The organism is Thermomonas sp. (genome assembly GCF_023953935.1).
In the GTDB taxonomy this organism is placed as follows: domain Bacteria; phylum Pseudomonadota; class Gammaproteobacteria; order Xanthomonadales; family Xanthomonadaceae; genus Thermomonas.
Genome location: NZ_JAMLIW010000001.1, coordinates 514,881 through 569,509 on the forward strand (window position 1 = coordinate 514,881; position 54,629 = coordinate 569,509).

The window sequence follows — 54,629 nt, forward strand, 5'->3', positions numbered from 1 at the left end:
AGCCCCTCACCCAGCGGCGTGAGTTCTTCGACTTCCAGGCCGATCGCGGTCAGCGTCGCCGCGAGTTCCTCGCGGCTGGCAGAAGTCTTGACGTGCTGGCGCAGCCAGTTTTCGGAGAATTTCATGCGAATTGCCTCAGGAAGCGCACGTCGTTGTCGAAAAACGCGCGCAGGTCATCGACGCCGTAGCGCAGCATGGCAAAGCGCTCCACGCCGAGGCCGAACGCGAAGCCGGTGTAGCGCTCGGGGTCGATGCCGACGCTCTTGAGCACGTTCGGATGCACCATCCCGCAGCCCAGCACCTCCAACCAGCGGTTGCTGCCGTCGGCCTGCTGCCAGGCGATATCCACCTCTGCCGACGGTTCGGTGAAGGGGAAGTAGCTGGGGCGGAAGCGCATCTGGAAATCGCGCTCGAAAAATGCGCGGACGAACGCCGTCAGGGTCCCCTTCAAATCGGCGAAAGTGGAATGCTCGTCGACCAGCAGGCCTTCCAGCTGATGGAACATCGGCGAATGGGTCTGGTCGGAATCGCTGCGGTAGACCTTGCCGGCCGCGATCATCCGCAGCGGCGGCGCATCGCCCCGCGCCAGCAGGTCCTGCATGTAGCGGATCTGCACGCCCGAGGTGTGGGTACGCAGCAGGCGGCCATCACCGAAATAGAACGTGTCGTGCATCGCCCGTGCCGGATGGTGCGGCGGAAAATTGAGCGCCTCGAAATTGTGCCAGTCGTCCTCGATTTCCGGACCATCCGCCAATTCATAACCAAGCCGACCGAAGATTTCGATCATTCGCTCCAGCGTGCGGCTGACCGGATGCACGCCGCCGCGCCCGGTGCGCCGGCCCGGCAGGGTGACGTCGATGGTCTCCGCCGTAAGCCGCGCGTCCAATGCAGCGGCATCGAGCGCCGCCTTGCGCACGAGCAGCGCTTCGGAAACCGCGTCACGCGCACGGTTGATCGCCTCACCGGCAGCCTTGCGCTGGTCGCCGGGCAATGCGCCCAGCGCCTTCAACTGCGCGGTGATGCTGCCGTTCTTGCCCAGCAGCGCAACCCGCAAGGTTTCCAGCGCGTCAGGCGTGGCGGCGGCGGCAATCTCGGACAGCGCCTGCGCGGACAAGGATTCGATATCGGTCATGGTTGGGGGCCGTGATTCGTGATTCGTGATTCGTGATTCGTGATTCGTGAACATGGTCAGGATCGAAGCGAGGTTTTTGCTTTGGCTCTTGCCAATCACCAATCACCAATCACCAATACCGAATCACCAATCACCAATACCGAATCCCAAACAAAATGGGGAAGGACTCGCGCCCTTCCCCACGTCGTGGCGGCTTGCGCCACCGATGCTGCATTGCGTGTGGATCGGCGGCTTATGCCGCCAAAGCGCCCTTGGCCTTTTCGGTCAGGGCCGTAAACCCGGACGCATCGTGCACGGCGATGTCCGCCAGCACCTTGCGGTCGAGGGTGATCCCGGCCTTGAGCAGGCCGTTCATGAAGCGGCTGTAGCTGATGCCGTTGGCGCGCGCGCCGGCATTGATGCGCGCGATCCACAGGCTGCGGAACTGGCGCTTCTTCTGCTTGCGGCCGATGTAGGCGTACTGCTGGGCCTTGGTGACGGCCTGCTTGGCAACGCGGAAGACCTTGCGGCGGGCGTTGTAGTAGCCCTTGGCAGCCTTGAGAACTTTCTTGTGACGGCGACGCGCCATCACGCCACGCTTGACTCTTGCCATGGTTCAGCCCTCCTCAGAGATACGGCAACATGCGGTCCAGCCGGCCCGCGTCCTCGGCACGAACGTGGTTCGTCTGCCGCAGGTTGCGCTTCCGCTTGGTCGCTTTCTTGGTGAGGATGTGGCTCTTGTTGGCGTGGCCGCACTTGTACTTGCCGGAAGCGGTCTTCCGGAAGCGCTTGGCCGCCGCCCGATTGGTCTTGATCTTGGGCATTGGGAATCCTTGCGAAATCAACGAACTGGCCGAGGCGCCATTTCTGGGCTTTGCGACTCGCCTTTGGCTGGTCGCGATACCCAGGAAACGGGCTTTCCATCCTTGCCTTGCCGGTGGTAAGCCCTTGATTCAGAAAGAATCCGGGCTGGTCCTGTTGGAACTCGACAACAAACCCGGCGGACCGGGCCGATTATTATGGCTGGGTGGCGTGAGGTTTGCAAATCCTTGCCCGTGGGATCCTCGACACTGCAAGGATCAGGGCATTGCGTCATGCCACTCACCACCCAAGGCGGCTGCCGGGGGTTCCGGGCACCAAGCGAGTATCGGGGAGCGACTGCCCGGAACCCCCGGCAGCCGCCCTCGTGAGACTCACTTTTTCTTCGGCGCAATCATCATCACCATCTGCCGGCCTTCGAGGCGCGGCCTGGACTCGATGAGGATCTCTTCACCAAGGTCGGCCTCGATCCTGGCCGCCATCTCGCGGCCCAATTCCTGATGGCTCATCTCGCGGCCACGGAAGCGGATGTTGACCTTGATCTTGTCGCCCTCGGCCAGGAACTCGCGCATCTTGCGCATCTTGATCTGGTAGTCGCCTTCGTCCGTCACCGGGCGGAACTTGACTTCCTTGATCTCGACCTGGCGGGTCTTCTTCTTGGCTTCGTTGGCCTTCTTCTGCTGCTCGAACTTGAACTTGCCGAAGTCCATGATCTTGCAGACCGGCGGATCGGCGTTCGGCTGGATCTCGACGAGGTCAAGTTCCTCGTCTTCGGCCATGCTCAGGGCTTCGTCGCGCGACAGCACGCCGATCATCTCGCCGTTGCTGCCAATGACGCGCACGCGCGGGACGCGGATCTCGTGATTGCGCCGGTTCTGCTTCGTGTCCGGGGTACTGATTGTGGCTGTCTCCAAACATGGACCCTTGCGGGCAAAGTGGCCGGTGATTCCGGAATCACCGGCCGGTTTTCAGCGGGCGCGGATCAGCCCACGCCCTGTTCACGCAAACGCGCGATGAAGGCATCGACGGTCATGCTGCCAAGGTCTTCCCCACCCCGCGTGCGCACCGACAGCGTGCCGTTTTCCTTCTCGCGATCACCGATCACCAGCAGGTACGGAACGCGCTGCAGCGTGTGCTCGCGGATTTTATAGCCGATTTTTTCATTCCGCAAATCCGAAACCACGCGGAATCCTTGATTCGCAAGGGTTTTCCGAATCGCCTCCGCAGCATCGGCCTGGGCGTCGGTGATATTCATCACCACCGCCTGCAGCGGCGCCAGCCAGGCCGGCAATTGCCCGGCGTGGTGTTCGATCAGAATGCCGATGAATCGCTCCATCGAACCGACGATGGCGCGGTGCAACATCACCGGATGGCGCTTCTGGCTGTGCTCGTCAATGTATTCAGCACCCAGCCGGCCCGGCATCATGAAATCGACCTGCATCGTGCCCAGCTGCCAGGTGCGGCCGATCGCATCCTTCAGGTGGTATTCGATCTTCGGGCCGTAGAACGCGCCCTCGCCCGGCAGCTCCTCCCATTCCACGCCGGCCGCACGCAGCGCGCCGCGCAGGGAGTTCTCGGCCTTGTCCCAGACCGCGTCGTCGCCCAGCCGCGGCTCCGGCCGCAGCGCCAGCTTGACCTGCACCTCGGTGAAACCGAAATCGGCATAGACCTGCATCGCCTGGGCGTGGAAGGCCGTCACCTCGGATTCGATCTGGTCCTCGGTGCAGAAGATATGGCCGTCGTCCTGGGTGAAACCGCGCACGCGCAGGATGCCGTGCAGCGCGCCGGACGGCTCGTTGCGGTGGCAGCTGCCGAACTCGCCGTAGCGGATCGGCAGGTCGCGGTAGCTGCGCAGGCCCTGTTTGAAGATCTGCACATGGCCCGGGCAGTTCATGGGCTTCACCGCGTAGGTACGCTTTTCGGACTCGGTGAAGAACATGTTCTCCTTGTAGTTGTCCCAGTGCCCGGATTTCTTCCACAGCTCGACGTCGAGGATCTGCGGGCAGCGCACCTCGCCGTAGCCGGTCTTGCGGTAGAGCCGGCGCATGTAGTCTTCGACCACCTGCCAGATCGCCCAACCGCGCGGATGCCAGAACACCAGGCCCGGCGCTTCTTCCTGCAGATGGAACAGGTCCTGCTGCTTGCCGATCCGGCGGTGGTCGCGCTTTTCGGCCTCTTCCAGCATGTGGACGTAGGCCTTGAGGTCCTTGTCGTTGAGCCAGGCGGTGCCGTAGATGCGGCTGAGCATCGCGTTGTGGTGATCGCCGCGCCAGTAGGCCCCGGCCACCTTCATCAGCTTGAAGCTGCGCAGCTTGTCGGTGCCGGGGACGTGCGGACCCCGGCACAGATCGGTGAACTCGCCCTGGGTGTAGAGCGAGAGCTCCTCGTTGCTCGGGATCGAAGCAATGATCTCGGCCTTGTAGTCTTCGCCAAGGTTCTTGAAGAAGGCGATGGCATCGTCACGCGACTTCACGCTGCGCGACAGCGGCAACGCTTCTTTCACGATCTTGTGCATCTCCGCCTCGATCGCCGGCAGGTCTTCGGGCGTGAACGGCCGCTCGTAGGCGAAGTCGTAGTAGAAACCGTTGTCGATCACCGGGCCGATGGTCACCTGCGCGCCCGGAAACAGCCGCTGTACGGCTTGTGCCAGCAGGTGCGCGGTGGAGTGGCGCAGGATGTCGAGCGCTTCCGGTGATTTTTCAGTCACGATCGCCAGCGCGGCGTCATGATCGATGCGGAAGCTGGCGTCGACCAGCCGGTCATCGACCTTGCCGGCCAGGGTGGCCTTGGCCAGCCCCGCGCCAATGCTGGCGGCGACCTCGGCCACCGTCACCGGCGCGTCGAACGAACGGATGGAACCATCGGGAAGGGTGATATTGATCATGGGGCGTGATTCGTGATTCGTGATTCGTGATTGAAAAAATGCGATGCATGACTTCGGCGGCTTTGGCTGCCACCAATCGCAAATCACCCATCGCGAATTGCGGACAAAAAAAACGACGCCGCAGCGTCTTCGGGGAGCCCACGGACAGCGGGCGCGAACGCGTTGGCGGGATCAATGCTGGCGGCTGCTAGTGTCCATGTCGCACGCTCGGCCGACGTTGCCGCGGGCCACCTGTTCCTCGATGCACTTTACACGCTGTCTCCACGCCGAAAGCGTGGTGGGCGGTACAGGGATCGAACCTGTGACCCCTACCATGTCAAGGTAGTGCTCTACCGCTGAGCTAACCGCCCGATGCCCGCAGTGCGGGGGCGCGAATTGTAGCGTGTTTGCCGGTGCGCGGACAAGCGCGCAGCGGCGCCGTGCTGGCGCCTTGCGGGCAGTCGCGGCGCGGCCGGCCATGACCTCTGGCCGGCCCGATCTTGCGGCAAACGTGCGACCATCCCGGGAATTCATCGACGACGGGACTGCCATGAGACTGGCTCGGACGATCGCGGCTGCCGCCGTGCTGGCCGCCACCACCTGTGCCAACGCCGGCACCGGCCCGGCCACCATCAGCGCACACGCCCGCGCCGTGCAGGCGCAGGCCATCAACCTGGATACCCATCTCGACACCCCGGGGCTGTTCGCGCAGCCGGGCTGGAAGATCACCGACCGCCATTCCTACCAGACCGACGGCTCCCAGGTGGACTACCCGCGCATGGTGGAAGGCGGCCTGGATGGCGGCTTCTGGGTGATCTACACCGGCCAGGGCACCCGCGACGCGGCCGGCAATCGCCAGGCCCGCGACGCCGGCCTCAGGCGACTGGCCGAAATCCGCGAGATGGTGGCCGCCAACCCGGACAAGTTCGAGCTGGCCACCACCGCCGACGATGCCGCGCGGATCAAGGCCGCCGGCAAGAAATCGGTCTACCTCAGCATGGAAAACGCCTCCCCGCTGGAACTGGATCCCAGCCTGCTGCGTTTCTATTACAAGCAGGGCCTGCGCATGCTGTCGCTGGTGCATACCAGCCACAACGGTTTCGCCGATTCCGCCGGCATGGGCGTCGCCCCCGCAGGCGAGCACGGCGGCCTGAGCGCGCAGGGCAAGGCGCTGATCGCCGAGGCCAATCGACTCGGCATCCTGATCGACCAGTCGCACGCGTCCAACGCCGTCTTCGACCAGATGCTGGAACTGAGCACGGCACCGATCATCCTCTCGCACAGCGGCGCCTACGATGTCTTCGCGCATTCGCGCAACATCGACGATGCCCGCATCCGCGCGCTGGCTGCGAAGGGTGGCGTCATCCAGGTCAATTCGCTGGGCGGCTATCTGATCGACACCGGCGCCACGCCCGAGTACCGCGCCGAAATGCGCAAGCTGTGGGAATCGATGGGCAACTTCGATGCATTGACGCCCGAGCAGCGCGCGAAATTCCGGGCGCAGATGGAGGCGCTCGACGCGAAGTACGGCATCCGCAAGGCCGATTTCGACGATTACATGCGCCACCTCCTGCACATCATCGAGGTGGCGGGCTGGGAGCACGTGGGCCTGGGCGCCGACTGGGACGGCGGCGGCGGCGTCATCGGCTATGAAGACATCACCGCGCTGCCGAAGGTGGTGCAAGCCCTGCTGGACGCCGGCTACAGCGACGAGCAGGTGCAAGGCATCCTGGGCGGCAACGTCGTGCGCCTGCTGCGGCAGGTGCAGGCGCTGGCCGATCCGCAGGCGGTGAAAGCCGCATTGGAATAAGCGGACCGGCGCAGCCGTCCAGGCCAAGGCAAGCGCGCGCCGAACGCGCACAGATCCAGGCAATCCGTCACACCGACAGGGGCCATGCGATGGGATCCAGATTCACGACCCGCCTCGCCACCGGTTCGGACCGGGAGCAGATCTACCGGATTCGGCACGCGGTCTACGCGGAAGAACTCGGCCAACATCCGCGCAACGCCGAAGGGGCGCTGCGCGATGCGCTGGATGCCGTCAACGACTACATCGTCGTGCTGGAACAGGATCGGGTGGTGGCCTTCGTCGCGATCACCCCGCCCACGGCCGGCACATTCTCGATCGACAAGTATTTCTCCCGCGCGGACCTGCCGATCCGGTTCCACGAGCGCCTGTACGAACTGCGGCTGCTGACCGTCTGCCACGGATATCGGCACGCGATGCTTCTGCGGCTGCTGGTCGAAGCCACCTTCGGCCACCTCCACGCGCTCGGCGCCACCGAAGCCATCGCGATCGGCCGGCAGGAAATCCTCGATCTGTACGAAGGCCTCGGCTTCCAGCGCCTCGGATTAAGCATCCAATCCGGACGCGTCAGCTACGAGTTGATGAAGATCGACGCGGAAGGCTTCCAGCGCCACGGCGCGCGGCTGCTCCGAGCATCGTCCGCACCAAGCGGCCAATCGAATCCTGAATCCGCGCCACCGGCCAAGGCCTACCACGGCGGCGCGTTTTTCGAAGCCATCGGCCCGCGCTTCGATGCGCTGGACGCAAAAGACGAGGTCATCAGCGCCGACGTGCTGGACGCGTGGTTTGATCCGGCACCGGAGGCGGTCGCGGCCATCGGCCAGCACCTGGCCTTCGCGATGCGCACCTCGCCGCCCACCCACGCCGAAGGCGTGCTGGAAACGCTGGCCGAATCCCGCGGATTGCCGCAGGCGCATTTCGCGCTGGGCGCGGGCTCGTCCGACCTGATGTTCCGGGCCATGCGCCTGTGGGTGGGCAAACACAGCCGCGTGCTGCTGCCGGATCCGACCTATGGCGAATACGGCCATCTTCTCGAACACGTGATCGGCTGCGACCTGCAGCGATTCGCGCTGACGGCGGAGACGGGCTATGCGATCGATCCGCAAGCACTGCGCGCCGAATTCGCCCGCGGCCATGACTGGATTTTCCTGGTCAATCCGAACAGCCCGACCGGCACCACGCTGGAGCACGCCACGCTGGCCTCCCTGCTCGAATCCCTGCACCCGAACACCCATCTGTGGCTGGATGAAACCTATGTCGATTACGTCGAACCGGCGATGACGCTGGAACCGCTGGCCGCGGCGCACGGCCGGGTCGTAGTCTGCAAATCGCTGTCGAAGTGCTACGCCCTGTCCGGGCTTCGTGCGGCTTATCTGTGCGGCAATGCGGAGTTGATTGCGCAGGTGCGGCAGATCACGCCGCCGTGGGTGCTCGGCCTGCCAACCCAGATGGCCGTGGTCGCCGCGTTGCGCAATCGCGCTTACTACGAACTGCAATGGGCCACGACCCGCGCACTGCGCATGCAGTTGGCGCAGGCGCTGGAAGCCATCGGGATTGGCGTGATCGGCGGACAGGCGAACTTCCTGCTGTGTTCGCTGCGCGATCGGGCGATCACGGCATCGGAACTGATCGCCCGCTGCCGCCAGCGCAAATTGTTTTTGCGCAGTCTCGACAATTTCGGCACGCGGATCGATGCGTGGACCTTCCGGATCGCGGTCAAGGACGCGCGCACCAACCAGCGCATGCTCGCGATCCTCACCGAGGCCCTGCCCGACGCCGGGACAGTGTCATCGTGATTGGTGATTGGTGATCCGGAGTCGGCGGTTGGCAGAGCGTCCACGTCAATGAGGACGAGGATGCCTGACCGAAGCCACGCCGCGCCCAGCCTGTCGCGCTTCCGTCACAGCCCAGCCGCGCGCAACCGCCGAATCTGGTCGCGCACCTGCGCCGCCGCCTCGAACTCCAGATCGCGGGCGTGCTGGTGCATCTGCTGTTCCAGCGCGTGGATCTTCGCCTCCTGTTCGCGCGGCGACAGGCGCTGGTAGTCCAGCTCCGGCTCGGCCACGCGTTTGAGCTTGCCGCGTCCCTTCAGCTCGCCCGGCTCGGCGCGCGCGCCTTCCATCACGTCGCGCACCGCGCGCTGCACCGACTGCGGAACGATCCCGTGCTCGGCGTTGAAGGCGATCTGGCGACTGCGGCGGCGGTCGGTCTCATCGATGGCCGCACGCATCGAACGGGTGATGCCGTCGGCATACAAGATCGCCTTGCCGCGCAGGTTGCGCGCAGCGCGGCCGATGGTCTGGATCAATGACCCGGTGCTGCGCAGGAAACCTTCCTTGTCGGCGTCGAGGATGGCCACAAGCGAGACCTCCGGCATGTCCAGGCCTTCGCGCAGCAGGTTGATACCCACCAGCACGTCGAACATCCCGAGCCGCAGGTCGCGAATGATCTCCACCCGCTCCACCGTTTCCACATCGGAGTGCAGATAGCGCACCTTGACGTCGTGCTCGGACAGATACTCGGTAAGGTTCTCGGCCATGCGCTTGGTCAGCGTCGTCACCAGCACGCGATCGCCCATCGCCACGCGCTCGTGGATTTCCCCGAGCAGGTCATCCACCTGGGTCGCCACCGGGCGGATCTCGACCTCGGGATCGACCAGCCCGGTCGGGCGCACCACCAGTTCGACGATCTCGTCGCCCGCTTCGCTCATTTCATACGGCCCGGGCGTGGCCGACACATAGACGCTGCGCGGTGCGCGCGCCTCCCATTCCTCGAATTTCAGCGGCCGGTTGTCCAGCGCCGACGGCAGCCGGAAGCCGAACTCGACCAGGGTTTCCTTGCGCGAGCGGTCGCCCTTGTACATCGCGCCGATCTGCGGAATCGTCACGTGCGATTCATCGACCACCAGCAGCGCATCGGCCGGCAGGTAGTCGAACAGGGTTGGCGGCGGCTCGCCCGGCTGGCGCCCGGTCAGGTGGCGTGAATAGTTTTCGATACCGCTGCAGTAGCCCACTTCGGCCATCATTTCCAGATCGAACTGGGTACGCTGCTGCAGGCGCTGCGCTTCGACCAGCTTGTTGTTGGCGTACAGGTATTCCAGCCGCTGCCGCAGCTCCTGCTTGATCGTCTCGATCGCCGCCAGCGTGCGCTCGCGCGGGGTGGCGTAATGGGTCTTGGGATAGACCACGTAGCGCGGCAGCCGGCGCAGGATCTGACCGGTGAGTGGATCGAACATCGACAACTGCTCGATCTCGCCATCGAACAATTCGATCCGCAGCGCCTCCAGATCGGATTCGGCCGGGAACACGTCCACGGTCTCGCCGCGCACGCGGAAGGTGCCGCGATCGAGCACCAGCTCGTTGCGGGTGTATTGCAACGTAGTGAGATGGCGCAGCAACTCGCGCTGGTCGATGCGCTCGCCGCGCGACAGGATCAAGCGCATCGCCAGATAATCTTCCGGCGCGCCGAGGCCGTAGATCGCCGACACCGAGGCCACCACGATCGTGTCGCGGCGCGACAGCAGCGCCTTGGTCGCCGCCAGCCGCATCTGCTCGATGTGATCGTTGATCGAACTGTCCTTCTCGATGAAGGTATCGGTCGACGGCACGTAGGCCTCGGGCTGGTAGTAATCGTAATAGCTGACGAAATACTCCACCGCGTTGTGCGGAAAGAACGCCTTGAACTCGCCGTAGAGCTGCGCGGCCAGGGTCTTGTTCGGCGCCATCACCAGGGTGGGTTTTTGCACCCGCTGGATCACGTTGGCCACGGTGTAGGTCTTGCCCGAGCCGGTGACGCCCAGCAGCACCTGCCTAGCCAGCCCGTTCTCGAACCCGGCGACGAGCTTCTCGATCGCCTGCGGCTGGTCGCCCGCCGGCTGGTAGGGCGCGGTCAGCTCGAAACGATCCGAGTGGGTGGCCAACTCGACGTCGGTGGGGACGGCTGAAGTCATCTGGATTCTTTGCCTGCAACAGCACAGTTTAGCGCGACACCGGGGCTCGGCTCGGCTACGAAATTTCCGAACCGAGACCGGCGCGAATTCCCATGCCGCAACGCGGCAGTCGCTGATCGCCGGAATGCGCCTTGCTGCCTAACCTGAACGCACGCCATCGGGAGCCGAGCCATGCGCATCGTGCAAGCAGGATTCACCCTCATCGAGCTGTCCGTCATCACCGGCATCCTTGGAATTCTGGCCAGCATTGCGCTGGGGCCGTTTTCCGGCCTGATCGAGCAGCAACGCGCGACGGCGGCGATCGAAGCGCTGCAATCCCACATGGCGCTGGCGCGGAGCACCGCCATTTCCCGCAACCGTGCCACCATCCTGTGCCCGAGTCGGGACAGCCACACCTGCAACAACGACACCGACTGGAGCGGTGGCTGGCTGCTGTACGTTGATGAAAACCGCAATCGTCGGCCCGATGCCAGGGGTGAAATCCTGCGCGTCGACCTGCGCAGCAACAACCGATCCTTGCGCATTGCCAGCAGCAGCGGTCGCCGCCAACTGCGCTATCACTCCGACGGCTCCAGCGCCGGGACCAACCTGACGCTCTCGATCTGCGGCCGCAGCGACAACCTTCTTGGGCAGGTCATCGTCAACAACATCGGCCGCCCGCGCAGCCAACGTCCGCGCACGCCCACTGCCTGCCCGATCTGAATCGACTCGACCGGCGTAAGCAAGTCCAGCCCGGCTGGGTTCGGCCTTGCTCACTTCACGCCAGGCAAGTATCATGCGCGGCTCGCGACATGATTGGCTCGGTAGCTCAGTTGGTAGAGCAGGGGATTGAAAATCCCCGTGTCGGCGGTTCGATTCCGTCCCGAGCCACCACCCTCAAACGCAAGCCCTGCAACGGTTTCAGCCATTGCGGGGTTTTTGTTCACGGGTCGTGCGCTGGGCAGTAGGCAATGGATCTCCGCCCGGCCCTTGCATATCGAAATACCCGCAGCACTCCGGGGTTGCCGGTGGCGAAGCCGGACCACCGTGGTCGCGCCGAGCATTATTTCATTGGTGCCGTTGCGCGAGTTGGCACGGCCGTGATCCTGCCGCTGTCATCGGGTTACTCCGTCCTGGCATCGCGAGGGCTAGAATCACGGGTCTCACTCCCGTTGATGCTGCCCATGTCGCTCTCGCCTCTGACCCAACGCTACGCCGACACCCTGGACGAAATCCGCGCCGCCGGCCTGTTCAAGTCCGAACGCATCATCACCAGCCCGCAGTCGGCCGAAATTACCCTGGCCGATGGCCGCAAGGTACTGAATTTCTGCGCCAACAATTATCTGGGCCTGGCCGATCATCCCGACATCATCGCCGCCGCCAAGACCGCGCTGGACAGCCATGGCTTCGGCATGGCCTCGGTTCGCTTCATCTGCGGCACGCAGGATTTGCACAAGCAGCTGGAACGCACGATTGCGGACTTCTTCGGCAAGGACGACACCATTCTCTACGCCGCCTGCTTCGATGCCAACGGTGGCCTGTTCGAGCCACTGCTGGACGAGAACGACGCGATCATCAGCGATGTGCTCAACCACGCCTCGATCATCGACGGCGTGCGCCTGTGCAAGGCGCGTCGCTATCGCTACGCCAACTGCGACATGGCCGATCTGGAAGCCCAACTGAAACAAGCCAAGGCCGACGGCGCGCGCACCATCCTGATCACCACCGACGGCGTGTTTTCGATGGATGGGTTCATCGCGCCGCTGGATCACATCACCGCGCTGGCGGAGCAATACGGCGCGCTGGTGCATATCGACGAATGCCACGCCACCGGCTTCCTCGGCGCGACGGGGCGTGGCAGCGCCGAAGTGAAGGGCGTGCTGGATCGGATCGACATCATCACCGGCACCTTGGGCAAGGCGATGGGTGGCGCACTCGGCGGCTTCACCACCGCGAAGAAAGAAGTCATTGAACTGCTGCGCCAGCGCTCGCGCCCATACCTGTTTTCCAACTCGCTGCCGCCGCACGTGGCGGCTGCCGGCACCAAGGCCTTCGAGATGCTGTCAGCGGCCGGCGAGTTGCGCGAGCGCCTGCGCGAGAACACCACCCACTTCCGCGCGCGCATGACCGCCGCCGGTTTCGACATCAAGCCCGGCGTGCACCCGATCTGCCCGGTGATGCTGTACGACGCGCCGCTGGCACAACGTTTCGCGGAACGCCTGTTGGAAGAAGGCATCTACGCGATCGGGTTCTTCTTCCCGGTGGTGGCCAAGGGTCAGGCGCGCATCCGTTGCCAGATGAGCGCGGCACACACCCGCGAGCAGCTCGACCGGGCCATCGATGCCTTCATCCGCATCGGCCACGAACTGGGCGTGCTCAAGCACTGAGCGCCGCGACAAGCGCCTCGTCGGACCGAGGCAGTCCAAGCGGCTTCGTCGAGGCCCTACTTGCCTTCCGGCGCAGGCGCGGCCTCCGGGGCCGGGCTGGAAGCGTCTCGGCGCCCGACCACGCGCACGCCGCGCGCCTTCATCCAGGCGTCGAACTCATCGGCGGTCATGCGCTTGCCGCCCTGGGTCATGTTGAAACGCCACGGCCGATTGTCGTAGGCGGTTTCCGGCTTGTAGGCCGCGGGATCCACGGCATTGGCCGCAGGCGCAGCGGCGGGCGTGATCGAGGCCACCGCACGGCAGCCGTCGAGGCGGATCCGCGTGAGCACGCTGTCCACCGACAGGGCCTCATCGAACGACTGGGCCAGAACGCCGCTCGCGCCGCCCAGCTGCGTCACCGTCGGCGTCAACTCTGCCGCCAGCGGGGACGTCCACGCGGTCTGGACCGTGACCGTCGAAGCATCAACCTGACAAGTCGAACCGTTTGCCCACGTAATGGCCGGCAGCGCCAGCAGTGCCACCGCGCAAACCATTCCTCGCATCCCCAGCATCACGATCCTCCCGACGTTCGAAACAGTGTATGGATGCCGCCGTTGCACTGCAACACGCTCACGCAGAACCTGCGCAGTGCGCAACCCGCCATCCCGACCTTGAAAGAACGAAGCCCGGCACGGGGCCGGGCTTCGTTTGATGCAACATGAACGCCCGGACTTACTGGGTGTTCAGCTCGGTGCGACGGTTGGTCTCGCTCTTGCAGGCCGGGAAGGTCTGCGGGGTCTGCTCCAGCGGACGGCTCTCGCCGTAGCCGATCGGACCGGCCAGACGCGACGCGTCAACGCCATTGCTGGTCAGGTAGTCGTACACGGCCTTGGCGCGCTTCTCGGACAGCGTCTGGTTGTACGTGTCCTTGCCGCACAGGTCGGTGTGACCGGCGACTTCAACCTTCAGGTCGGGGTAACGCTTCAGGATCTCGGCGGCCTCGTTCAGGATCGCGATCGCGTCCGGACGCAGGGTGGCCTTGTCGAAATCGAAGTTCACGCCCTTCAGGTCGATCGACACCGGCACCGGGCAACCGTCCGGACCGATGGTCTGACCAGGCTGCGAGCCCGGGCACTTGTCGTTGCAGTTATTGACGCCGTCGCCATCATCGTCCAGATCGGCGCAGGTGGTCTGCGGCTGCGGGGCCTGCACGACCGGCGGGGCCGGATCCGGACCGAGGGCGATGGTCATGCCGACCGAGGCCAGGATGTCGGTGAAAGCCGTTTCCTGGAAGGCGAACCCACCCTGATGATCATCGAAATCGATGCGGGTGCCCAACTCGGTGCGCATATCGACGCGACCGAAATCGAACTGCAGACCCGCGGCAAGATTGATGGCCGCATTCGAATCGCGGTGGCGCAGGGTGACGTTCGGAGCCAGGTTGTTCACGTATTCCTGCTCGTGACGCTGCCAGCCGATGCCAGCCTTCAGGTACGGCCACCACTTGTCACCGTCATTGCGGAAGTGATAACGGGCGTCCAGCGCCACGCCGTACTGGCTCCACCAGCGATCGGTGTGCTTGGTGTAATCCGGGTTCTGATAGTTCAGCTCACCGTCCAGAGACAGACGCGGCGTGATGAACTTGCCGAAGCCAAGCGTAAGGAACGGAGGGTCAATGGTTCCGCGGTCACTGTCCTGGATATTGACACCCACCGAACCGCTGACATACCAGCGATCGTCATACTCCTGAGCAGAGGCAGCCTGCGCCACCATGCCCAAGCCAACCACGAGGGCGGCACAGAGGAGTTTCTTGTTCATGCTTTCAGCTCCTTGGAAATCAGATTGAAGAAACCGCGACACAAAAATGATGCCCCAAACGGCAGGACCACATGCAGACTCGCGCATGCGGCGACCGTGCACGGGTTAACACTAACATAACAGTTGATCGCTTGCCAAGCATTCTTTTCACCAATTTCTGCCCCGCGGCTTGGCGCTGCCGGTGGCTGGATTGGCGGGGCTTCATGGCCGCGCCCGCGCGGCTGCCCATCCGTGTCACCACCGGCTGCGCAGCGCGACCTGCACAATACCGCTTGCTCTTCACCGACCTGAAGGGCTTCGGCCGAGCGCCCTGCCCTCCGCCGGCGGTTTCCGTGTCCGACGTCTGCTGGAGATGCCGCTGCCTCAACCATCGAACCTCGTGCGCCGGGTGCCTTCCTGTAGCTGCAAGAGACCTGGAACTGAGCAAAAACTCGACACGAATCAGCGGCTTCCACTTTTTCTGTTCAGCCAGCGTTCGAAAAACCGCTGCTACCTTGCGCGCACTTCCGCCCTGATCGGTTCGCGATCCCCCTGCGCAGGAAGTCCATCCAACGGCCTCGCCGCCCCCGCGAGGCCACCCGGGCAAAGGGTGCCGCAGAGCCCCGCCCGTCGCGCACAGCCTGTGCGCAAAGAGCTTCCGGCCCTGTTCGGCCGAACTCTCCAATTCGCCAGGCCACGACTTCGCCTTCCCACCCTGATCCGGCTGGGCGCGTCGTGCCGCAACGGAGCAAGGAGTCCGACATGAAATTGGCGTGGATCCTCTGGCTGACACACGTCCTGCCGCAACCAGCCGCCGATTCGCTGTGCCTGTCGACCACGGTCTATCTGGAAGCGCGCGACCAGTCCGCGCTGGGCCAGCAGGCGGTCGCCGAGGTGGCTCTGCGCCGCCGCGACAGTGGCCTGTGGGGCGACAATCTGTGTGCGGTCGTCACTGCGCGCAAGCAGTTTGCGCCAACCATCGTCTCGCCCAGGACCCGCCTGTCCAACATCGGTGCCTGGGAGGATGCCGTTGCAGTCTCGCTGGCATCGGAACGCAATTGGGCGCTTCCGGTGGGCCAGCGCAAGCTGGTCGTGCCCGGTGCCAGCCACTTCAAGGTGACCCATGTGGTCAGCGCAAGCTGGGGCAATGCCCGGGAAGTCGCCACCATCGGCGATCACACTTTCTATCGGGTGCCGGGCCTGCTGCGACAGCGCGGCTGAGTCGCCGCCGCGCCATCATCTTTCCTTCATCGGTCGTATCCGATAGTGGCCGCCGTCCCCACGGAGGCTACTCATGAAGCTTTACACCTCACCCGGAGCCTGCTCCCTTGCCGACCACATCACCTTGGAGTGGATTGGCCAGCCCTACGAGTACCAGATCGTCAAGGGCGAGCAGCGCAAGGCCCCGGAGTTCCTCAAGCTCAACCCGGCCGGTGCGGTCCCGGCATTGCAGGTCGGCGATTGGGTGCTGACCCAGAACACCGCGATCCTGCATTACCTGATGGACAGGTATCCGGACTGCGGGTTGCTGGGCGATGGCACGCCGGAAGGCCGCGCCGAGGTCAACCGCTGGCTGGGCGTGGTCAACTCCGATGTGCATCCGGCATTCAAGCCGCTGTTCGGCGCTACGGCCTACCTCGAAGACGCGGGCGCGATCAAGAAGAGCCATGACAACGCGCACAAGCTGCTGCGCACGCATTTCGAGCGTGTTGACGCCCAGCTCGCCGGCAAGGACTGGGTGACCGGCAGCCGCTCGATCGCCGATCCGTATTGGTTCGTCGTCACCCAGTGGGCCAAGAAGATCGGGGTCGACCTGTCCGGCTTGGACAACCTTGCCCGCTTCGATGCGCACATGACCGCCGATCCCGGCGTACAGAAGGCGATGAAGGACGAAGGTCTGATCTGAGCCGCCCGCCAATGGCAACGGGACGAAGCCGCGCTCTGCGCGGCTTTTCCTTGGCTCACTCCATGTGCCAGTGGCGCTGCATCAGCAGGAAGGCGAATGAGGCCGACCACGCCACCAGCACGAGGCCGGTCAACGCTTCCACGCTGGCGAGAATGCGGATCGCGCCGATCGGAACCAGGGTATCGAAGCCCAGCGAGGTATACGCCAGGCTCGACAGGAACAGGGCCCCGTGCCACTGGAGTTGGCTGATCCCGGCCACCGCGCCGGTCCCCGGTGTTTGCAACAGCCCCCACCAGGTGGTGCCGAAGATGACGATCTGGGTCATGTGCAGCAACATGATGCCGAAGATCGCCAGCAAGACCTGCACTGGCTGACGCCTGCTGTGGGAAATGTGGACATGGACGTAGCGTCCCATCCGATACAGGCCCTCGTAGTGCAACAGCGCACTCAGGCCGGTGGCCAGCAAGGTGCCGACGACGACCAGCAGGGTGCCGCCCCAAGCGCCCATGGGCCTCAACGCTGCTCGATCGGCACGAACACGCGGTCTTCCGGCCCGGTGTAGTTGGCGCTGGGGCGGATGATCTTGCCGTCGATGCGCTGCTCGATGACGTGCGCGCTCCAGCCGCTGGTACGCGCCAGCACGAACAGAGGGGTGAACATCGCGGTCGGCACGCCCATCATGTGGTAGCTGACCGCGCTGAACCAGTCGAGGTTGGGGAACATCTTCTTGATGTCCCACATCACCGATTCCAACCGCTCGGCGATGGCATACATCTTCATGTTGCCCTGCTCGGCCGACAGCTGGCGCGCGACCTCCTTGATCACCTTGTTGCGCGGATCGGACACGGTATAGACCGGATGGCCGAAGCCGATCACCACTTCCTTGCGCTCCACGCGCGCCTTGATGTCGGCCTCGGCCTCGTCCGGAGTGTCGTAGCGCTTCTGGATTTCGAACGCGACCTCGTTGGCGCCACCGTGCTTGGGCCCGCGCAGCGCGCCGATGCCGCCGGCGATGCACGAATGCATGTCGCTGCCGGTGCCGGCGATGACGCGGCAGGTGAAGGTCGAGGCGTTGAATTCGTGTTCGGCGTAGAGAATGAGCGAAGTGTGCATTGCCCGCACCCACGACTCGGGCGGCGGTTCGCCATGCAGCAGGCGCAGAAAGTGCCCGCCGATGGAATCGTCATCGGTCTCGACGTCGATCACACGGCCGTTGTGGCTGTAGTGGTACCAGTACAGCAGCATCGAACCCAGCGAGGCCATCAGCTTGTCGGCGATGTCGCGCGCGCCGGGATGGTTGTGGTCGTCTTTCTCCGGCGACACGCAGCCGAGCACCGACACGCCGGTACGCATCACGTCCATCGGATGGGCGGAAGGCGGCAGCTCTTCCAGCGCGGCCTTGACCGCCGCCGGGATGCCGCGCAGCGCCTTGAGCTTGGCCTTGTAGGCGCGCAGCTCAGCCTGGTTCGGCAGCTTGCCGTGCACCAGCAGATGCGCGATTTCCTCGAACTCGCAGGCGGTCGCCAGGTCCAGGATGTCGTAACCGCGGTAGTGCAGATCGTTGCCGGAACGGCCAACGGTGCACAGCGCGGTGTTGCCGGCGACGGTGCCGCTCAGGGCCACGGATTTTTTCGGCTTGAAGCCGGGGTTGGACGTCGGTTCGCTCATGGATATCTCCGGTGATTCAGGCAAAGCTTCATTTCTTTTCCGCAAACAGCGCATCAAGCTTGTCTTCATAGGCGTGGTAGCCCAGGAAGTCGTACAGCTCGGCGCGCGTTTGCAGGCGGTCGATGATGTTCTTCTGGGTCCCCTCACGACGCACCGTTTCATAGAAGCCAAGCGCGGCCTTGTTCATCGCCCGATACGCGCCGCAGCAGTACAGGGCGATATCGACGCCGGCCTCGCGCAGCTCGTCAGTGGTGTAGAACGGCGTTGAGCCGAACTCGGTGAGATTGGCCAGGATTGGCACCTGCACTGCCGCCTTGAACTTGCGGTAGTCGTCCAGCGATGTCATCGCCTCCGGGAAGATCATGTCGGCACCGGCTTCGACGTAGGCCATCGCGCGCTCGATCGCGCTGTCAATGCCCTCCACCGCCGCAGCGTCGGTGCGCGCCATGATGACGAAACCGGGATCAAGCCGCGCATCGACCGCGGCTTTCACCCGATCGACCATCTCGCCTTTTGTCACCACTTCCTTGCCCGGCCGGTGTCCGCAGCGCTTCTGCCCGACCTGGTCTTCCATGTGCACGGCGGCCACGCCCACGCGCTCGAAGTTGCGGATGGTGCGACCGATGTTGAACGCCCCGCCCCAGCCGGTATCGATATCGACCAGCAAGGGCATGCCGGTGGCATCGACGATCCGGCGCGCGTCGGTGAGCACGTCTTCCATCGTGCTGATGCCAAGGTCGGGCATGCCCAGCGAATTGGCGGCGACACCGCCGCCGGAGAGGTACAGCGCCCGATAGCCGACGCGCCTGGCCATCAGCCCGGCGTAGGCGGTGATCGCGCCCATGACTTGCAGCGGGGACTCTGCGGAAAGTGCGGCGCGAAAGCGCGCGCCGGCGGAGTTGCTATCGGCCATTTTGGCAACCGGGCTCGGCGAACAATGGAAGCTGTAGTTTAAGGCAACGCTGGAAATTAATCGTTGCCTGCCGGCCAAGGCTGGCGGGCCGCGGGTCGGTCACGCAATTGATTGATCGAAGGGGGCCCGGTCCGGGCATGCCCGTCCTGAGCTTGACGAAGGGTGCCGGACTCGCCAATGTCGAAAACATCCCTCCTGAACGTTTTCAGCATGGCCTCGGGCAAGGCCAAGCATCATCGCGTGCTCGCCTGCGTCTCCGTTCGGGTGGTCGATGGATCAACGTCTGCAAATCGCATGCGCGCCCTTGGCGACCGCCGCGCGACTCAGCGCGTTGTTCCGGCAAACGCCTGCAAACGCTGCCGCAGCTGGATGTTGTTGGTGCTGTCGAGACCGCCCAGATTGGTATCCACGGTGGTGATCTGCAGGCGCAGCAGCGGCAGCAGGTTCGGGTCGGCCTGCAAGGCGTGCACCGCGGCCGCAGCGGCCTCAGGCGTAAGCTCGGGATCGCAGGGATAATCAAGATACCCGGCAAGGCTCGCATAATCGCCATCCTTGCCGGTGTGATCGCCACAGGCGGTGGCCAGCGCGTCTTGCACCGGGATGTCCAGAAGCTTTCGGAATTCCAGGCGATATGGCGATCTGCGCGCATCGTCCACGAGCCATTCGTTGTTCGTGTCGGTATAGACATCCGCCGCCAGCTGGCGCAGCCCGGGGTCCCGGATCAGGCCGATGTTTCCGGTTGAGCCCAGCTCGTCCCAGGTCGTGCGATGGCGATTGTTGGTGACGTATTGGGTCGCGCGATAGGCCGCTGCCAGCAACGCCTCGTCACCCATTTCGCTCCGGCCGGACAAGGCCGCCTCGGCACGGCGGGCGTTGGCCAGCACCTGGCCGTAATACGCCACGCTCAACTCATACGCGAATGCTTCTGCGCGCAGGTCCGACTTGAGACGATCGGTGAACACCTTCGATTCATTGTCGGCCGTGCGCGCCTCGTTCCAGTTCGAAGCCTGCACGCCGATGAAGACGCCGAGGATGACCACAACGAGCTCGACGCCGACGGTGGTCCAGTCCTGGCGACGAAGATTGATGACGATTCGACGCAGCACGTCCAACAGCCTCCCCGCACGCGGCGGCACCATGGTAGCCGTTTGCAGTCAATGTCGCGCAGGAGGGCGCCCCAGACCAGAAGGGCTGACGCGAGGCCAGCCCTTCTGAGGACATCGCCGGTGGTGGGTTACAGCAAATGCGCCACGCCGGCCCGCTCTTCCTCGAGTTCCGCAAGCGTCTTGTCCATCCGCTCGCGGCTGAAGTCGTCGATCGGCAGGCCCTCGACGCGGGTGTACTCGCCGTTCTCGCAGGTGACGGGCACGCCGTAGATGATGTCCTTCGGGATGCCGTAGCTGCCGTCGGAGGGGATGCCCATCGTCACCCACTTGCCGCCGGTGCCCAGCGCCCAGTCACGCATGTGGCAGATCGCCGCATTGGCCGCCGAGGCCGCCGAGGACAGGCCGCGCGCTTCGATGATCGCCGCGCCGCGCTTGGCGACGGTCGGGATGAAGGTGCTGGCGTTCCAGTCGGCATCGCCAATCCTGTCAGCCAACGACGCGCCGCCCGCGGTGGCGAAGCGGTAATCCGGATACATGGTGGTGCTATGGTTGCCCCACACCGTCAGTTTCTCGATGTCCGCCACCGCTACGCCGGCCTTGATCGCCAGCTGCGACAGCGAGCGGTTGTGGTCCAGACGCAGCATCGCGGTGAAGTTCTTCGCCGGCAGGTCAGGCGCCGACTTCATCGTGATGTAGGCATTGGTGTTGGCCGGGTTGCCCACCACCAACACCTTGACATTGCGGCTGGCCACCGCGTTGATCGCCTTGCCCTGCACGGTAAAGATCTTGGCGTTTTCCTGCAGCAGATCCTTGCGCTCCATGCCCGGGCCGCGCGGGCGGGCGCCGACCAGCAGCGCGTAATCGGCGTCCTTGAAGGCCATCATTGGATCATCGGTGCCGACCATGCCGGCCAGCAGCGGGAAGGCGCAATCCTCAAGCTCCATCATCACCCCGCGCAACGCGGCCTGGGCCTTGTCCAGCGGCAGCTCGAGCATCTGCAGGATGACCGGCTGGTCCTTGCCCAGCATTTCACCGGCAGCAATGCGGAACAGCAGGGCGTAGCCAATCTGGCCAGCGGCGCCGGTGACGGCAACTCGGACGGGATTTTTCATGAAAGCTCCGTGATTCGTGATTCGTGATTCGTGATTCGTGAAAGCGGTTGGTGGCGGGCGGTGTGCTCTTGCAAATCACCAATCACCAATCACCAATCACGAACCACCATTCACTTCAATTCGGCAAAAAATTCCTGGATGCGCGCCAGCCCCGGCGCTAGCTGATCCGGCGGGCAGGTGTAGCTGATCCGCAGACCGCGCGGGTCGCCGAAGGCCGAGCCCGGGACACAGGCCACGCCCTTGGCCTCGAGCAGGGCGCCGCAGAACTCGACGTCGTTCTCGATCTTCACGCCGTTGTGCGACTTGCCGAAGGCGCAGGCGATCTCCGGGAAGGCGTAGAACGCGCCCTGCGGCACAGGGCACACCACGCCGGGAATAGCCGTGAGCGCGGCGACGACCTGATCGCGACGCAGCTGGAATTCGGCGCACTTCTGCGCCGGCACGTCCTGCGGGCCGGACAGCGCCGCCACGGCGGCGGCGGTGACGACTTCCGGCAGGCTGGTGATGTGGTTGGAATTGAGGGTCGTGACGGCCTTGGCCACGACTTCCGGCCCGACCATGAAACCAACCCGCCAGCCCGGCATGCCATAGGTCTTGGACAACGAGTCGATGAAGATCGTGCGCTCGCGCAGCTCCGGGCGGAACTGCACGAAATTGGCGTATTCCAGCCCATCGAACAGCATCCGGTTGTAGATGTCGTCGGTGATGATCCAGGTGTCCGGATGGCGCGCGATCACCTCGGCCAGCGCTTCGATTTCCGCGCTGGTGTAGACCATGCCGGTCGGGTTGGACGGGTTGTTGAACAGGAACACCTTGGGCTTCTTCGCCAGCGCGGCGTCGAGCTGGTCGGGCGTCAGCTTGTAGTGCTGCGAGGCCGGGCACGGCAGCAGGTCGACCTTGGCATTGACGATCTCGGCGATATCGAGATAGCTGGTCCAGTACGGCACCGGGAAGGCGATGGTGTCGCCTTCATCGAGCAGCGCCTCGGCGAGATTGTAGATCACCTGCTTGGCGCCGATCCCGACCGCGCAGTTGGCGCGACCGTAGCCGTTCAGACCCAACCCGGCAACATGGCCCAGCAAGGCGTCCAGCAGGGCGTCACTGCCGCGATTGCTGCCATACTGGCCGCTGTCTTTCGCAATCGCCTCGCGTGCGGCAGCATAGACGTGTTCGCCGGGCAGGAAATTCGGAACGCCGATGGAAAAGCTGATGATGTCCCGCCCTTCGGCCTTCAGGCGTTTGGCCTTGTCGGCAATCAGCATGATGACACTGGGCTTGGCGCGACCGATGCGCCGTGCAAGTTGAGGCATGGTGTGAGCTCGAAAAACGGCCGCACACGGCGGCGCAGGACGTGGGAGACAACCTCGAAATGTTAGCACAGCACCCCATGACGACCCCGTCATCGAAACCGGCCAGGCCGCGTCTGCGCTGGCTTCCGCTGCTGGCCCTGGCAGCCGCACTGGCACTGCTGTCCGGCTGTGCGTCCACCAGCGTGCGCACCGCCCGCGATGACAGCGGACGCCCCATCGGACTGCACGGCAGCGTGGCCCTGGTCGAACCCGACATCGAGTTGTCCGAACTCATGGCCGGCGGCATGGCCGAACCGCGCCGCGAATGGACCGCAGCGGCACGCTTGCTGTACTCGCAGGCGGCGCGGGAAGCGCTGCAACGGCAGGGCATCGCCTCGGCACCGGACTACGTCCTTCCAGCCGACGCCGGCCCGGACGATCCGCGCCGGCAGATCACCCTGCTCAGCCAAGCCGTGTCGATGAGCATCCTGCAGTTCAGCCGCAGCCACGGAACCGGACCGCTGCGCAACAAGCATGGCCGCTTCGACTGGTCGCTCGGCCCCGGCGTGGCCGCCCTTCGCGAAGCCACCGGCGCCGACTACGCGCTGTTCACCTACATCCGCGACAGCTACGCCAGCGGCGGCCGCACGGCCATGCGCGTGGCGGGGCTGCTGTTGCTGGGGGGCGATATCGGCGGCGGAATGCAAATCGGCGTGGCCTCGCTGGTCGATCTACGCACCGGACAGGTGGTCTGGCACAACTTGTTGATTGATCAGACCGGCGACCTGCGCAACCTCGCCGGAGCGCGCGAGACGACCGAAGACCTGCTCAAAGGCGTTCGCAGCAGCGCCGCTCCGGAGCCCACCCGATGAAACCGGCCACGCTGCTGCTGGCGGCGCTGCTGCTGCCGGTCTTCGCCGCCAGCGCTCAGGACACGCCCCAACCCACGCCAGCGCCACCCGCCAGCGCCGCCTCACCGGCGGCACAGGCCCCGGACGAAGCCGAGCTGTGGTACGCGATGGAGCGCGCCGAGACCGAGCTCAAGCGCTCGCCGCTGCTGGTACGCGACCCGGCGCTCAACGCCTATGTGCGGGGCGTGGCCTGCAAGGTGGCAGGCGACCAGTGCGACGAGATCCGCGTCTACATCATGGACGTCCCCCAATTCAACGCCAGCATGGCGCCGAACGGGATGCTGGTGCTGTGGACGGGCGCGCTGCTGCGCATGCGCAATGAAGCCGAGCTGGCCTTCGTACTCGGCCACGAAGTCGGCCATTTCAAAGCCCGCCATTCCCTGAAGCAGTGGCGCAAGATGAAGAACGCCAGCGCCTGGCTGAGCGCATTCCAGATCGTGGCCTACGGGGCGGGCGCAGGTGGCGTGGCCCAGCTCGGCTCACTGGCCGGGATCGCCGCATTGTTCAAGTATTCGCGCGACATGGAGCGTGAAGCCGACCGGCTCGGCTTTGAAAGCGTCGTCGCACACGGCTGGGCGCCACACGCCGGCGCCGACATGTGGGCAAGGATGTGGCGCGAGGAACAAACCCGCAAATACGACCGCCCGTTGACCCTGTTTTCAACCCACCCGGCCTCGCAGGAACGCCTGAACGACATCAAGCAAGCGGCCGCCGCCATCATCGCCCCACCGCAGGACGACGGCCACGAGCGCTACCGCGCCGCGGTGCATCCGCTGTTGGTCAAGCTGCTGGATGAAGAACTGGCGGGTCGTCGCTACGCCGGCTCGATCCTGGTCATCAGCGAACTGCTCGAAGACGCACCCGCCGCGGACCAGGGTTTGTTGACCTTCTACCTCGGCGAAGCCTACCGCCGCCGCGGATTGAACGACGACAAGGCCAAAGCCGCCGGCTACTACACGCAGGCCAGCGCCATGCCAGGCACCCCACCCGTCGTCTGGCGCGAAATCGGCTTCCAGCGCCGCGATGCCGGCAATGCGGCCAGCGCGCGCGAGGCCTTCGACCGCTACCTGCACGACGCGCCGCAGGCCGACGATGCGGCCTTCATTCAACGTGAAATGGACAAATCCGGGAGCCATCCATGAAACCGTTCCGCTGGCTGGTCCTCATTTTCCTGGCGGTTGTCCTAGGCGCCTGCGCCAGCGGCGGCCCGCTGGTCACCCAAGGCCGCACCACCGCCGGCAGCCATCTCACCATCGACGCCGGCATGGAGTGGACCCGGATGGGCGGCTTGCGCGAACAGCTGTGGACCATCGATGGCCCCTTGCTCAACACGCTCTATCTGATTCCGACAGTGCGCGACGGCGACTTCGTTTTCCTCGGCCGCCGCCAGACCAAGCGCCGCCCCGACGGCGCGTTCTATCACCGCGGGATGCGCCCCGACGAGTTGCGCGATCTGATCGCCGACGGCATGCGCGCGGCGGGCGCGGTCAACGTGACGACCTCGGATTTGCGTCCAGCCACGTTCGGCAATCGTGAAGGCCTGCGTTTCGACATGACCCTGGACAGCGACAGCGGCCTGAAGTATCGCGCCATGGTCGCCGCATTCGAACACGAAAAGGGGCTGGCCTTGGCAATGTTCTACGCCCCCGCCGAGTACTACTACCCGCGCGATGCGGCCAAAGTCAGCCTCATGCTGGATTCGCTGCGCTGGAAGTAGGCAACACGCCGACAGCCGAACGCTGTGGTCTTCGAAGTGCGGCTACGGGGTTTTGGCGAGCAAAGCTGAGTGCAGGTTGGTACGCGCCGCACTGGAACCACAGGGCCGCCTGCCTGCGTGATCGGTTCGAGCGGGCCAAGGATGGCCCGCGGCCGCGCATCGGAGCCGGATGCGCAGCTTGCGCGGCGGGCCGAGCACGCAGGCGGGCGGCCGGCGCGGACGCAAGCGCAAATCGGCTGTCAGAACGAAGGCCACAGGGCCGGCACGAACCGGCCGTCAGATTGAATACCCCGGCAGTCGCCTGCCCGGACGCCCCATCACGCGGCCAGATGCTTGTCCCACTCGGCCACCCGATCGGCCTTCGCCGCCAGCACCGATGCCGTGTCGCCTTCGATCTTCACCGATTTGATCTTGTCGCCCTGCTTTATCGCATCCACCACGTCCAAGCCTTCGACCACCTTGCCGAACACCGTGTGCTTGCCGTCCAGCCAACCACAGGGAACGTGGGTGATGAAGAACTGGCTGCCGTTGGTGTTCGGGCCGGCGTTGGCCATCGACAGCACCCCGCGCTCGTGGCGCAGGCCATTGCCGGTTTCGTCTTCGAAGCGATAGCCCGGACCGCCGCGACCGGAGCCTTCCGGGCAACCGCCCTGGACCATGAAATCCGGGATCACCCGGTGGAAATTCAGCCCGTCATAAAACCCGTGCTGGACGAGGTTGACGAAATTGGCGACGGTCAGCGGCGCCTTGTCGGCGGCAAGCTCGACGCGGATGGCGCCGCGGTCGGTATCGAAATTGGCAATCAGGCTCATCTTTGGGTTCTCCGGTCACCGGGATGGTGCGTCAACCGGATATAATAGCGGGCTTCCTCATTTTCAACGCTGCGCGCCCGCCTCCACGGGACGTGCGGCATGACCGGTCCCGCCACAATGTCCGCACAACGCCTGCGCAATATCGCCATCGTCGCCCACGTCGACCATGGCAAGACCACCCTTGTCGATCAATTGCTCAAGCAATCCGGCACCCTCGATGCCCGCGCCGCCACGCCCGAACGCGTGATGGACAGCGGCGACATCGAGAAGGAACGCGGCATCACCATCCTGTCCAAGAACACCGCGATCCGCTGGACCCATCCCGAGACCGGCGAAGAGTGGCGGATCAACATCGTCGACACCCCCGGCCACGCCGACTTCGGCGGCGAGGTCGAGCGCGTGCTGTCGATGGTGGATTCGGTGCTGATCCTGGTCGATGCGATGGACGGGCCGATGCCGCAAACGCGGTTCGTCACCCAGAAAGCGTTCGCGATGGGCTTCAAGCCGATCGTGGTCATCAACAAGGTCGACCGCCCCGGCGCACGCCCGGACTGGGTCCTGGACCAGACCTTCGACCTGTTCGACCGGCTCGGCGCCACCAACGAACAGCTCGACTTCACCACCATCTACGCCAGCGGGCTGCAGGGCTACGCCGGCCTCGATGACAGCGTGCGCAGCGGTGACATGACCCCGCTGTTCGAGGCGATCTGCGAGCACGTCTCGCCGCCGGCGGTGGACCCCGATGGCCCGTTCCAGATGCGGGTGTCTTCACTCGACTACAACAACTACGTCGGCGTGATTGGCGTCGGTCGCATCCAGCGCGGCAAGGTCAAGCCGAACCAGCAGGTGACGGTGGTTGCTGCCAACGGCGCGACCCGCTCCGCGCGCGTCCTGCAGGTGCTCGGCTTCATGGGCCTGGAGCGCATCGAGGTGGCCGAGGCCAGCGCCGGCGACATCATCGCCTTCTCCGGGATCGAGGGGATCGGCATTTCCGACACCCTGTGCGATCCGGCCGCGGTCGAACAGCTGCCGGTGCTGGCGGTGGACGAGCCGACCATCAGCATGACCTTCCAGGTCAATGATTCGCCGTTTGCCGGCGTCAAGGACCGCAGCGGCGGCAAGTTCCTGACCAGCCGCCAGCTGCGCGACCGGCTCACCCGCGAGACCCAGCACAACGTCGCCCTGCGCGTGGAAGACACCACCGATGCCGACAAGTTCAAGGTCAGCGGTCGTGGCGAACTGCACCTGTCGATCCTGATCGAGACCATGCGCCGCGAAGGCTACGAGCTGGCGGTCTCGCGTCCCGAGGTCATCATCAAGGACATCGACGGCGTGCCGTCGGAACCATACGAATCACTGGTCGTCGACCTCGACGAGCAATACCAGGGCGGCGTGATGGGTCGCCTCGGCGAACGTCGGGCCCAGTTGCAGAACATGTCGCCGGATGGCAAGGGGCGGGTGCGGCTCGACTACATCATCCCGGCGCGCGGGCTGATCGGCTTCCAGACCGAGTTCCGCACCCTCACGGCCGGCACCGGCCTGATGTTCCACCTGTTCGACCATTACGGCCCGCGCGGCGACGGCAGCATCGGCCAGCGCCAGAACGGCGTGCTGATCTCCAATGGCACGGGGCCGTCACCCGCCTATGCGCAGGGCGCGATGCAGGAACGCGGACGGCTGTTCATCGAACCGGGCGAGGAAATCTACGAAGGCCAGATCGTCGGCATCCATGCCAAGGACAACGACCTCACCGTCAACGCCCTGCGCGGCAAGCAGCTCACCAACTTCCGCGCTGCCGGCAAGGACGACGACGAAGGCCTGATCCCGCCGGTCAAGCTCTCGCTGGAACAGGCGCTGGAATTCATCGACGATGACGAGCTGGTGGAAGTGACGCCCAAGCAGATCCGGCTGCGCAAGAAATTCCGCACCGAGATCGACCGCAAACGGGCGACGCGTGCGGCCTGAGACGCCCACCGACGTGGCGCAGGATTCCGGCGCCAGCAACGCGGGTTCGAGCGTACGCCACTACAACCCGAGCCCGCGCGCGCATCCCGGCCTGCACGCGATCGCGCTGGTCGAAATCGGCAAGGGCCTGCTGGCGCTGCTGGCGGCAAGTGGGCTGGAACTCATCGGGCCAGCGCCGCTGCGGCGCTGGGTCTGGGAGCTGATCCGCCACTTCCAGTTCGACCCGAATCACGGCGCAATGGCCTGGCTGGTGAACGCGCTGAGCCCGGGCGGCGTGCACCTTGCCGCGGCCGTGGCGGCATTGTATGGCGTGATGCATGTCCTCGAAGGCTGGGGCCTGTGGCATGCCAGGGCCTGGGCGTCGTGGCTGGGTTGCGTGACGGTGGCGCTGTACCTGCCCTTCGACCTGTACGCGTTGGCCAAACACCCGGGCTGGCTGGCGCTGGTGGTGGTGGCAATCAATCTCCTCGTCCTGTGGGTCCTCGCCCGCGATCTGGTGATGCGCAAGCGCTGATCGGTCATTTGCGGCGCCCGCGACTTCAGGCGATCCTTGCAATTCCCCGCCGGAGTCCGCCGATGCGCCTGCTGCCGATTGCCCTTGCCATGGCCCTGCTGGCCGCCTGCCAACCACGCGCCACGTCAGTCGTGACCGGCCCGGTAGCAACTTCTGCACAGGCCCACGCCGCCACCATCCCCGCGTTTGCGTTCGAGGAAGCCACGATCGCGCAACTGCAACAGCAGATGCGGACAGGCTCCCTGACCAGCCACGCGCTGGTGCAGGCGTATCTCGACCGCATCGCGGCCATTGATCGAGCCGGTCCCACCCTGCATTCGGTGATCGAGATCAACCCGGACGCACTCAAGGAGTCCGACGCACTCGACGCCGAGCGCAAGGCCGGCAAGCTGCGCGGCCCGCTGCACGGCATCCCGATCCTGCTAAAGGACAATATCGACGCCACGCCGATGGTCAATTCCGCCGGCTCGCTGGCGCTGGCCGACAACCGTCCGGCGGCAGACGCCTTCCTCGTCGCGCGCCTGCGCGCCGCCGGCGCGGTGATTCTGGGCAAGACCAACCTGTCGGAATGGGCCAATTTCCGTTCCACGCGTGCGACCTCGGGTTGGAGTGGCCGCGGCGGCCAGACCCGCAACCCCTACGTGCTCGACCGCAATCCCTGCGGATCGAGTTCAGGCACCGGCACCGCCATCGCCGCCAACCTCGCCAGCGTGGGCATCGGCACCGAAACCGACGGCAGCATCATCTGCCCATCGGCCGTGGCTGGACTGGTCGGGATCAAGCCGACCATCGGGCTGGTCAACCGCAGCGGCATCATTCCGATTTCGATCTCACAGGACACCGCCGGCCCGATGGCGCGCAGCGTGGCCGACGCGGCGACACTGTTGACTGCCATCGCCGCGGCGGACAGCAACGACCCGGCCGCCGCCGAGCGCCGCGACCCGACCCCGATCGATTATTCCAGCCACCTCAAGCCCGACGCGCTTCGGGGCGCACGGATTGGCGTCGTGCGCAAGCTCATGGGTTATCACCCTGACACTGACGCCGCCATGGAACGCGCCATCGCGGCAATGCAGGCCGCGGGCGCCACCGTGGTGGACGCAGAGATCCCGACCTTGGGCCAGTGGGACGCGGACGAGTACCAACTTCTGCTGTACGAGTTCAAGGATGGCCTGAACCGCTACCTGGCCGGCAGCACATCGGCGCGCAAATCGATGGCGGACCTCATCGCCTTCAACCTTGCCCACGCGGATCAGGAAATGACGTTCTTCGGCCAGGAGAACTTTGTCCTGGCCAATGCCAAAGGCCCGCTTTCCGAACCCGCCTATCTTGCCGCCCGTGACAAGGTCCGCCGCCTGGCCGGGCCGCAGGGCATCGACGCGGCACTGAAGGCGCAGCGGCTCGATGCGCTGGCGGCGCCCGCCATGTCACCGGCCTGGGTGACCGACCCGATCAATGGCGATCACTTCATCGGCGCCGGCTACGGTCCGGCCGCCGCGGCGCGCTACCCAAGTCTGACCGTGCCGATGGGCGAAGTGCACGGGCTGCCGGTCGGGATCGTCTTCCTCGGTCCGGCCTGGAGCGAACCCCGCCTGATTGAGCTCGGTTTCGCCTTCGAACAGGCTTCCAGGGCACGACGGCCGCCACGGTTTCTCCCGAGGCTCGGCAGCGAATCGACGCAGTAATTCATCGGCGCGTGGATTCACGAATATGTTAATGTGTTAACACATTAGCTAGTTAACACGTTAGCCAATTAGCACGCTAACAGGCTAGCGCATTAACGTGTTTGCTCGGCAATGTTGTGGCCGCCTGTCGAAACAAGCGACCGAAGCATCGTCACGAACGACCCAGGTTGCCGCGTTTGCCGAGGCTCAGGCCGCGATCACCCCGCGCTTCTGCACGATCAGCATCGCGATTTCCAGCGATTGCTCATAGTTCAGACGCGGATCGACCGTGCTGCGATAGTCACGCTGCAGGTCGGCTTCGGTGAGCTGTCGCGCACCGCCCAGGCATTCCGTCACGTTCTCGCCGGTCAGCTCAAGGTGCACGCCACCCAGCCGCGTACCGGCTGCCGCGTGCAGATCGAAAGCCTGCTCGATCTCATCGCGGATGTTCCTGAAACGACGGGTCTTGTAGCCATTGCTGGTGGATTCGGTATTGCCATGCATCGGGTCGCAGATCCACAGCACGCGCCGCCCTTCACGGCGAACAGCCTCCAGCAGCGGCGGCAGCTTGTCCGCAATCTGGCCAACGCCCATGCGGTGAATCAACCCCAACCGTCCCGGCTCATCATGGGGGTTGAGCACATCGATCAAACGCAGCAGCGCGTCGGGTGTCACCGACGGGCCGATCTTGACCGCGATCGGGTTGGCAATGCCTCGGAAATATTCCACGTGTGCCCCGTCCAGCGCCGCGGTGCGCATGCCGATCCACGGGAAGTGGGTGCTCAGGTTGAACCAGCCGTCGGCGCGCGGCACCTGCCGGGTCTGCGACTCTTCGTAGGGCAACAGCAGGGCTTCGTGGGAAGTATGGAAGGCGACCCGCGACAGGCTCTGCATCCGACGCCCGACCAGGATTTCGGTAAAACGCACCGCATCGCCGATCGCCGTCACCATCTTCTGGTACTCGGCCGCGTTCGGGGATTGCCCGACCCAACCCAGGCCCCAAAACTCCGGGTGGTGCAGGTCGGCAAAACCACCATCGATCAGCGAACGCACGAAATTCATCGTCATCGCCGAACGCGCGTGTGCCTTGATCATCCGGCGCGGATCCGGGCGCCGCGCGGATTCGGTGAACTCCGGGCTGTTGACGATGTCGCCGCGATAACTCGGCAGGCTGACCTCCTCGCGAGTTTCGCTGTCGGCAGATCGCGGCTTGGCGTACTGGCCGGCAAAGCGCCCCACTCGCACCACCGGCAGCTTCAGCCCGTGCACCAGCACCAGGCTCATCTGCAGCAGCACCTTGAGCCGGTTGGTGATCGTGTCGGAACTGCACTCGGAGAAGGTCTCGGCGCAGTCCCCACCCTGCAACAGGAATGCGCGGCCTTCCTGCGCGTCGGCCAATTGCTGCTTGAGACTGAGGATTTCGCGCGACGTCACCAAAGGCGGCAGCGATTTCAACTCGTCAAGGCAGGCCACCAGCTCTGCGGCATCCGGATACGTCGGCATCTGCACGGCCGGATGCGTGCGCCAGCCATCTGGCGTCCAAGGCGCAACGGAAGGACGAATCGGTTCGACGCGGGCGCTGGCCATGGTGGTGCAATTTCCGGGATGCTGCATTGCATCATCGCGGGATCATGGCTTTGAATCAAGCCTCAGCCATGAAACCAACGGGCATGCCGACCTTTGAATCCGGCATACAGGGCGCCCAAGCCAAGGGCGATGAACCAGGCCAGCGCCCACATCGGCATCGACAATCCCAGGAACTGCCAGTCGATGTTGCTGCAATCCCCGGTTGCCTGCAGCACCTTGCGCGCCGCGCCCAGCCAGGAATACTGCTCGACGATGTAATTGAGCCCGGGCCCGCAGGTCGGCAAGCCCGGTGGGTTCAGCTGCACCCAGACATGACGCCCGGCGTAGGCCATCCCGACCGCGGCGGCAACGAAGGCCAGCACGCCCCAGGCGCGGCGTCCGCCTGCGCCCTTGGGCGCCAGCAGGCCACCCGCCAGGAACACCAGTCCCAACGCGGCAAAACAGATGCGCTGGAAGATGCAGAACGCGCAGGGTTCGATTCCAAGCTGGAACTGCACATACAGCGCATAACCGAGCAAGCCAACGCAGGCGGCAAACCCCAGCAGGAACTGTGCGCGAAACGACCAGCGAAAAGGATTCATGCGTTCATCTTCCAGATATCACCGTGATTATCGGCCATTTCGTCAGAAACGAAAAACCCCGGCCGGGCCGGGGTCGTTCGGTTCAAGCGGCTTGCGCGGCTCAAGGTCGATTATTCGGCCGCCTGCTGCGGACGATCAACCAGCTCGACATAGGCCATCGGCGCGTTGTCGCCGGCGCGGAACCCGCACTTGAGGATGCGCAGGTAGCCGCCCGGACGCTGCGCGTAGCGCGGGCCGAGGACGGTGAACAGGGTACCGACCGCTTCCTTGTCACGCAGGCGCGAGAACGCCAGGCGGCGGTTGGCCACGCCATCGGCCTTGGCCAGGGTGATCAGCGGCTCGGCGACGCGGCGCAGCTCCTTGGCCTTGGGCAAGGTGGTGCGGATGATTTCGTGCTTGATCAACGATGCCGCCATGTTCGAGAACATCACCTGGCGATGGGCGCTGGTGCGGTTGAACTTGCGGCCGGATTTCTGGTGGCGCATGGTCTGGATTCCTGTGCAATGTTGAAACGATTGGACTTCGCTGTCGCCATCCTGGCGTTTTGTCCGCCGTGGCGGACAGGTGGACTGCGGGTGGCCCGTGCCGGCATCCCTTGCCGGTCATGCCGCGAACTGGAGTTCGTCGGCGGTGTTGCGATTACTGCAACTGCAAAAGCTGAAGCGAGAGCCGCGAGCTTGCGCCGCGATTGCATTCCCGGCCCTCGCGCATAGCGCTCGGGCGTTCCCCCGGCCCTCGCGCATAGCGCTCGGGCGTTCGACGCCGCGCGAACTGCCGTTAAGGCAGTTCGCAAGCGCGGCGCCTCACCCCATCATGCCGTGGGCGGCGACGCCGGCTGGGGGCCAGTTCTCGAGCTTCATGCCCAGGGACAGGCCACGCTGCGCCAGCACTTCCTTGATTTCAGTCAGCGACTTCTTGCCGAGGTTCGGGGTCTTGAGCAGTTCGACTTCGGTCTTCTGGATCAGATCGCCGATGAAGTAGATGCTCTCGGCCTTGAGGCAGTTGGCTGAGCGCACGGTCAGCTCCAGGTCGTCGATCGGGCGCAGCAGGACCGGGTCGACGCTGGTGTGCGCCGGCTTGGCCGCGCCGCGTTCGCGGCTGGTGAAATCACCGAACACGGACAGCTGGTCGCTGAGGATGTCGGCGGCGGTGCGCACGGCTTCCTCGGCGTCGATGGTGCCGTTGGTTTCGATATCCAGCACCAGCTTGTCAAGGTCGGTGCGCTGCTCGACGCGGGCGGCTTCGACCGCATAGGCCACGCGACGCACCGGCGAGAACGAGGCGTCCAGCATCAGCCGGCCGATCGTGCGGGCTTCGTCATCCGGACGGCGACGCGCCACCGCCGGCTGGTAGCCGAAGCCGCGGCTGATGGTCAGGCGCATATTCAGCGCCACGTCCTTGGTCAGGTTGGCGATCACGTGGTCGGGGTTGAGGACCTCGACGTTGTGGCTGGTCTTGATGTCGCCGGCGGTGACGATGCCCGGGCCCTGCTTGCGCAGTTCCAGCACGTCGCTGTCGCCGTTGTGCATGCGCAGCGCGACGTCCTTGAGGTTGAGCAGCACCTCGAGCACGTCTTCCTGCAAGCCTTCGACCGTGGTGTACTCGTGCAGCACGCCATCGATCTCGACCTCGGTGATGGCAAAACCCGGGATCGAGGACAGCAGGACGCGGCGCAGCGCGTTGCCGAGGGTGTGGCCGTAGCCGCGCTCCAGCGGTTCGATCACGACCTTGGCGCGGGTGTCGGTGATGCGCTCGATCTGCGGCCCGCGTGGGCGCAGGACTTGGGTGGCGGTAGCCGTCATTCGTGGTGTCTCCTGCTGGCCCGTGCGAACGCGGGCCGATGACTATGGCTTACTTCGAGTAGAGCTCGACGATCAGCGCTTCGTTGATGTCGCTGGGCAGATCGGCGCGATCCGGCACGGCCTTGAACACGCCGCTGAACTTGCCGGCATCGACTTCGACCCAGGACGGGGCCAGGGTCATCTGCTCCGACACGGTCAGCGACTCCTTCACGCGCAGCTGCTGCTGGGCCTTTTCCGACAGGGTGACCGAATCACCGGCACGGATGGCGAAGGACGGCAGGTTGACCGGCTTGCCATTGACCAGCACGCCCTTGTGGCTGACCAGCTGGCGGGCGGCAGGACGGGTGACGGCAAAGCCCATGCGATAGACGACGTTGTCCAGGCGGGTCTCCAGCAGGCGCAGGAGGTTTTCGCCGGTGTTGCCCTTGCGGGTCGCCGCTTTCTTGTAATAGTTGCGGAACTGGCGCTCCAGCAGGCCATAAATGCGCTTGACCTTCTGCTTCTCGCGCAGCTGGGTGGCGTAATCGGACAGCTTGCCACGACGCGCGGTGGCGCCGTGCTGGCCGGGCTTCTGCTCCAGCTTGCACTTGGAGTCGAGTGCGCGTGCCGGCGACTTCAGCGACAGGTCAGTGCCTTCGCGGCGCGCGAGCTTGCAGGTGGGACCGAGATAACGAGCCATGTTCTAGTGCTCCAGTGCGTCAGACGCGACGCTTCTTCGGCGGACGGCACCCGTTGTGCGGGATCGGCGTCACGTCGATGATGTTGGTGATCTTGTAGCCCACGTTGTTCAGCGAGCGGACGGCGGACTCGCGACCCGGACCCGGGCCCTTAATCCGCACTTCCAGCGACTTCACGCCATAGTCCAGCGCCGCCTTGCCGGCCTTCTCGGCGGCCACCTGCGCGGCGAACGGCGTGGACTTGCGTGAACCGCGGAAGCCCGCGCCACCGGAGGTCGCCCAGGAGAGCGCATTGCCCTGCCGGTCGGTAATGGTGACGATGGTGTTGTTGAACGACGCGTGCACGTGCGCGATGCCGTCGGTGACGACGCGACGCACTTTCTTCTTGGTACGGGCTGCTGCAGCCGGCTTGGCCATGGTCTGTGCTCCTTACTTCTTGATGGCCTTGCGCGGGCCCTTGCGGGTCCGTGCATTGGTGCGGGTCCGCTGACCGCGCACCGGCAGGCCGCGACGATGGCGCAGGCCACGATAGCTGCCGAGATCCATCAGGCGCTTGATCGCCATGCCGATTTCACGGCGCAGGTCACCTTCGACGACGAACTTGCCGACCTCGGCGCGCAGGCGCTCGATTTCAGGCTCGGACAGGTCGCGGATCTTGGTGGACGCATTCACGCCCGCCGTTTCACACACCTGCTTGGAACGGGTACGGCCAATGCCGTAGATGCTTTGCAGCCCGACCCAGACATGCTTCTGGGCAGGCAGGTTGACGCCAGCGATACGCGCCATGAGGCGATCTCCGATGAACGAATGTGCGCCAAGCCGAAACCGGGCGCAGTGAACACGAAATTATATACGGATCCCGAGTGTTCTGGAAGCCGTGGCGCCAAGGCACCGCGACCCGGCATGGGGAGAGTGCCCATGCTCCGGCGAAAGCTCCGGTCTCCGGGAGGTCGTTGGCCGGGCAAGCCCGACCGTGCATCCTGCGACCTCCGCCCGGCCCTCCTGGCCGGACGCGCACCAAGGCCGAAGCCCTGGCCCGCCCCGCGCACTCCTCCAGCGCGCGGATCATCCCGGTGCCACCCGCGCGCGGGACCGCCGCGCGAGTCGCCCATGTGCCGCTTCGTGCGAATGCCGAAGCGGCTGGTGTTGCGTTGCCCCCATCCCGGCGGGCTGCGGTTCGCTCTGCGCCGATCAGCGCGAGCGCGAGCCGCCCTTCAAATTGGCTTTCTTCAGCAGGCTTTCATACTGGTGCGACATCAGGTGCGCCTGGACCTGGGCAATGAAATCCATCACCACCACGACCACGATCAGCAGGGACGTGCCGCCGAAGTAAAACGAGGCACCCAGTTCGGTTCGCATGTAGTCCGGCAGCAGGCAGACCAGCACCAGATAGACCGCGCCCGCCGCCGTCAACCGCGTCAGCACGGCATCGATGTACTCGCCGGTGGCCTTGCCGGGACGGATGCCGGGAATCAGCGCGCCCGACTTCTTGAGGTTGTCGGCGGTTTCCTGCGAATTGAACACCAGTGCGGTGTAGAAGAATGCGAAGCCTACGATCAACGCCGCCAGCAGCACCATGTACAGGGGCTCGCCCGGCGACAGCAGCTGGCTGATCTTCTGCAATTCGACCGTGAACCTGGAGCCGGACTGGCCGAACCAGGTCGAGGCCGTGGCCGGGAACATGATGATCGACGACGCGAAGATCGGCGGGATCACGCCCGACATGTTGAGCTTCAGCGGCAGGAACGAGCTCTGGTTCTGGTAGCCGCCGCGCCCGCCCTGGCGGCGCGCGTAGTTCACGGTGATCCGGCGCTGGCCGCTCTCCATGAACACCACGAACCAGGTGACGCCCAGCACGATCGCCAGGATGAAGAACACCGTGATCCACTGCATGTCGCCGCTGTTGGCCTGCTGCAGGGTATTGATCGTTGCGCCCGGAAGCCCGGCCACGATGCCGGCGAAAATGATCAGTGAAACGCCATTGCCGATGCCGCGCTCGGTCACCTGCTCGCCCAGCCACATCAGGAACACGGTGCCGGCGGTCAGCGAAACCACGGCGGTCAGGACGAAACCCGGGCCGGGGTTGTAGACCACCGGCAGGCCGCTTCCGGCGCCCTGGTTCTGCAGCGCGATCGCGATTCCAGCCGACTGGAAGATCGCCAGGAACACCGACCCGACGCGCGAGAACTGGGTCACCTTGCGGCGCCCCGACTCGCCTTCCTTCTGCATCGCCTTCAGGCTGGGCACCACCTGCACCATCAGCTGCATCACGATCGACGCCGAGATGTAGGGCATCACGTTCAGGGCAAACAGGCTGAAGCGCTCGAGGGCACCGCCCGAGAACATGTTGAACATGTCCACGATGGTGCCCTTCTGCGAGTCCATCAATTGCAGCATCGCCTCGGGGTTGACCCCAGGGACCGGGATGTAGCAACCGATTCGATAGACGATCAGCGCCCCGACCACGAACAGCAGGCGCGAACGCAGCTCGGCAAACTTGCCGGCGCCCAGCAGTCCGGAAATCGAATCCGCGCTCCGCGACATGCGCCGCTTACTCCGCCAGCCTGCCGCCGGCCGCCTCGATCGCGGCCTTGGCACCCGCGGTCACGGCGATGCCCTTGAGCACGAACGCCTTGGTGACCTCGCCCTTGACCACGATCTTGACGCGCTTGGCGGTGCTGGGCACCAGCCCGGCCGCCTGCAGCGCCGCGAAATCGACTTCACCGGCCGGCAGGGCATCCAGCTTGTACAGCAGCACTTCGGCGCTGTCCTTGGCCGTCTTGGACGCGAACCCGATCTTGGGCAGGCGGCGCTGCATGGGCATCTGGCCGCCTTCGAAGCCGGCCTTGATCTTGCCCTTGCCGGAACGGGCGAACGAACCCTTGTGGCCACGGCCCGCAGTCTTGCCGAGCCCGGAACCGATGCCGCGACCGACCCGGGTGCGTTCCTTGCGGGCACCGTCGGCGGGCTTGAGCGTATTGAGCTTCATCTGCTTACTCCTCCACCCGCACCAGGTAGTGCAGCTGGTTGATCAGGCCGCGCACTTGCGGGCTGTCCTTCAGTTCCCGAACGCTGTTGACCTTGCCGAGGCCCAGGGCCTTGACCGACAGGCGGTGCCGGGACTGGGTGCCGCCCAGCCCCTTCACAAGGCGCACCTTGATGGTCTTGTTTGCTTCAGACATTGGTGAGGTCCTCCACCTTCTTGCCTCGCTTGGCCGCAATCCGGCTTGGCGACTGCATCGCTTCAAGCCCCTTGACGGTGGCGCGAACGAGGTTGATCGGGTTGCGCGAACCCACCGCCTTGGCCAGCACGTCCTTGACGCCAACGGCTTCCAGCACGGCGCGCATCGCACCACCGGCAATCACGCCGGTGCCTTCGGACGCCGGCTGCATGTAGACACGCGCCGCACCGTGGCCGGCCTTGACCGGGTGATAAAGCGTGCCGCTCTTGAGCTCGACCGTGCTCATGTTCTTGCGCGCGTACTCCATCGACTTCTGGATGGCCACCGGCACTTCGCGCGCCTTGCCATAGCCGAAGCCGACCTTGCCGGCGCCGTCGCCCACGACCGTCAGCGCGGTGAAGGTGAACTGGCGACCGCCCTTGACGGTCTTGCTGACGCGGTTGACCGCGACCAGCTTTTCGATCATGCCGTCGTCGATTTCTTCGCGCTCGCGATTGCGGTCGCGGCCGCGGGATTCACGTTGTTCTGCCATTGCAGTCTCTCGATGGGTTGCAGGAATGTGCGGCATTGCCGCTTATCGTTGTGGTTGACCTCGGGTGTTCCACCGGAAGCGCAATCGCCCCGCGGCGTCCGGTGCAGCCCGCACCGGCGAGTCGAACGCCGCCCAAGCCAGGCCTGGGCGCGCCCTGGAATCAGAACTGCAGGCCGGCCTCGCGGGCGGCGTCGGCCAGCGCCTTGACGCGGCCGTGGTAGCGGTAGCCGGAACGATCGAAAGCGACCTTCTCGATCCCGGCAGCCTTGGCGCGCTCGGCGATCAGCTGGCCGACACGGGCGGCGGCGGCCATGTTCTTGCTGCTCTCCAGCCCTTCGCGGACGTCGGCCTGGAGGGTCGAGGCCGAGGCCAACACCTTGGCCCCGTCGTGGGAAAACAGCTGCGCGTACACGTGCTGGCCGGTGCGAAGCACCGACAGGCGCGGGACGCCGAGGATGCGGATGCGGGCGCGGGTGGTCTTGGCGCGACGCAGGCGGGCGATGTTCTTGTCCATGATGGGTTACCTCGGAAGCGGATCGGCTGTCGGGAATCGCGCCAACGCCGGAAGGCGCGGACGCCGCGGGAACACCGCGATCAGGCCTTCTTGGCTTCCTTGCGGAGAATGGTTTCGTCGGAATACTTCACGCCCTTGCCCTTGTAGGGCTCCGGCGGGCGGTAGCCACGGATCTTGGCGGCCACCTCACCCACCAGCTGCCGGTCGGCGCCGGTGACCAGGATTTCGGTCTGGGTCGGGGTGGTGATGGTGATGCCGGCCGGCGGCGCGAACACCAGCGGATGCGAGAAACCGAGCGACAGGCTCAGGTCCTTGCCCTGCATGGCGGCGCGGTAGCCCACGCCCACCAGCTCGAGCTTGCGCTCGAAGCCGGTGCTGACGCCGTGCACCATGTTGGCGACGATGGCGCGCACGGTGCCGGCCATCGGCTCCAGCGCGGCGTCCTCGTTGGACACGAGGGCATGACCGTCCTCGATCCTGATTTCGATCCCGGCCGGCTTGGCCAGGCTCAGGGCGCCCTTGGGCCCCTTGACGCTGACCGCGTCGGCCTGGACGTTGATTTCGACACCCTTGGCCAGGGCGATGGGCTTCTTGGCAACGCGTGACATGTCAGGCCTCCCTTACGCCACGATGCACAGGACTTCACCGCCGACGCCCTGCTGGCGCGCCTGCGAGTCGGTCATGATGCCCTTGGAGGTGGAAATGACGGCAACGCCGAGGCCGCCGAGCACCTTCGGCAGCGCGTCCTTGCCGCGGTATTGGCGCAGGCTCGAACGCGACACGCGCTTGAGGGTCTCGATGACCGGCTTGCCCTGGTGGTACTTCAGCGCGATTTCCAGCTCGGCCTTGGCACCCTGGGTGGTCACGCGCGCATCGGCAATGTAGCCCTCGTCCTTGAGGACGTTGGCAATTGCGACCTTGACCTTGGAGGACGGCATCGTCACCGCCGGCTTGCCAACCGCCGCCGCATTCTTGATGCGGACCAGCATGTCGGCGATGGGATCAGTCATGCTCATTTGGATTCACCTGATGAGTAGCACCGATATCCGCTTTCGCGAAAATCTTCGGATTGTGGGCGCCGTTGCCGGCGGGTGTACGTCCCCTGGCGGCTTCGCCCGGGACCGGCGGCAGTCGGAATACGACGTGCAGCCGGCAAGTGTAGCAGATTTTTACCAGCTTGCCTTGCGCAGGCCCGGCACGTCGCCGCGCATGGTGGCCTCACGCAGCTTGTTGCGGCCCAGGCCGAACTTGCTGTAGACGCCGCGCGGACGCCCGGTGAGGGCGCAGCGGGTGGTCTGGCGCGACGGCGAGGAGTCGCGCGGCAGCTTCTGCAGCTTGGCCGCCGCCGCCATCTTGTCCTCGTAGGACGCGTCCTGGCTGGAGATGATCTTCTTCAGCGCTTCACGCTTGGCCGCGTGCTGCTTGGCCAGCTTGGCGCGCTTGACCTCGCGGTTGACCATGGAAGTCTTTGCCATGTCTTTGAACCTTGTGTGATTGGTGATTGGTGATTCGTGATTCGTTGGAGCGGGATCGCCGGGGCCTTGACGGCTTTGGCAAATCACCAATCACCAATCACGAATCACGACCCTGATCAGTTGCGGAACGGGAAGCGGAAGGCTTCGAGCAGGGCCTTGGCCTCGGCATCGGTCTTCGCGGTGGTGGTGATGGCGATGTCCATGCCGCGCATCGCGTCAACGGCGTCGAAGTCGATCTCCGGGAAGATGATCTGCTCCTTGACGCCCATGTTGAAGTTGCCGCGGCCGTCGAACGAACGCCCCGACACGCCGCGGAAGTCACGCACGCGCGGCAGCGAGATGTTGATCAGGCGGTCGAGGAACTCGAACATGTGGGCGCGACGCAGGGTCACCTTGCAGCCGATCGGCCAGCCGTCGCGGATCTTGAACGAAGCAACCGACACGCGCGACTTGGTGACGATGGGCTTCTGACCGGCGATCTTGGTCATGTCGGCCACCGCGTTTTCCAGCACCTTCTTGTTGGTGGCGGCCTCGCCCACGCCCATGTTGAGCGTGACCTTGACCAGGCGCGGGACCTGCATCGGGTTGGTGTAGCCGAATTGCTGGGTCAGCTTCGGCACCACCTCTTCCTTGTAGAACTTTTCGAGACGAGTCGTCATGTCAGATGGCCTCACCGCTGGAGCGGAACACGCGGATGCGCTTTCCATTCTCCAGCACCTTGGTGGCAACGCGCTCGCCCTTGCCCGTCGCCGGGTTGTAGGGCATCACGTTGGAAATGTGGATCGAAGCTTCGCGCTCGATCACGCCGCCGGGCTGGCCGGCCTGCGGATTGGGCTTGGTGTGGCGCTTGGCCAGGTTCAGGTTGGAAACGTACACGCGGTCACCATCGACCCGCAGCACCTCGCCCACCTGACCCTTGAGCAGCTTGTGCTTCTTCTTGTTGCCGCCGGTCGTGACAACGACCTGATCGCCCTTCTTGATGCGATTCATTGTTCAGTCCTCCACGCTCACAGCACTTCGGGGGCGAGCGAAACGATCTTCATGAACTTCTCGGTACGCAGTTCGCGCGTCACCGGCCCGAAGATGCGGGTGCCGATCGGCTCCTGCTTGTTGTTGAGCAACACCGCGGCGTTGCCGTCGAAGCGGATCAGCGAGCCGTCGGCACGACGCACGCCCTTGCGGGTGCGCACCACCACGGCGTCGTAGACGTCGCCCTTCTTGACCTTGCCGCGCGGAATCGCTTCACGCACCGACACCTTGATGATGTCGCCGATGCCGGCATAGCGGCGCTTGGAGCCGCCCAGCACCTTGATGCACATCAGTTCCTTGGCACCCGAGTTGTCGGCAACATCGAGAAAGCTCTGCATCTGGATCATGGCTGTCTCTCCTGCTTACTCGGCGGCCCGGGTGACGACTTCCACCACCCGCCAGTTCTTGGTCTTGGACAGCGGCGCGCACTCGGCGAGGCGCACAACGTCGCCTTCGTGGCAGCTGTTGTCGGCATCATGGGCGTGCAGCTTGGTCGAGCGGCGGATGTACTTGCCGTACAGCGCGTGCTGGACCTGGCGCTCGATGAGCACGGTCACGGTCTTGTCCATCTTGTTGCTGACCACGCGGCCTTCGACCGTGCGCAGCTTCCTGGTTTGTTCGGTCATGACGCCTGTCCTTGCTTCTTCGCACCCAGCAGCGTGTTGACGCGAGCGATCTCGCGGCGCACGCGGCGCGGTTCATTGGTCTTGGCCGGCGGCAGCTGGCCGGTCGCCTTCTGCATGCGCAGGGCGAAGCGCTCCTTCTGGAGTTCGGCCAGATGGGCCTTGAGCTCATCCGCCGACTTCTGACGCAGTTGCTTGAGTTCCATCAGCGCACCGTCCGGGTCACGAAAGTGGTGGTGACCGAAAGCTTGGCAGCGGCCAGGCGCAGCGCTTCGCGCGCGACTTCCTCACTGACACCTTCGATTTCGTAAATCATGCGGCCGGGCTGGATCTGGGCCACCCAGTACTCCACGTTGCCCTTGCCCGAGCCCATGCGGACTTCGATCGGCTTCTTGGTGATCGGCTTGTCGGGGAACACGCGGATCCACATCTTGCCGCCGCGCTTGACGTAGCGGCTGATGGAACGACGCGCCGCCTCGATCTGGCGCGCGGTGAGCTGGCCGTGGGCGGTCGCCTTGAGGCCGAACTCGCCGAAGCTGACGGCGTTGCCGTTCCAGCTCAGGCCTTCATTGCGGCCCTTGTGGACCTTGCGGTATTTGGTTCGCTTGGGTTGCAGCATGGTTTAGTCCCTCGCTTCGCCGCGCTCGGCGCGGTCGCCACGGTCAGCCCGGTCACCACGGTCGCGGCGCGGTCCGCGCGGACGCTCGCGGTCACCGCCACGCGGCGCCGGGGAGTCGTCCTGCTTTTCCTGGCCGATCTGGGTGAAATCGAAGATCTCGCCCTTGTAGACCCAGACCTTGATGCCGATGATGCCGTAGGTGGTCTTGGCTTCGGCGAAGCCATAGTCGATGTCGGCGCGCAGCGTATGCAGCGGCACCCGGCCTTCGCGGTACCACTCGGAACGGGCGATTTCCGCACCGTTCAAGCGGCCAGCGACATTCACCTTGATGCCCAGCGCGCCGAGGCGCATGGCGTTGCCGACCGCCCGCTTCATGGCGCGGCGGAACATGATGCGGCGCTCCAGCTGCTGGGCGATCGATTCTGCGACCAGCTGGGCGTCGAGTTCCGGCTTGCGGACTTCGTTGACATTGATGTGCGCGGGAACGCCCATCACGTCGGAGACGTCCTTGCGCAGCTTCTCGATGTCCTCGCCGCGCTTGCCGATCACCACGCCCGGGCGGGCGGTGTAAATCGTGACCCGCGCGTTGTTGGCAGGGCGCTCGATCAGGATCTTGCTGACGCCGGCCTGGGCCAGCTTCTTGCGCAGCACATCGCGGACCTTGAGGTCAGCCGCGAGGTAGCTGGCGAACTGCTTCTTGCCGGCATACCACTTGGAGTTCCAGTCCTTGGCGATGCCCAGACGGATACCGATTGGATTGACTTTATGACCCATGATTACTTGCCCTCGCCGACGACAACGGTGATGTGGCTGGTGCGCTTGGTGATGCGCGTGCCACGGCCCTTCGCACGCGCCATGAAGCGCTTGATCGAGGGACCTTCGTCGACCATGACGGTCTTGACCTTGAGCGCGTCGGCGTCGGCGCCGTTGTTGTTCTCGGCATTGGAGGCCGCCGAGAACACGACCTTGTAGAGCATGCCGGCGGCCTTCTGGTCGGAGAACTTCAGCAGGTCGAGGGCGCGGGCCACCGGAAGACCGCGCACCTGGTCGGCGACCAGGCGGGCCTTCTGGGGGGAGATGCGCGCGGTGCGCAGGATGGCTTTCGCTTCCATGGTCATCTCCTTACTTCCCGGCCTTCTTGTCGCCGCCGTGCCCCTTGAAGGTGCGGGTGGCGGCGAACTCGCCGAGCTTGTGCCCGATCATGTTCTCGTTGACCAGCACCGGGACGTGGTTCTTGCCGTTGTGGACGGCGATGGTGTGGCCGATCATTTCCGGCAGAACGGTGGAACGACGCGACCAGGTCTTGATCGGACGCTTGCTGCTGCCCGCGGCCTCCACCTTCTTGAGCAGGTGGTGATCGATGAACGGGCCTTTCTTGAGTGAACGTGCCATTGCCGATTAGCTCCTGCGATCGCGCACGATGAACTGCTGGGTGCGCTTGTTCTTGCGGGTCTTGTAACCCTTGGTCGGCACGCCCCACGGCGACACCGGATGCGGGTTGCCCTGCCCGGCCCGCGCCTCGCCACCGCCGTGCGGATGGTCGACCGGGTTCATGACCACGCCGCGCACGGTCGGCTTGACGCCGCGCCAGCGGGTTGCACCGGCCTTGCCGAGCTTCTCCAGACCGTGTTCGTCGTTGCCGACTTCACCGATGGTCGCGCGGCACTCCGAGGACACCTTGCGCATCTCGCCGGAGCGCAGGCGCAGGGTCGCGTAGATGCCTTCGCGCGCCACCAGCTGCACCGCCGCGCCGGCCGCACGGGCGAGCTGGGCGCCCTTGCCGGGCTTCATCTCGATGCAGTGGATCGTGGTGCCGACCGGGATGTTGCGCAGCGGCAGGGTGTTGCCGGTCTTGATCGGGGCGTCGTGGCCGGCGATCACCTGGTCACCCGCCTTCAGGCCCTTGGGGGCGATGATGTAGCGACGCTCGCCGTCGACATAGCACAGCAGCGCGATGTGGGCGGTGCGGTTCGGGTCGTACTCGATGCGCTCCACGCGCGCCGGGATACCTTCCTTGTCGCGCTTGAAGTCGATGATGCGGTAGTGCTGCTTGTGGCCGCCACCAATGTGCCGGGTGGTGATCCGACCGTGATGGTTGCGACCGCCGGACTTGCTCTGCTTTTCCAGCAACGGCGCATGCGGCGCGCCCTTGTGCAGGTCGGGCGTCACCACGCGGACCGCGCTGCGGCGGCCGGCGGAGGTGGGCTTGAAAGTCATCAATGCCATGGGTTTGCTCCTCAGGCCGAGACGGTCATGACGTCGATCGACTGGCCTTCGGCCAGCGTGACGTAGGCCTTGCGCATGTCGCTGCGACGGCCAAGACGCTGGCGGAACGCCTTTGCCTTGCCCTTCACGTTGACCACGTTGACGGCCTCGACCTTGACGCCGAACACCTGCTCCACGGCCGCCTTGACGTCGGCCTTGGTTGCGGTCTTCGCCACTTCAAAGACATATTGGTTGGACACTTCCTGCAGGCGTGCGGTCTTTTCGGACACGCGCGGCGCACGGATCACTTCGTACAGATTGGCGCTCATGCGAGCCACTCCTCGATCTTCTTCACCGCGTCGGTGGTGACCACGACGGTATCGGCGCCGACCAGCGACACCGGATCCAGGCCCTGCACGTCACGCACCTGCACATAGGGCAGGTTGCGCGCCGACAGGTACAGGTTGTCGGTCGCTTCCTCGGTGACGATCAGCGGGCGCTTGCCGACGTTCAGCGCGGCCAGCTTGCCGACCAGACCCTTGGTCTTGGGGCCGTCGACGTCGAAAGCCTCGACCACGGTGATGCGGCCCTGGCGGTTCAACTCGGACAGAATCGAGGCGATCGCCGCGCGGTACATCTTGCGGTTGACCTTCTGCGCGAAGCTGCGCGGCTTGGCCGCGAAGGTGACGCCGCCGCCGACGAAGATCGGGGCCGTCAAGGCGCCGTGACGCGCGCCGCCGCCCTTCTGCTTCTTCGACTTCTTGGTGGTGCCGTTGACTTCCGAACGGGTCTTCTGCGCCTTGGTGCCGGCGCGACCGGCGTTGCGGTAGGCCACGACGACCTGGTGCACCAGATCCTGGCTGAAATCCCGACCGAACACCGCATCGGAGACATCGAGTTTGGCGGCACTGCCGTTGATGTTGAGTTCCATGCTCAGACTCCCTTGCTCGTCGGGCGCACGATCACGTCGCCGCCCGGAGCACCCGGCACCGCGCCACGCACGGCGATCAGGCCGCGCTCGACGTCGACCTTGACGACCTGCAGGTTCTGGGTGGTCTTGGTTTCGGCGCCCATGTGGCCGGCCATCTTCTTGCCCGGGAACACGCGACCCGGGGTCTGGCGCTGACCGATCGAACCCGGCGAACGGTGCGACAGCGAGTTGCCGTGGGTGGCATCGCCCATCTTGAAGTTCCAGCGCTTGATCGTGCCCTGGAAGCCCTTGCCCTTGCTCACGCCCTGGACATCGACGATCTGGCCTTCGCTGAAGATGTCGGCCTTGATCTCGCCGCCAATCTCGAAGCTGCCGATCTGGTCGTCGGCGACGCGCAGCTCCCACAGGCCGCGACCGGCCTCCACCTTCGCCTTGGCGAGGTGGCCGGTTTCCGGCTTGGTCAGCAGGCTGGCGCGCTTGACGCCGGCGGTCACCTGCACGGCGCTGTAGCCGTCGGTTGCCAGGGTCTTGATCTGGGTGATGCGGTTCGGCGTGGCCTCGATCAGGGTCACCGGGATGGACTTGCCATCCTCGGTGAACATGCGGCTCATCCCGGCCTTGCGACCGACGATGCCGAGCGAATGTTTCTTCGCGCTCATCTTCGGTCTCCTCAGGTCAACTTGATCTGGACATCAACGCCCGCCGCGAGTTCGAGCTTCATCAGCGCGTCCACGGTCTTGTCGTTGGGGTCGACGATGTCGAGCACGCGCTTGTGCGTGCGGGTCTCGTACTGGTCGCGCGCGTCCTTGTCGGCGTGCGGCGACACCAGCACGGTGTAGCGTTCGATCTTGGCCGGAAGCGGAATCGGACCGCGCACCTGAGCGCCGGTCCTCTTGGCCGTTTCGACGATCTCGCTGGCCGAACGGTCGATCAAGCGATGATCGAACGCCTTCAGCCGGATGCGAATCTTCTGGTTCGCCATTGTGGTTGACCTCACAAATCCTGAAAGAGCGACAGGCGTGGCGGCTGTTTGCGCCATGCCCCGATGAATGGAGCCTTGCTTTCGCGCCGCCGCAGGGGCCCGGCGCGACGTTTGCCAAACCGGGAATCCACTGGCGCGCAGAAAGGCCCCGCCGATGTGCTCCGGAAGCTTCCGGAGCGGACGAGGCCTTGCCGTGCGACATCTCCCTGTCTGGCGAACACGAGGCGCGTCCTGCACCTCATTTCGCTACCCGACACGACTCACATCGCGTGCGGGTCTTGCATTCTAACGGATGCAAATCAGGCTTTGCAAGCTCGATTTGCATCCTGATTTGAATCCCCGCTTTCGCGGGGATGACGCAACCGCAACCGTGCGCGCTCGGCGCGCACGGGCGGTTTGCGTCACTTGACGATCTTCGCCACCACGCCGGCGCCGACCGTGCGGCCGCCTTCGCGGATCGCGAAGCGCAGGCCTTCGTCCATCGCCACCGGGTGGATCAGGGTGACGGACATCTTGATGTTGTCGCCCGGCATCACCATCTCCACACCCTCCGGCAGCTGCACCGCACCGGTGATGTCGGTGGTGCGGAAGTAGAACTGCGGGCGGTAGCCCTTGAAGAACGGCGTGTGGCGGCCGCCTTCGTCCTTGCTCAGCACGTACACTTCCGACTCGAACTCGGTGTGCGGGGTGATCGTGCCCGGCTTCGACAGCACCTGGCCACGCTCCACGTCGTCACGCTTGGTGCCGCGCAGCAGCAGGCCCGCGTTGTCTCCCGCCTGGCCCTGGTCCAGCAGCTTGCGGAACATTTCCACGCCGGTGACGGTGGTCTTCTGGGTCGGGCGGATGCCGACGATCTCGACTTCCTCGCCCACCTTGATCACGCCGCGCTCGATGCGCCCGGTGACGACCGTGCCGCGACCCGAGATCGAGAACACGTCTTCCACCGGCATCAGGAACGCCTTGTCGATGTCGCGCTGCGGCTCCGGAATCCAGGTGTCCAGCGCCTCCACCAGCTTGATGATCGACGGCACACCGATCTCCGACTGGTCGCCTTCCAGCGCCTTCAGCGCCGAGCCGGTCACGATCGGCGTGTCATCGCCCGGGAACTCGTACTTCGAGAGCAGGTCGCGCACTTCCATCTCGACCAGCTCCAGCAGCTCGGCGTCGTCCACCATGTCCGCCTTGTTCAGGTAGACCACGATGTACGGCACGCCCACCTGACGCGCCAGCAGGATGTGCTCACGGGTCTGCGGCATCGGGCCGTCCGCCGCACTGCACACCAGGATCGCGCCGTCCATCTGCGCCGCGCCCGTGATCATGTTCTTCACGTAGTCCGCGTGCCCCGGGCAGTCCACGTGCGCGTAGTGGCGCGTCGGGGATTCATATTCCACGTGCGAAGTCGAAATCGTGATCCCGCGCGCCTTCTCTTCCGGCGCCTTGTCGATCGCGTCATACGCCTTGAACTCGCCGCCAAAACGCTCCGCGCCAATCTTCGTCAGCGCCGCCGTCAGCGTCGTCTTCCCGTGGTCCACGTGACCGATCGTGCCCACGTTCACGTGGGGCTTGGTGCGCTCGAACTTGCCTTTTGCCATTTTCTTGAACTCCGTGATTCGTGATTGGTGATTCGTGATTCGTGACAGGGAAGGTGATCGGTGACTGCCGAGCGAATCGCTCTTGCCAATCACCAATCACCAATCACCAATCACGCCTTCTTGATGACCTGCTCGGCGATGTTGTTCGGCGCTTCCTCGTAATGGTCGAACTCCATCGAGAAGGTGGCGCGGCCCTGCGACATCGAGCGCAGCGAGGTGGCGTAGCCGAACATTTCGCCCAGCGGGATCATCGCGTTGATGATCTTGCCCGAGGGGCTGTCGTCCTGGCCCTGGAGCACGCCGCGACGGCGGCTGACGTCGCCCATCACGTCGCCCAGATAGTCCTCGGGGCTGACGATCTCGACCTTCATGATCGGCTCCAGCAGCACCGGATCGGCCTTGCGGAAGCCTTCCTTGAACGCCATCGAGGCGGCCAGCTTGAACGCCATTTCCGACGAGTCGACGTCGTGGTACGAACCGAACACCAGCTTGACCTTCAGGCCCACTACCGGGTAGCCGGCCAGCGGGCCGCTGGTGATGGCTTCGCGCATGCCCTTTTCGACCGCCGGGATGAATTCCTTCGGGATCACGCCGCCGGTGATTTCGTTGATGAACAGGAAATCGTTCTTCACGTCCGGATTGGCGCGGTCCTCGGCGGTCATCGGCGACAGCTCGATCACGACGTGGCCGTACTGGCCCTTGCCGCCCGACTGCTTGGCGTGCTTGTAATCGCTCTTCACGTCCGACCTGCGGATGGTTTCGCGGTACGCCACCTGCGGCTTGCCGACGTTGGCCTCGACGTTGAACTCGCGCTTCATGCGGTCGACGATGATGTCCAGGTGCAGCTCGCCCATGCCGGCGATGATGGTCTGGCCGGACTCTTCGTCGGTGCGCACGCGGAAGCTGGGGTCTTCCTGGGCCAGACGGCTCAGGGCGTTGCCCATCTTTTCCTGGTCGGACTTGGTCTTCGGCTCGACCGCCATCGAGATCACCGGCTCCGGGAAGCTCATGCGCTCGAGCACGATCGGATGATCAAGATCGCACAGGGTATCGCCGGTCGTCACGTCCTTCAGGCCCACCGCCGCACCGATGTCGCCAGCCAGCACTTCCTTGATCTCGTTGCGGTTGTTGGAGTGCATCTGCAGCAGGCGGCCGATGCGCTCCTTCTTGCCCTTGACCGAGTTCAGCACCTGATCGCCGGCATTGAGATGGCCGGAATAGACGCGGAAGAAGGTCAGCGAACCGACGAACGGGTCGGTCATGATCTTGAACGCCAGCGCCGAGAACGGCGCCTTGTCATTGGACTCGCGGGTCAGTTCCTTGGTCTCGTCATCGACGTCCACGCCCTTCACCGCCGGCACGTCGGTCGGCGCCGGCAGCAGGCTGACGACGCCGTCGAGCATCGCCTGCACGCCCTTGTTCTTGAACGCGCTGCCGCAGTACATCGGCACGATCTCGGTCTTCAGGGTGCGCTCGCGCAGCCCCTGGTAGATCTCGTCCTCGGACAGCTCGCCCTCGGTGAGGTACTTGTCCATCAGCGCTTCGTTGGCCTCGGCGGCCGACTCGACCATGAACGAACGCGCCTCTTCGGCCGACGCCTGCAGGTGCTCGGGGATGTCGTAGTAATTGAAGGTCAAGCCCTGGCTGGCCGGATCCCAATGGATCGCCTTCATCTTGACCAGGTCAACCACCCCGTCGAAGCCCTCCTCGGCACCAACCGGGATCTGCATCGGCACCGGCGCCGCCCCGAGACGCGACTTCAACTGGTCGCGGACCTTGAAGAAGTTCGCACCGGTGCGGTCCATCTTGTTGACGAACGCGATCCGCGGCACGTGGTACTTGTTGGCCTGGCGCCACACCGTCTCGGACTGCGGCTGCACGCCGCCCACGGCGCACAGCACGAACACCGCGCCGTCGAGCACGCGCAGCGAGCGTTCGACTTCAATGGTGAAATCGACGTGCCCGGGGGTATCGATGATGTTGAAGCGATATTCCGGCAGCGACTTGTCCATGCCATGCCAGAACGCAGTGGTGGCCGCCGACTGGATGGTGATGCCGCGCTCCTGTTCCTGCTCCATCCAGTCCATGGTGGCAGCACCGTCGTGCACTTCACCGATCTTGTGGCTCTTGCCGGTGTAGAACAGGATGCGCTCGGACGTGGTGGTCTTGCCGGCGTCGATGTGGGCCATGATGCCGAAGTTGCGGTAGCGTTCGATTGGAGTGGTACGGGCCACGGAAGCCTCTCAATTTTTTCGGATTTCGGAATGACCGAAGGCCGCCTGTCGGCGGCGCTCGGGACGCCTCGCAAGCGTGGCGTCGGTGCCGGGCGAAAGCGCCTGCGCTGTCGCCGCGCGCGTCTCTACCAGCGGTAGTGGGCGAATGCCTTGTTGGCGTCGGCCATGCGGTGGGTTTCTTCGCGCTTCTTGATCGCGCCACCACGGTTTTCGGACGCATCCATCAACTCGCCGGCCAGCTTGCGCGGCATCGAGTTCTCGCCACGCTTGCGGGCGGATTCGATCAGCCAGCGCATCGCCAGCGCCATGCGGCGGGAGGCACGCACTTCGACCGGCACCTGGTAGGTGGCACCACCGACGCGGCGGGACTTGACCTCGACCGACGGCGAGACATTGCCCAGCGCCTTCTCGACCAGTTCAAGCGGGTTCGGATTCTTCTCGCCGATCACGTCCATCGCGCCGTAGACGATCTTTTCCGCGATCGACTTCTTGCCGCTCTGCATCACCATGTTGATGAAGCGGGCGATGGTCTCGCTGCCGTGCTTGGGATCCGCCAGCACCGAACGCTGGGGAGTATTGCCTTTACGGGACATGGGAATTTCCCTGAATCAAATGCGGTAGGGGAAGTGCGGCCCGGAGGCCGCGCCTGCTGTAGTTGGCGGGCGGGCTGGCGAACAGCCGACCCGGTTGCCCTCAGCTCTTCGGGCGCTTGGCGCCGTACTTGGAACGCGACTGCTTGCGCTTGGCCACGCCGGCGGCATCGAGCGAGCCGCGCACGGTGTGGTAGCGCACGCCCGGCAGGTCCTTGACGCGGCCGCCGCGGATCAGCACCACGCTGTGTTCCTGCAGGTTGTGGCCTTCGCCGCCGATGTACGAGATGACCTCGTAGCCGTTGGTCAGGCGCACCTTGGCCACCTTGCGCAGGGCCGAGTTCGGCTTCTTCGGGGTGGTGGTGTAAACGCGCGTGCACACGCCGCGACGCTGCGGGCAGTTGGCCAGCGCGGGCGAGTTGCTCTTGTAGGTTTCCGGGCTGCGCGACTTGCGCACCAGCTGGTTGATCGTTGCCATTTGGGGGCTCTGTTGGCGGGCCTTGCGACCCATGCTGTTAATGGGCCTGACGACCCAATCGGACACAAGGCCGCCCGATTGCAGATGCAATTCGGACGGCCAGACGTAAAAGTATAGCCTGCGCTCGACCTTTCGATCAAACGCAGCTAACCGAATGCAACCGAACGCGCCTGCGGCGGCCCGACTGCTGCCTGCGATCCCGCCCGTCCTGGGCCCAAAACGAGGCGCTCCCTGCGACCTCATTTGGTGATCTGGATGGCCTGAAGCCATCATCCAACGCGGGGATTTTCGCACGCACGCGACGCGCACGCAAGCACCGTGTCAGCGCCGTGAGCTTGCACCAGCCCCGACCCGGCCGACTGCGATCCCGCCATCCCGCTGCACCGCGATGCCACGCACTCCACATGGCACCTCGACCAGGTGTCTCGATGGTTTGGCCTCGCCAAGAAAAAGGGCGCCTCGCGACGCCCTTTTTCGACCCACATCGAAGAATCGCCTTACTCGGTCCCGGCCTCGCCGGCAGTCGCTGCCGACTCGCCCGCAAGCGTGGCCAGCTCGGCTTCGGTGACGCCGCTGGCGGCGCGCCGGCGCTGGTTGTGGTAGGCCAGACCGGTGCCGGCCGGGATCAGGCGACCGACGATCACGTTCTCCTTCAGCCCGCGCAGGTTGTCGCGGGTGCCGCGCACCGCCGCCTCGGTGAGGACGCGGGTGGTTTCCTGGAACGAAGCCGAGGAGATGAACGACTCGGTGGCCAGCGAGGCCTTGGTGATGCCCAGCAGCACCGGATCGAACTTCGCCAGGATCTCGTTGCGATTGCCCAGCCGCTCGTTCTCCTCGATCGCGCGCTGGCGTTCGACCTGCTCGCCGTTGAGGTAGCGCGAATCGCCCGGGTCGGTGATCTCCACCTTGCGCAGCATCTGGCGGATGATCACTTCGATGTGCTTGTCGTTGATCTTCACGCCCTGCAGCCGGTAGACGTCCTGGATTTCCTTGACCAGATACGCGGCCAGCTCCTCGACGCCCTTCAGGCGCAGGATGTCCTGCGGGCTGGGCTCGCCGTCGACCACGGTTTCGCCCTTGCCCACGTGTTCGCCCTCGAACACGATGATCTGGCGGTACTTCGGGATCAGTTCTTCGTGCTCTTCGCCCTCGGCGTCGCGGATGATCAAGCGCTGCTTGCCCTTGGTGTCCTTGCCGAAGCTGACCACGCCCGAAGTCTCCGCCAGAACCGCCGGGTCCTTCGGCTTGCGCGCCTCGAACAGGTCGGCCACGCGCGGCAGGCCGCCGGTGATGTCGCGGGTCTTGGAGGCTTCCTGCGGGATCTTGGCGATCACGTCACCCACCCCGACTTCGGCGCCATGCTGCAGGTTGACCACCGAGCGCGGCGGCAGCAGGTACTGGGCCGGCAGGTCGGTCCCCGGGATGGTCAGGTCCTTGCCGTTCTTGTCGACGATGCGCACCAGCGGCCGCAGGTCCTTGCCCTGGCTGCCGCGACGCTTGGGATCGGTGATCTCGCGCGAGGCCAGACCGGTCAGCTCGTCGATCTTCTCGATCACCGTGACTCCATCGACGAAGTCGATGAAACGCACGAAGCCGGCCACTTCCGACACGATCGGGTGATTGTGCGGATCCCAGTGGGCAACGGTCTGCCCCGCCTTGACCGCGGCGCCGTCTTCGGACTGGATCGAAGCGCCGTAGGGCAGCTTGTAGCGCTCGCGCTCGCGGCCGAAGTTGTCGAGCACCGATAGTTCGCCGGAACGTGACACCGCCACCAGGTGGCCGCCATCGTGCTTGACGAACTTGAGGTTGTTGAACTTCACCGAGCCGGTGGTTTTCACCGTCACGTTGTCCACCGCCGCCGCGCGCGAGGCCGCGCCGCCGATGTGGAAGGTCCGCATCGTCAGCTGGGTGCCGGGCTCGCCGATCGACTGCGCGGCCACCACGCCCACGGCCTCGCCGTGGTTGACCAGGTGGCCGCGGCCGAGGTCGCGGCCATAGCAGTGCGCGCACACGCCGAACGGTGCTTCGCAGGTGATCGTGCTGCGCACCTTGATGAGCTGCACGCCGGCGTCTTCCAGCCGCTGCGCCCACTGTTCATCGATCAGGGTGTTGCGGGTGACGAACGGATCCTCGTCGTTGCCCGGAAGATAGACATCCTCGGCCACCACGCGACCGAGCACGCGGTCCTTCAACGGCTCGACCACGTCGCCGCCTTCCACGATCGGGGTCATGGTCAGGCCATCGCGGGTACCGCAATCGGTCTGGGTAATGACGACGTCCTGCGCCACGTCGACCAGACGGCGGGTCAGGTAGCCGGAGTTGGCGGTCTTCAGCGCGGTATCGGCCAGGCCCTTGCGCGCGCCGTGGGTCGAGATGAAGTACTGCTGGACGTTCAGGCCCTCGCGGAAATTCGAGGTGATCGGGGTCTCGATGATCGACCCGTCCGGCTTGGCCATCAGGCCGCGCATGCCGGCCAGCTGGCGGATCTGCGCCTGGCTGCCACGCGCGCCGGAGTCGGCCATGATGTAGATCGAGTTCATCGATTTCTGGTCGATGGTCTCGCCCTTGGCGTTTTCGACCTTTTCCGTACCGATGGTGTCCATCATCGCCTTGGCCACGCGCTCGTTGGTGCGCGACCAGATGTCGACCACCTTGTTGTAGCGCTCGCCGGCGGTCACCAGGCCGGTCTGGTACTGCTGCTGGATTTCCAGCACCTCGGCCTCGGCCT

Annotated in this window: 62 protein-coding genes and 2 tRNA genes (2 of these 64 cut by a window edge); 13 read left to right on the forward strand and 51 right to left on the reverse strand. The window is 65.0% G+C overall.

Annotation, left to right across the window (positions count from 1 at the left end; all coding sequences use genetic code 11):
- The 7 genes from pheT to M9902_RS02370 form a co-directional block, all read right to left on the reverse strand.
- On the reverse strand, positions 1–125 hold the 5' portion of the coding sequence (gene pheT, locus M9902_RS02340) for a phenylalanine--tRNA ligase subunit beta (RefSeq protein ID WP_297220914.1). The gene continues 2,245 nt to the left of window position 1, outside the view; the window shows 125 of its 2,370 coding nt (coding positions 1–125); it begins with the start codon at positions 123–125; its stop codon lies beyond the left edge, outside the window.
- Positions 122–1,132, reverse strand: a complete 1,011-nt coding sequence (gene pheS, locus M9902_RS02345; protein WP_297220916.1) for a phenylalanine--tRNA ligase subunit alpha — start codon at positions 1,130–1,132, stop codon at positions 122–124. Before pheS ends, pheT begins: the two co-directional genes overlap by 4 nt.
- Before the next feature lie 232 nt (positions 1,133–1,364).
- Positions 1,365–1,724: a 50S ribosomal protein L20 gene (rplT, locus tag M9902_RS02350; RefSeq protein WP_297175075.1), complete on the reverse strand. Its 360-nt coding sequence runs from the start codon at positions 1,722–1,724 to the stop codon at positions 1,365–1,367.
- A gap of 13 nt (positions 1,725–1,737) precedes the next feature.
- A complete protein-coding gene (rpmI, locus tag M9902_RS02355) occupies positions 1,738–1,935 on the reverse strand; it encodes a 50S ribosomal protein L35 (protein ID WP_027083463.1) in 198 nt (65 codons plus the stop codon).
- A 369-nt stretch (positions 1,936–2,304) separates the two neighbouring features.
- Positions 2,305–2,829: a translation initiation factor IF-3 gene (infC, locus tag M9902_RS02360; protein WP_297175222.1), complete on the reverse strand. Its 525-nt coding sequence runs from the start codon at positions 2,827–2,829 to the stop codon at positions 2,305–2,307.
- A gap of 83 nt (positions 2,830–2,912) precedes the next feature.
- Positions 2,913–4,814 carry a threonine--tRNA ligase gene (thrS, locus tag M9902_RS02365; RefSeq protein ID WP_297220918.1) on the reverse strand — a complete coding sequence of 634 codons (1,902 nt, stop codon included), beginning with the start codon at positions 4,812–4,814 and terminating at the stop codon, positions 2,913–2,915.
- A 275-nt stretch (positions 4,815–5,089) separates the two neighbouring features.
- Positions 5,090–5,164, reverse strand: a tRNA-Val gene (locus M9902_RS02370).
- Between the two features lie 179 nt (positions 5,165–5,343).
- Between M9902_RS02370 and M9902_RS02375 the strand changes: the two genes are divergently transcribed.
- Positions 5,344–6,603, forward strand: a complete 1,260-nt coding sequence (locus M9902_RS02375; RefSeq protein WP_297220921.1) for a membrane dipeptidase — start codon at positions 5,344–5,346, stop codon at positions 6,601–6,603.
- Between the two features lie 89 nt (positions 6,604–6,692).
- The gene (locus M9902_RS02380; RefSeq protein ID WP_297220923.1) at positions 6,693–8,396 is read left to right on the forward strand and encodes a histidinol-phosphate transaminase; all 1,704 of its coding nucleotides are present in this window, start codon (positions 6,693–6,695) and stop codon (positions 8,394–8,396) included.
- Positions 8,397–8,500: 104 nt separating this feature from the next.
- Here M9902_RS02380 and uvrB read toward each other — a convergent pair whose 3' ends face one another.
- Positions 8,501–10,549 (reverse strand): excinuclease ABC subunit UvrB, encoded by a 2,049-nt coding sequence (gene uvrB, locus M9902_RS02385; protein ID WP_297220925.1) that lies wholly within the window; start codon positions 10,547–10,549, stop codon positions 8,501–8,503.
- A gap of 171 nt (positions 10,550–10,720) precedes the next feature.
- Between uvrB and M9902_RS02390 the strand changes: the two genes are divergently transcribed.
- The 3 genes from M9902_RS02390 (at position 10,721) to kbl (ending at position 12,915) form a co-directional block, all read left to right on the forward strand.
- Positions 10,721–11,251: a GspH/FimT family pseudopilin gene (locus M9902_RS02390; protein WP_297220927.1), complete on the forward strand. Its 531-nt coding sequence runs from the start codon at positions 10,721–10,723 to the stop codon at positions 11,249–11,251.
- 95 nt (positions 11,252–11,346) lie between these two features.
- Positions 11,347–11,422: transfer RNA gene (locus M9902_RS02395), tRNA-Phe, on the forward strand.
- A gap of 290 nt (positions 11,423–11,712) precedes the next feature.
- Positions 11,713–12,915, forward strand: coding sequence for a glycine C-acetyltransferase (gene kbl, locus M9902_RS02400; RefSeq protein ID WP_297220929.1), 1,203 nt, complete (start codon positions 11,713–11,715; stop codon positions 12,913–12,915).
- Between the two features lie 56 nt (positions 12,916–12,971).
- Here the strand turns inward: kbl and M9902_RS02405 are convergent, their stop codons facing one another.
- A complete protein-coding gene (locus M9902_RS02405; RefSeq protein ID WP_297220931.1) occupies positions 12,972–13,466 on the reverse strand; it encodes a hypothetical protein in 495 nt (164 codons plus the stop codon).
- A 160-nt stretch (positions 13,467–13,626) separates the two neighbouring features.
- Positions 13,627–14,712, reverse strand: a complete 1,086-nt coding sequence (locus M9902_RS02410; protein ID WP_343231868.1) for an OmpA family protein — start codon at positions 14,710–14,712, stop codon at positions 13,627–13,629.
- A gap of 741 nt (positions 14,713–15,453) precedes the next feature.
- Here M9902_RS02410 and M9902_RS02415 point away from each other — a divergent pair.
- Positions 15,454–15,912, forward strand: coding sequence for a cell wall hydrolase (locus M9902_RS02415; protein ID WP_297175098.1), 459 nt, complete (start codon positions 15,454–15,456; stop codon positions 15,910–15,912).
- 73 nt (positions 15,913–15,985) lie between these two features.
- Entirely contained in the window at positions 15,986–16,597 is a 612-nt protein-coding gene (locus M9902_RS02420) for a glutathione S-transferase N-terminal domain-containing protein (protein WP_297220933.1), read from the forward strand.
- A gap of 55 nt (positions 16,598–16,652) precedes the next feature.
- Here M9902_RS02420 and M9902_RS02425 read toward each other — a convergent pair whose 3' ends face one another.
- The 6 genes from M9902_RS02425 to M9902_RS02450 all read right to left on the reverse strand — a co-directional run bounded on the left by M9902_RS02425 (position 16,653) and on the right by M9902_RS02450 (position 22,706).
- Complete coding sequence (locus tag M9902_RS02425; RefSeq protein WP_297175104.1) at positions 16,653–17,105, reverse strand: two pore domain potassium channel family protein; 453 nt, start codon at positions 17,103–17,105, stop codon at positions 16,653–16,655.
- Positions 17,106–17,110: 5 nt separating this feature from the next.
- On the reverse strand, positions 17,111–18,265 hold the full coding sequence (gene prpC, locus M9902_RS02430; RefSeq protein WP_297220935.1) for a 2-methylcitrate synthase: 1,155 nt from the start codon (positions 18,263–18,265) through the stop codon (positions 17,111–17,113).
- Positions 18,266–18,293: 28 nt separating this feature from the next.
- Entirely contained in the window at positions 18,294–19,178 is an 885-nt protein-coding gene (gene prpB / locus M9902_RS02435) for a methylisocitrate lyase (RefSeq protein ID WP_297220937.1), read from the reverse strand.
- 323 nt (positions 19,179–19,501) lie between these two features.
- Positions 19,502–20,284, reverse strand: coding sequence for a DUF6090 family protein (locus tag M9902_RS02440; protein WP_297221021.1), 783 nt, complete (start codon positions 20,282–20,284; stop codon positions 19,502–19,504).
- 128 nt (positions 20,285–20,412) lie between these two features.
- The gene (locus M9902_RS02445) at positions 20,413–21,396 is read right to left on the reverse strand and encodes a malate dehydrogenase (protein WP_297220939.1); all 984 of its coding nucleotides are present in this window, start codon (positions 21,394–21,396) and stop codon (positions 20,413–20,415) included.
- A gap of 110 nt (positions 21,397–21,506) precedes the next feature.
- Positions 21,507–22,706: an aminotransferase class I/II-fold pyridoxal phosphate-dependent enzyme gene (locus M9902_RS02450; protein WP_297175120.1), complete on the reverse strand. Its 1,200-nt coding sequence runs from the start codon at positions 22,704–22,706 to the stop codon at positions 21,507–21,509.
- Positions 22,707–22,783: 77 nt separating this feature from the next.
- Between M9902_RS02450 and M9902_RS02455 the strand changes: the two genes are divergently transcribed.
- From M9902_RS02455 to M9902_RS02465, 3 genes are read left to right on the forward strand one after another with little or no spacing between them, the layout of a single operon-like run.
- The gene (locus M9902_RS02455; protein WP_297220941.1) at positions 22,784–23,557 is read left to right on the forward strand and encodes a hypothetical protein; all 774 of its coding nucleotides are present in this window, start codon (positions 22,784–22,786) and stop codon (positions 23,555–23,557) included.
- Entirely contained in the window at positions 23,554–24,738 is a 1,185-nt protein-coding gene (locus M9902_RS02460) for a M48 family metallopeptidase (protein WP_297220943.1), read from the forward strand. The genes M9902_RS02455 and M9902_RS02460 overlap by 4 nt, the downstream gene beginning before the upstream one ends.
- Entirely contained in the window at positions 24,735–25,313 is a 579-nt protein-coding gene (locus M9902_RS02465; RefSeq protein ID WP_297175128.1) for a hypothetical protein, read from the forward strand. The genes M9902_RS02460 and M9902_RS02465 overlap by 4 nt, the downstream gene beginning before the upstream one ends.
- Before the next feature lie 317 nt (positions 25,314–25,630).
- On the opposite strand, the gene M9902_RS02470 is transcribed toward M9902_RS02465, so the two are convergent.
- Complete coding sequence (locus tag M9902_RS02470; RefSeq protein ID WP_297220945.1) at positions 25,631–26,125, reverse strand: peptidylprolyl isomerase; 495 nt, start codon at positions 26,123–26,125, stop codon at positions 25,631–25,633.
- 117 nt (positions 26,126–26,242) lie between these two features.
- Between M9902_RS02470 and typA the strand changes: the two genes are divergently transcribed.
- From typA to M9902_RS02485, 3 genes are all read left to right on the forward strand, one after another.
- Positions 26,243–28,090, forward strand: a complete 1,848-nt coding sequence (typA, locus tag M9902_RS02475) for a translational GTPase TypA (protein ID WP_297175133.1) — start codon at positions 26,243–26,245, stop codon at positions 28,088–28,090.
- A gap of 13 nt (positions 28,091–28,103) precedes the next feature.
- Positions 28,104–28,604 carry a DUF2127 domain-containing protein gene (locus M9902_RS02480; RefSeq protein ID WP_297175225.1) on the forward strand — a complete coding sequence of 167 codons (501 nt, stop codon included), beginning with the start codon at positions 28,104–28,106 and terminating at the stop codon, positions 28,602–28,604.
- Positions 28,605–28,693: 89 nt separating this feature from the next.
- Positions 28,694–30,289, forward strand: a complete 1,596-nt coding sequence (locus M9902_RS02485) for an amidase (RefSeq protein ID WP_297221024.1) — start codon at positions 28,694–28,696, stop codon at positions 30,287–30,289.
- Positions 30,290–30,475: 186 nt separating this feature from the next.
- Here M9902_RS02485 and M9902_RS02490 read toward each other — a convergent pair whose 3' ends face one another.
- From M9902_RS02490 to rpoC, 34 genes are all read right to left on the reverse strand, one after another.
- Entirely contained in the window at positions 30,476–31,855 is a 1,380-nt protein-coding gene (locus M9902_RS02490; protein ID WP_297220947.1) for a 3-deoxy-7-phosphoheptulonate synthase class II, read from the reverse strand.
- A 62-nt stretch (positions 31,856–31,917) separates the two neighbouring features.
- A complete protein-coding gene (locus M9902_RS02495; RefSeq protein ID WP_297175139.1) occupies positions 31,918–32,436 on the reverse strand; it encodes a disulfide bond formation protein B in 519 nt (172 codons plus the stop codon).
- A 110-nt stretch (positions 32,437–32,546) separates the two neighbouring features.
- Positions 32,547–32,921 carry a 50S ribosomal protein L17 gene (rplQ, locus tag M9902_RS02500; protein ID WP_297175142.1) on the reverse strand — a complete coding sequence of 125 codons (375 nt, stop codon included), beginning with the start codon at positions 32,919–32,921 and terminating at the stop codon, positions 32,547–32,549.
- 318 nt (positions 32,922–33,239) lie between these two features.
- Positions 33,240–34,238, reverse strand: coding sequence for a DNA-directed RNA polymerase subunit alpha (rpoA, locus tag M9902_RS02505; RefSeq protein WP_297175145.1), 999 nt, complete (start codon positions 34,236–34,238; stop codon positions 33,240–33,242).
- A gap of 49 nt (positions 34,239–34,287) precedes the next feature.
- On the reverse strand, positions 34,288–34,917 hold the full coding sequence (gene rpsD, locus M9902_RS02510) for a 30S ribosomal protein S4 (RefSeq protein WP_297175148.1): 630 nt from the start codon (positions 34,915–34,917) through the stop codon (positions 34,288–34,290).
- A 19-nt stretch (positions 34,918–34,936) separates the two neighbouring features.
- Complete coding sequence (gene rpsK / locus M9902_RS02515) at positions 34,937–35,332, reverse strand: 30S ribosomal protein S11 (protein ID WP_297175152.1); 396 nt, start codon at positions 35,330–35,332, stop codon at positions 34,937–34,939.
- Positions 35,333–35,344: 12 nt separating this feature from the next.
- The gene (rpsM, locus tag M9902_RS02520) at positions 35,345–35,701 is read right to left on the reverse strand and encodes a 30S ribosomal protein S13 (protein WP_297175155.1); all 357 of its coding nucleotides are present in this window, start codon (positions 35,699–35,701) and stop codon (positions 35,345–35,347) included.
- Between the two features lie 405 nt (positions 35,702–36,106).
- Positions 36,107–37,459, reverse strand: a complete 1,353-nt coding sequence (gene secY / locus M9902_RS02525; protein ID WP_297175157.1) for a preprotein translocase subunit SecY — start codon at positions 37,457–37,459, stop codon at positions 36,107–36,109.
- A gap of 7 nt (positions 37,460–37,466) precedes the next feature.
- Complete coding sequence (rplO, locus tag M9902_RS02530) at positions 37,467–37,904, reverse strand: 50S ribosomal protein L15 (RefSeq protein ID WP_297175160.1); 438 nt, start codon at positions 37,902–37,904, stop codon at positions 37,467–37,469.
- A gap of 4 nt (positions 37,905–37,908) precedes the next feature.
- Entirely contained in the window at positions 37,909–38,097 is a 189-nt protein-coding gene (gene rpmD, locus M9902_RS02535; protein ID WP_297175162.1) for a 50S ribosomal protein L30, read from the reverse strand.
- Positions 38,090–38,629 (reverse strand): 30S ribosomal protein S5, encoded by a 540-nt coding sequence (gene rpsE, locus M9902_RS02540; RefSeq protein ID WP_297175165.1) that lies wholly within the window; start codon positions 38,627–38,629, stop codon positions 38,090–38,092. The genes rpmD and rpsE overlap by 8 nt, the downstream gene beginning before the upstream one ends.
- A 160-nt stretch (positions 38,630–38,789) precedes the next feature.
- The gene (rplR, locus tag M9902_RS02545) at positions 38,790–39,143 is read right to left on the reverse strand and encodes a 50S ribosomal protein L18 (protein WP_297175168.1); all 354 of its coding nucleotides are present in this window, start codon (positions 39,141–39,143) and stop codon (positions 38,790–38,792) included.
- An 80-nt stretch (positions 39,144–39,223) separates the two neighbouring features.
- Positions 39,224–39,751: a 50S ribosomal protein L6 gene (gene rplF, locus M9902_RS02550; protein WP_297175171.1), complete on the reverse strand. Its 528-nt coding sequence runs from the start codon at positions 39,749–39,751 to the stop codon at positions 39,224–39,226.
- 12 nt (positions 39,752–39,763) lie between these two features.
- The gene (gene rpsH, locus M9902_RS02555) at positions 39,764–40,159 is read right to left on the reverse strand and encodes a 30S ribosomal protein S8 (protein WP_297175174.1); all 396 of its coding nucleotides are present in this window, start codon (positions 40,157–40,159) and stop codon (positions 39,764–39,766) included.
- A 153-nt stretch (positions 40,160–40,312) separates the two neighbouring features.
- Positions 40,313–40,618, reverse strand: a complete 306-nt coding sequence (gene rpsN, locus M9902_RS02560; protein WP_297175176.1) for a 30S ribosomal protein S14 — start codon at positions 40,616–40,618, stop codon at positions 40,313–40,315.
- A gap of 116 nt (positions 40,619–40,734) precedes the next feature.
- Entirely contained in the window at positions 40,735–41,277 is a 543-nt protein-coding gene (gene rplE, locus M9902_RS02565; protein WP_297175179.1) for a 50S ribosomal protein L5, read from the reverse strand.
- A gap of 1 nt (position 41,278) precedes the next feature.
- Complete coding sequence (gene rplX, locus M9902_RS02570) at positions 41,279–41,608, reverse strand: 50S ribosomal protein L24 (protein WP_297175182.1); 330 nt, start codon at positions 41,606–41,608, stop codon at positions 41,279–41,281.
- 17 nt (positions 41,609–41,625) lie between these two features.
- Positions 41,626–41,994, reverse strand: coding sequence for a 50S ribosomal protein L14 (rplN, locus tag M9902_RS02575; RefSeq protein ID WP_297175185.1), 369 nt, complete (start codon positions 41,992–41,994; stop codon positions 41,626–41,628).
- Positions 41,995–42,009: 15 nt separating this feature from the next.
- Positions 42,010–42,273, reverse strand: coding sequence for a 30S ribosomal protein S17 (rpsQ, locus tag M9902_RS02580; RefSeq protein WP_297175188.1), 264 nt, complete (start codon positions 42,271–42,273; stop codon positions 42,010–42,012).
- Positions 42,270–42,476, reverse strand: coding sequence for a 50S ribosomal protein L29 (rpmC, locus tag M9902_RS02585; protein ID WP_297175191.1), 207 nt, complete (start codon positions 42,474–42,476; stop codon positions 42,270–42,272). The genes rpsQ and rpmC overlap by 4 nt, the downstream gene beginning before the upstream one ends.
- Entirely contained in the window at positions 42,476–42,889 is a 414-nt protein-coding gene (rplP, locus tag M9902_RS02590) for a 50S ribosomal protein L16 (protein ID WP_297220956.1), read from the reverse strand. The genes rpmC and rplP overlap by 1 nt, the downstream gene beginning before the upstream one ends.
- A gap of 3 nt (positions 42,890–42,892) precedes the next feature.
- Positions 42,893–43,663: a 30S ribosomal protein S3 gene (rpsC, locus tag M9902_RS02595; protein ID WP_297175197.1), complete on the reverse strand. Its 771-nt coding sequence runs from the start codon at positions 43,661–43,663 to the stop codon at positions 42,893–42,895.
- Positions 43,664–43,665: 2 nt separating this feature from the next.
- Positions 43,666–44,001 carry a 50S ribosomal protein L22 gene (gene rplV / locus M9902_RS02600; protein WP_297175200.1) on the reverse strand — a complete coding sequence of 112 codons (336 nt, stop codon included), beginning with the start codon at positions 43,999–44,001 and terminating at the stop codon, positions 43,666–43,668.
- A 10-nt stretch (positions 44,002–44,011) separates the two neighbouring features.
- Positions 44,012–44,281 (reverse strand): 30S ribosomal protein S19, encoded by a 270-nt coding sequence (rpsS, locus tag M9902_RS02605; RefSeq protein ID WP_297175203.1) that lies wholly within the window; start codon positions 44,279–44,281, stop codon positions 44,012–44,014.
- A gap of 6 nt (positions 44,282–44,287) precedes the next feature.
- Positions 44,288–45,115 (reverse strand): 50S ribosomal protein L2, encoded by an 828-nt coding sequence (gene rplB / locus M9902_RS02610; protein ID WP_297175206.1) that lies wholly within the window; start codon positions 45,113–45,115, stop codon positions 44,288–44,290.
- Between the two features lie 11 nt (positions 45,116–45,126).
- Positions 45,127–45,423 carry a 50S ribosomal protein L23 gene (gene rplW, locus M9902_RS02615; RefSeq protein WP_297175209.1) on the reverse strand — a complete coding sequence of 99 codons (297 nt, stop codon included), beginning with the start codon at positions 45,421–45,423 and terminating at the stop codon, positions 45,127–45,129.
- Positions 45,420–46,025, reverse strand: coding sequence for a 50S ribosomal protein L4 (gene rplD / locus M9902_RS02620; RefSeq protein WP_297175213.1), 606 nt, complete (start codon positions 46,023–46,025; stop codon positions 45,420–45,422). Before rplD ends, rplW begins: the two co-directional genes overlap by 4 nt.
- A gap of 2 nt (positions 46,026–46,027) precedes the next feature.
- A complete protein-coding gene (rplC, locus tag M9902_RS02625; protein ID WP_297175216.1) occupies positions 46,028–46,684 on the reverse strand; it encodes a 50S ribosomal protein L3 in 657 nt (218 codons plus the stop codon).
- Between the two features lie 11 nt (positions 46,685–46,695).
- Positions 46,696–47,007, reverse strand: coding sequence for a 30S ribosomal protein S10 (rpsJ, locus tag M9902_RS02630; RefSeq protein WP_297175219.1), 312 nt, complete (start codon positions 47,005–47,007; stop codon positions 46,696–46,698).
- A 401-nt stretch (positions 47,008–47,408) separates the two neighbouring features.
- Positions 47,409–48,599, reverse strand: coding sequence for an elongation factor Tu (tuf, locus tag M9902_RS02635; protein ID WP_297172254.1), 1,191 nt, complete (start codon positions 48,597–48,599; stop codon positions 47,409–47,411).
- Positions 48,600–48,709: 110 nt separating this feature from the next.
- Positions 48,710–50,833, reverse strand: a complete 2,124-nt coding sequence (gene fusA, locus M9902_RS02640) for an elongation factor G (protein ID WP_297172251.1) — start codon at positions 50,831–50,833, stop codon at positions 48,710–48,712.
- A 125-nt stretch (positions 50,834–50,958) separates the two neighbouring features.
- Positions 50,959–51,426: a 30S ribosomal protein S7 gene (rpsG, locus tag M9902_RS02645; RefSeq protein WP_297172248.1), complete on the reverse strand. Its 468-nt coding sequence runs from the start codon at positions 51,424–51,426 to the stop codon at positions 50,959–50,961.
- A gap of 100 nt (positions 51,427–51,526) precedes the next feature.
- Positions 51,527–51,901: a 30S ribosomal protein S12 gene (gene rpsL, locus M9902_RS02650; protein WP_297172245.1), complete on the reverse strand. Its 375-nt coding sequence runs from the start codon at positions 51,899–51,901 to the stop codon at positions 51,527–51,529.
- Between the two features lie 497 nt (positions 51,902–52,398).
- On the reverse strand, positions 52,399–54,629 hold the 3' portion of the coding sequence (rpoC, locus tag M9902_RS02655) for a DNA-directed RNA polymerase subunit beta' (protein ID WP_297172242.1). It continues 1,966 nt past the right edge of the window; the window shows 2,231 of its 4,197 coding nt (coding positions 1,967–4,197); its start codon lies beyond the right edge, outside the window; it ends in the stop codon at positions 52,399–52,401.

Excerpts from the sequence above, each read along its gene's own strand:
- pheS (WP_297220916.1), bottom strand. The coding sequence starts at position 1,132 with ATGACCGATATCGAATCCTTGTCCGCGCAGGCGCTGTCCGAGATTGCC.
- rplT (WP_297175075.1), bottom strand. The coding sequence starts at position 1,724 with ATGGCAAGAGTCAAGCGTGGCGTGATGGCGCGTCGCCGTCACAAGAAA.
- rpmI (WP_027083463.1), bottom strand. The coding sequence starts at position 1,935 with ATGCCCAAGATCAAGACCAATCGGGCGGCGGCCAAGCGCTTCCGGAAG.
- thrS (WP_297220918.1), bottom strand. The coding sequence starts at position 4,814 with ATGATCAATATCACCCTTCCCGATGGTTCCATCCGTTCGTTCGACGCG.
- M9902_RS02375 (WP_297220921.1), top strand. The coding sequence starts at position 5,344 with ATGAGACTGGCTCGGACGATCGCGGCTGCCGCCGTGCTGGCCGCCACC.
- M9902_RS02380 (WP_297220923.1), top strand. The coding sequence starts at position 6,693 with ATGGGATCCAGATTCACGACCCGCCTCGCCACCGGTTCGGACCGGGAG.
- uvrB (WP_297220925.1), bottom strand. The coding sequence starts at position 10,549 with ATGACTTCAGCCGTCCCCACCGACGTCGAGTTGGCCACCCACTCGGAT.
- M9902_RS02390 (WP_297220927.1), top strand. The coding sequence starts at position 10,721 with ATGCGCATCGTGCAAGCAGGATTCACCCTCATCGAGCTGTCCGTCATC.
- kbl (WP_297220929.1), top strand. The coding sequence starts at position 11,713 with ATGTCGCTCTCGCCTCTGACCCAACGCTACGCCGACACCCTGGACGAA.
- M9902_RS02405 (WP_297220931.1), bottom strand. The coding sequence starts at position 13,466 with ATGCTGGGGATGCGAGGAATGGTTTGCGCGGTGGCACTGCTGGCGCTG.
- M9902_RS02410 (WP_343231868.1), bottom strand. The coding sequence starts at position 14,712 with ATGAACAAGAAACTCCTCTGTGCCGCCCTCGTGGTTGGCTTGGGCATG.
- M9902_RS02415 (WP_297175098.1), top strand. The coding sequence starts at position 15,454 with ATGAAATTGGCGTGGATCCTCTGGCTGACACACGTCCTGCCGCAACCA.
- M9902_RS02420 (WP_297220933.1), top strand. The coding sequence starts at position 15,986 with ATGAAGCTTTACACCTCACCCGGAGCCTGCTCCCTTGCCGACCACATC.
- M9902_RS02425 (WP_297175104.1), bottom strand. The coding sequence starts at position 17,105 with ATGGGCGCTTGGGGCGGCACCCTGCTGGTCGTCGTCGGCACCTTGCTG.
- prpC (WP_297220935.1), bottom strand. The coding sequence starts at position 18,265 with ATGAGCGAACCGACGTCCAACCCCGGCTTCAAGCCGAAAAAATCCGTG.
- prpB (WP_297220937.1), bottom strand. The coding sequence starts at position 19,178 with ATGGCCGATAGCAACTCCGCCGGCGCGCGCTTTCGCGCCGCACTTTCC.
- M9902_RS02445 (WP_297220939.1), bottom strand. The coding sequence starts at position 21,396 with ATGAAAAATCCCGTCCGAGTTGCCGTCACCGGCGCCGCTGGCCAGATT.
- M9902_RS02450 (WP_297175120.1), bottom strand. The coding sequence starts at position 22,706 with ATGCCTCAACTTGCACGGCGCATCGGTCGCGCCAAGCCCAGTGTCATC.
- M9902_RS02455 (WP_297220941.1), top strand. The coding sequence starts at position 22,784 with ATGACGACCCCGTCATCGAAACCGGCCAGGCCGCGTCTGCGCTGGCTT.
- M9902_RS02460 (WP_297220943.1), top strand. The coding sequence starts at position 23,554 with ATGAAACCGGCCACGCTGCTGCTGGCGGCGCTGCTGCTGCCGGTCTTC.
- M9902_RS02465 (WP_297175128.1), top strand. The coding sequence starts at position 24,735 with ATGAAACCGTTCCGCTGGCTGGTCCTCATTTTCCTGGCGGTTGTCCTA.
- M9902_RS02470 (WP_297220945.1), bottom strand. The coding sequence starts at position 26,125 with ATGAGCCTGATTGCCAATTTCGATACCGACCGCGGCGCCATCCGCGTC.
- typA (WP_297175133.1), top strand. The coding sequence starts at position 26,243 with ATGTCCGCACAACGCCTGCGCAATATCGCCATCGTCGCCCACGTCGAC.
- M9902_RS02485 (WP_297221024.1), top strand. The coding sequence starts at position 28,694 with ATGGCCCTGCTGGCCGCCTGCCAACCACGCGCCACGTCAGTCGTGACC.
- M9902_RS02490 (WP_297220947.1), bottom strand. The coding sequence starts at position 31,855 with ATGGCCAGCGCCCGCGTCGAACCGATTCGTCCTTCCGTTGCGCCTTGG.
- M9902_RS02495 (WP_297175139.1), bottom strand. The coding sequence starts at position 32,436 with ATGAATCCTTTTCGCTGGTCGTTTCGCGCACAGTTCCTGCTGGGGTTT.
- rplQ (WP_297175142.1), bottom strand. The coding sequence starts at position 32,921 with ATGCGCCACCAGAAATCCGGCCGCAAGTTCAACCGCACCAGCGCCCAT.
- rpoA (WP_297175145.1), bottom strand. The coding sequence starts at position 34,238 with ATGACGGCTACCGCCACCCAAGTCCTGCGCCCACGCGGGCCGCAGATC.
- rpsD (WP_297175148.1), bottom strand. The coding sequence starts at position 34,917 with ATGGCTCGTTATCTCGGTCCCACCTGCAAGCTCGCGCGCCGCGAAGGC.
- rpsK (WP_297175152.1), bottom strand. The coding sequence starts at position 35,332 with ATGGCCAAGCCGGCTGCAGCAGCCCGTACCAAGAAGAAAGTGCGTCGC.
- rpsM (WP_297175155.1), bottom strand. The coding sequence starts at position 35,701 with ATGGCGCGTATCGCTGGCGTCAACCTGCCTGCCCAGAAGCATGTCTGG.
- secY (WP_297175157.1), bottom strand. The coding sequence starts at position 37,459 with ATGTCGCGGAGCGCGGATTCGATTTCCGGACTGCTGGGCGCCGGCAAG.
- rplO (WP_297175160.1), bottom strand. The coding sequence starts at position 37,904 with ATGAAGCTCAATACGCTCAAGCCCGCCGACGGTGCCCGCAAGGAACGC.
- rpmD (WP_297175162.1), bottom strand. The coding sequence starts at position 38,097 with ATGTCTGAAGCAAACAAGACCATCAAGGTGCGCCTTGTGAAGGGGCTG.
- rpsE (WP_297175165.1), bottom strand. The coding sequence starts at position 38,629 with ATGGCAGAACAACGTGAATCCCGCGGCCGCGACCGCAATCGCGAGCGC.
- rplR (WP_297175168.1), bottom strand. The coding sequence starts at position 39,143 with ATGGACAAGAACATCGCCCGCCTGCGTCGCGCCAAGACCACCCGCGCC.
- rplF (WP_297175171.1), bottom strand. The coding sequence starts at position 39,751 with ATGTCACGCGTTGCCAAGAAGCCCATCGCCCTGGCCAAGGGTGTCGAA.
- rpsH (WP_297175174.1), bottom strand. The coding sequence starts at position 40,159 with ATGAGCATGACTGATCCCATCGCCGACATGCTGGTCCGCATCAAGAAT.
- rpsN (WP_297175176.1), bottom strand. The coding sequence starts at position 40,618 with ATGGCAAAGACTTCCATGGTCAACCGCGAGGTCAAGCGCGCCAAGCTG.
- rplE (WP_297175179.1), bottom strand. The coding sequence starts at position 41,277 with ATGACGACTCGTCTCGAAAAGTTCTACAAGGAAGAGGTGGTGCCGAAG.
- rplX (WP_297175182.1), bottom strand. The coding sequence starts at position 41,608 with ATGAATCGCATCAAGAAGGGCGATCAGGTCGTTGTCACGACCGGCGGC.
- rplN (WP_297175185.1), bottom strand. The coding sequence starts at position 41,994 with ATGATCCAGATGCAGAGCTTTCTCGATGTTGCCGACAACTCGGGTGCC.
- rpsQ (WP_297175188.1), bottom strand. The coding sequence starts at position 42,273 with ATGACCGAACAAACCAGGAAGCTGCGCACGGTCGAAGGCCGCGTGGTC.
- rpmC (WP_297175191.1), bottom strand. The coding sequence starts at position 42,476 with ATGGAACTCAAGCAACTGCGTCAGAAGTCGGCGGATGAGCTCAAGGCC.
- rplP (WP_297220956.1), bottom strand. The coding sequence starts at position 42,889 with ATGCTGCAACCCAAGCGAACCAAATACCGCAAGGTCCACAAGGGCCGC.
- rpsC (WP_297175197.1), bottom strand. The coding sequence starts at position 43,663 with ATGGGTCATAAAGTCAATCCAATCGGTATCCGTCTGGGCATCGCCAAG.
- rplV (WP_297175200.1), bottom strand. The coding sequence starts at position 44,001 with ATGGAAGCGAAAGCCATCCTGCGCACCGCGCGCATCTCCCCCCAGAAG.
- rpsS (WP_297175203.1), bottom strand. The coding sequence starts at position 44,281 with ATGGCACGTTCACTCAAGAAAGGCCCGTTCATCGATCACCACCTGCTC.
- rplB (WP_297175206.1), bottom strand. The coding sequence starts at position 45,115 with ATGGCATTGATGACTTTCAAGCCCACCTCCGCCGGCCGCCGCAGCGCG.
- rplW (WP_297175209.1), bottom strand. The coding sequence starts at position 45,423 with ATGAGCGCCAATCTGTACGAAGTGATCCGTGCGCCGCGCGTGTCCGAA.
- rplD (WP_297175213.1), bottom strand. The coding sequence starts at position 46,025 with ATGGAACTCAACATCAACGGCAGTGCCGCCAAACTCGATGTCTCCGAT.
- rplC (WP_297175216.1), bottom strand. The coding sequence starts at position 46,684 with ATGAGCGCGAAGAAACATTCGCTCGGCATCGTCGGTCGCAAGGCCGGG.
- rpsJ (WP_297175219.1), bottom strand. The coding sequence starts at position 47,007 with ATGGCGAACCAGAAGATTCGCATCCGGCTGAAGGCGTTCGATCATCGC.
- tuf (WP_297172254.1), bottom strand. The coding sequence starts at position 48,599 with ATGGCAAAAGGCAAGTTCGAGCGCACCAAGCCCCACGTGAACGTGGGC.
- rpsG (WP_297172248.1), bottom strand. The coding sequence starts at position 51,426 with ATGTCCCGTAAAGGCAATACTCCCCAGCGTTCGGTGCTGGCGGATCCC.
- rpsL (WP_297172245.1), bottom strand. The coding sequence starts at position 51,901 with ATGGCAACGATCAACCAGCTGGTGCGCAAGTCGCGCAGCCCGGAAACC.